50 protein-coding genes and 1 pseudogene (2 of these 51 running past the window's edge) are annotated in these 57,462 nt (G+C 68.5%); 30 read left to right on the top strand and 21 right to left on the bottom strand.

Features of this window, described 5'->3' with window-relative positions:
• On the top strand, window positions 1-715 hold the final stretch of the coding sequence (locus tag ACT3UF_RS15230; protein ID WP_441445659.1) for a RelA/SpoT family protein. It extends 1,700 nt beyond the left edge of the window; only the last 715 of its 2,415 coding nucleotides appear in the window; the start codon falls outside the window, past its left edge; it ends in the stop codon at window positions 713-715.
• Here ACT3UF_RS15230 and ACT3UF_RS15225 read toward each other — a convergent pair.
• Window positions 646-1,407 carry a hypothetical protein gene (locus tag ACT3UF_RS15225; RefSeq protein ID WP_441445660.1) on the bottom strand — a complete coding sequence of 254 codons (762 nt, stop codon included), beginning with the start codon at window positions 1,405-1,407 and terminating at the stop codon, window positions 646-648. The two genes, ACT3UF_RS15230 and ACT3UF_RS15225, sit on opposite strands and share 70 nt — an antisense overlap.
• A 135-nt stretch (window positions 1,408-1,542) precedes the next feature.
• Window positions 1,543-3,348: a DUF349 domain-containing protein gene (locus ACT3UF_RS15220; RefSeq protein ID WP_441445661.1), complete on the bottom strand. Its 1,806-nt coding sequence runs from the start codon at window positions 3,346-3,348 to the stop codon at window positions 1,543-1,545.
• Between the two features lie 237 nt (window positions 3,349-3,585).
• Between ACT3UF_RS15220 and hisS the strand changes: the two genes are divergently transcribed.
• Complete coding sequence (gene hisS, locus ACT3UF_RS15215; protein WP_441445662.1) at window positions 3,586-4,953, top strand: histidine--tRNA ligase; 1,368 nt, start codon at window positions 3,586-3,588, stop codon at window positions 4,951-4,953.
• Window positions 4,954-5,024: 71 nt separating this feature from the next.
• Window positions 5,025-5,393: a thioredoxin gene (gene trxA / locus ACT3UF_RS15210; protein ID WP_441445663.1), complete on the top strand. Its 369-nt coding sequence runs from the start codon at window positions 5,025-5,027 to the stop codon at window positions 5,391-5,393.
• A 159-nt stretch (window positions 5,394-5,552) separates the two neighbouring features.
• Here the strand turns inward: trxA and ACT3UF_RS15205 are convergent, their stop codons facing one another.
• A complete protein-coding gene (locus ACT3UF_RS15205) occupies window positions 5,553-7,565 on the bottom strand; it encodes a DEAD/DEAH box helicase (protein WP_441445664.1) in 2,013 nt (670 codons plus the stop codon).
• A gap of 336 nt (window positions 7,566-7,901) precedes the next feature.
• Between ACT3UF_RS15205 and aspS the strand changes: the two genes are divergently transcribed.
• Complete coding sequence (gene aspS / locus ACT3UF_RS15200; protein ID WP_444592402.1) at window positions 7,902-9,707, top strand: aspartate--tRNA ligase; 1,806 nt, start codon at window positions 7,902-7,904, stop codon at window positions 9,705-9,707.
• Window positions 9,708-9,875: 168 nt separating this feature from the next.
• Here aspS and ACT3UF_RS15195 read toward each other — a convergent pair whose 3' ends face one another.
• Window positions 9,876-10,469, bottom strand: coding sequence for a DUF3043 domain-containing protein (locus ACT3UF_RS15195; RefSeq protein WP_442332255.1), 594 nt, complete (start codon window positions 10,467-10,469; stop codon window positions 9,876-9,878).
• Window positions 10,470-10,571: 102 nt separating this feature from the next.
• Here ACT3UF_RS15195 and ACT3UF_RS15190 point away from each other — a divergent pair, with 102 nt between their 5' ends.
• The 9 genes from ACT3UF_RS15190 to ACT3UF_RS15150 all read left to right on the top strand — a co-directional run bounded on the left by ACT3UF_RS15190 (window position 10,572) and on the right by ACT3UF_RS15150 (window position 19,688).
• The gene (locus ACT3UF_RS15190; RefSeq protein WP_444608423.1) at window positions 10,572-11,987 is read left to right on the top strand and encodes a dipeptidase; all 1,416 of its coding nucleotides are present in this window, start codon (window positions 10,572-10,574) and stop codon (window positions 11,985-11,987) included.
• Complete coding sequence (locus tag ACT3UF_RS15185; protein WP_444592404.1) at window positions 11,984-12,253, top strand: hypothetical protein; 270 nt, start codon at window positions 11,984-11,986, stop codon at window positions 12,251-12,253. Before ACT3UF_RS15190 ends, ACT3UF_RS15185 begins: the two co-directional genes overlap by 4 nt.
• 133 nt (window positions 12,254-12,386) lie before the next feature.
• Window positions 12,387-12,746, top strand: coding sequence for an iron-sulfur cluster insertion protein ErpA (gene erpA, locus ACT3UF_RS15180; RefSeq protein ID WP_441445669.1), 360 nt, complete (start codon window positions 12,387-12,389; stop codon window positions 12,744-12,746).
• 385 nt (window positions 12,747-13,131) lie between these two features.
• Window positions 13,132-14,088 carry an aa3-type cytochrome oxidase subunit II gene (gene ctaC / locus ACT3UF_RS15175; protein ID WP_442332252.1) on the top strand — a complete coding sequence of 319 codons (957 nt, stop codon included), beginning with the start codon at window positions 13,132-13,134 and terminating at the stop codon, window positions 14,086-14,088.
• Window positions 14,085-15,797, top strand: a complete 1,713-nt coding sequence (gene ctaD, locus ACT3UF_RS15170; RefSeq protein ID WP_444608422.1) for an aa3-type cytochrome oxidase subunit I — start codon at window positions 14,085-14,087, stop codon at window positions 15,795-15,797. Before ctaC ends, ctaD begins: the two co-directional genes overlap by 4 nt.
• A 1-nt stretch (window position 15,798) precedes the next feature.
• On the top strand, window positions 15,799-16,215 hold the full coding sequence (gene ctaF, locus ACT3UF_RS15165; RefSeq protein ID WP_444502503.1) for an aa3-type cytochrome oxidase subunit IV: 417 nt from the start codon (window positions 15,799-15,801) through the stop codon (window positions 16,213-16,215).
• Between the two features lie 838 nt (window positions 16,216-17,053).
• A complete protein-coding gene (gene istA / locus ACT3UF_RS15160; RefSeq protein WP_444607965.1) occupies window positions 17,054-18,361 on the top strand; it encodes an IS21 family transposase in 1,308 nt (435 codons plus the stop codon).
• The gene (istB, locus tag ACT3UF_RS15155) at window positions 18,358-19,170 is read left to right on the top strand and encodes an IS21-like element helper ATPase IstB (RefSeq protein WP_444607032.1); all 813 of its coding nucleotides are present in this window, start codon (window positions 18,358-18,360) and stop codon (window positions 19,168-19,170) included. The genes istA and istB overlap by 4 nt, the downstream gene beginning before the upstream one ends.
• A 242-nt stretch (window positions 19,171-19,412) precedes the next feature.
• Entirely contained in the window at window positions 19,413-19,688 is a 276-nt protein-coding gene (locus ACT3UF_RS15150) for a hypothetical protein (protein WP_444608421.1), read from the top strand.
• A 258-nt stretch (window positions 19,689-19,946) separates the two neighbouring features.
• Here the strand turns inward: ACT3UF_RS15150 and qcrB are convergent, their stop codons facing one another.
• The 4 genes from qcrB to ctaE form a co-directional block, all read right to left on the bottom strand.
• A complete protein-coding gene (gene qcrB, locus ACT3UF_RS15145; RefSeq protein ID WP_444502673.1) occupies window positions 19,947-21,626 on the bottom strand; it encodes a cytochrome bc1 complex cytochrome b subunit in 1,680 nt (559 codons plus the stop codon).
• A gap of 4 nt (window positions 21,627-21,630) precedes the next feature.
• Window positions 21,631-22,695 (bottom strand): cytochrome bc1 complex Rieske iron-sulfur subunit, encoded by a 1,065-nt coding sequence (gene qcrA / locus ACT3UF_RS15140; RefSeq protein ID WP_441445412.1) that lies wholly within the window; start codon window positions 22,693-22,695, stop codon window positions 21,631-21,633.
• Between the two features lie 8 nt (window positions 22,696-22,703).
• Window positions 22,704-23,504 carry a cytochrome bc1 complex diheme cytochrome c subunit gene (qcrC, locus tag ACT3UF_RS15135; protein WP_442332231.1) on the bottom strand — a complete coding sequence of 267 codons (801 nt, stop codon included), beginning with the start codon at window positions 23,502-23,504 and terminating at the stop codon, window positions 22,704-22,706.
• Window positions 23,505-23,598: 94 nt separating this feature from the next.
• Window positions 23,599-24,333 carry an aa3-type cytochrome oxidase subunit III gene (gene ctaE / locus ACT3UF_RS15130; RefSeq protein ID WP_441445414.1) on the bottom strand — a complete coding sequence of 245 codons (735 nt, stop codon included), beginning with the start codon at window positions 24,331-24,333 and terminating at the stop codon, window positions 23,599-23,601.
• A gap of 236 nt (window positions 24,334-24,569) precedes the next feature.
• Between ctaE and trpD the strand changes: the two genes are divergently transcribed.
• The gene (trpD, locus tag ACT3UF_RS15125; RefSeq protein WP_441445415.1) at window positions 24,570-25,652 is read left to right on the top strand and encodes an anthranilate phosphoribosyltransferase; all 1,083 of its coding nucleotides are present in this window, start codon (window positions 24,570-24,572) and stop codon (window positions 25,650-25,652) included.
• A 70-nt stretch (window positions 25,653-25,722) separates the two neighbouring features.
• Here trpD and ACT3UF_RS15120 read toward each other — a convergent pair whose 3' ends face one another.
• The 3 genes from ACT3UF_RS15120 to ACT3UF_RS15110 all read right to left on the bottom strand — a co-directional run bounded on the left by ACT3UF_RS15120 (window position 25,723) and on the right by ACT3UF_RS15110 (window position 29,634).
• On the bottom strand, window positions 25,723-26,004 hold the full coding sequence (locus tag ACT3UF_RS15120) for an Lrp/AsnC family transcriptional regulator (RefSeq protein ID WP_441445416.1): 282 nt from the start codon (window positions 26,002-26,004) through the stop codon (window positions 25,723-25,725).
• 51 nt (window positions 26,005-26,055) lie between these two features.
• Complete coding sequence (locus ACT3UF_RS15115) at window positions 26,056-27,714, bottom strand: DEDD exonuclease domain-containing protein (RefSeq protein WP_441445417.1); 1,659 nt, start codon at window positions 27,712-27,714, stop codon at window positions 26,056-26,058.
• A 111-nt stretch (window positions 27,715-27,825) separates the two neighbouring features.
• Window positions 27,826-29,634: an AMP-dependent synthetase/ligase gene (locus ACT3UF_RS15110; protein WP_441445418.1), complete on the bottom strand. Its 1,809-nt coding sequence runs from the start codon at window positions 29,632-29,634 to the stop codon at window positions 27,826-27,828.
• A gap of 191 nt (window positions 29,635-29,825) precedes the next feature.
• Between ACT3UF_RS15110 and ACT3UF_RS15105 the strand changes: the two genes are divergently transcribed.
• Entirely contained in the window at window positions 29,826-30,764 is a 939-nt protein-coding gene (locus tag ACT3UF_RS15105) for an ROK family glucokinase (RefSeq protein ID WP_441445419.1), read from the top strand.
• 138 nt (window positions 30,765-30,902) lie between these two features.
• Here ACT3UF_RS15105 and ACT3UF_RS15100 read toward each other — a convergent pair whose 3' ends face one another.
• The gene (locus tag ACT3UF_RS15100; RefSeq protein WP_441445420.1) at window positions 30,903-31,472 is read right to left on the bottom strand and encodes a hypothetical protein; all 570 of its coding nucleotides are present in this window, start codon (window positions 31,470-31,472) and stop codon (window positions 30,903-30,905) included.
• Window positions 31,469-32,242 (bottom strand): alpha/beta hydrolase, encoded by a 774-nt coding sequence (locus ACT3UF_RS15095; protein WP_441445421.1) that lies wholly within the window; start codon window positions 32,240-32,242, stop codon window positions 31,469-31,471. Before ACT3UF_RS15095 ends, ACT3UF_RS15100 begins: the two co-directional genes overlap by 4 nt.
• Before the next feature lie 76 nt (window positions 32,243-32,318).
• On the opposite strand from ACT3UF_RS15095, the gene ACT3UF_RS15090 reads away from it, so the two are divergent.
• Entirely contained in the window at window positions 32,319-33,053 is a 735-nt protein-coding gene (locus ACT3UF_RS15090; RefSeq protein WP_441445422.1) for a lysophospholipid acyltransferase family protein, read from the top strand.
• Between the two features lie 69 nt (window positions 33,054-33,122).
• Window positions 33,123-34,517 carry a class II 3-deoxy-7-phosphoheptulonate synthase gene (locus ACT3UF_RS15085; protein ID WP_441445423.1) on the top strand — a complete coding sequence of 465 codons (1,395 nt, stop codon included), beginning with the start codon at window positions 33,123-33,125 and terminating at the stop codon, window positions 34,515-34,517.
• A gap of 135 nt (window positions 34,518-34,652) precedes the next feature.
• On the opposite strand, the gene pknB is transcribed toward ACT3UF_RS15085, so the two are convergent.
• Entirely contained in the window at window positions 34,653-36,791 is a 2,139-nt protein-coding gene (gene pknB, locus ACT3UF_RS15080; RefSeq protein WP_444502672.1) for a Stk1 family PASTA domain-containing Ser/Thr kinase, read from the bottom strand.
• A 136-nt stretch (window positions 36,792-36,927) separates the two neighbouring features.
• Here pknB and ACT3UF_RS15075 point away from each other — a divergent pair, with 136 nt between their 5' ends.
• Window positions 36,928-37,281, top strand: a complete 354-nt coding sequence (locus ACT3UF_RS15075) for an Rv2175c family DNA-binding protein (RefSeq protein WP_441445425.1) — start codon at window positions 36,928-36,930, stop codon at window positions 37,279-37,281.
• Between the two features lie 134 nt (window positions 37,282-37,415).
• Here ACT3UF_RS15075 and ACT3UF_RS15070 read toward each other — a convergent pair whose 3' ends face one another.
• Window positions 37,416-38,558 (bottom strand): polyprenyl synthetase family protein, encoded by a 1,143-nt coding sequence (locus ACT3UF_RS15070; RefSeq protein WP_441445426.1) that lies wholly within the window; start codon window positions 38,556-38,558, stop codon window positions 37,416-37,418.
• Window positions 38,559-38,705: 147 nt separating this feature from the next.
• Here ACT3UF_RS15070 and ACT3UF_RS15065 point away from each other — a divergent pair, with 147 nt between their 5' ends.
• From ACT3UF_RS15065 to ACT3UF_RS15045, 5 genes and pseudogenes are all read left to right on the top strand, one after another.
• Window positions 38,706-39,881 carry a hypothetical protein gene (locus ACT3UF_RS15065; RefSeq protein WP_441445427.1) on the top strand — a complete coding sequence of 392 codons (1,176 nt, stop codon included), beginning with the start codon at window positions 38,706-38,708 and terminating at the stop codon, window positions 39,879-39,881.
• 53 nt (window positions 39,882-39,934) lie between these two features.
• Window positions 39,935-41,200 (top strand): homoserine O-acetyltransferase MetX, encoded by a 1,266-nt coding sequence (gene metX, locus ACT3UF_RS15060; RefSeq protein ID WP_441445428.1) that lies wholly within the window; start codon window positions 39,935-39,937, stop codon window positions 41,198-41,200.
• A 55-nt stretch (window positions 41,201-41,255) separates the two neighbouring features.
• On the top strand, window positions 41,256-41,681 hold the full coding sequence (locus ACT3UF_RS15055) for a universal stress protein (RefSeq protein ID WP_444502671.1): 426 nt from the start codon (window positions 41,256-41,258) through the stop codon (window positions 41,679-41,681).
• Between the two features lie 114 nt (window positions 41,682-41,795).
• Window positions 41,796-43,151 (top strand): annotated as a pseudogene (locus ACT3UF_RS15050) (RNA polymerase sigma factor); the annotation flags it as partial.
• Window positions 43,152-43,287: 136 nt separating this feature from the next.
• Window positions 43,288-43,836 (top strand): GNAT family N-acetyltransferase, encoded by a 549-nt coding sequence (locus ACT3UF_RS15045; RefSeq protein ID WP_441445430.1) that lies wholly within the window; start codon window positions 43,288-43,290, stop codon window positions 43,834-43,836.
• Window positions 43,837-44,011: 175 nt separating this feature from the next.
• On the opposite strand, the gene ACT3UF_RS15040 is transcribed toward ACT3UF_RS15045, so the two are convergent.
• Window positions 44,012-44,230: a DUF7455 domain-containing protein gene (locus tag ACT3UF_RS15040; RefSeq protein ID WP_441445431.1), complete on the bottom strand. Its 219-nt coding sequence runs from the start codon at window positions 44,228-44,230 to the stop codon at window positions 44,012-44,014.
• 178 nt (window positions 44,231-44,408) lie between these two features.
• Between ACT3UF_RS15040 and ACT3UF_RS15035 the strand changes: the two genes are divergently transcribed.
• Genes ACT3UF_RS15035 through ACT3UF_RS15010 form a run of 6 tightly spaced genes read left to right on the top strand, consistent with a single transcriptional unit; the run spans window position 44,409 to window position 51,459 of the window.
• Window positions 44,409-46,526: a DNA gyrase/topoisomerase IV subunit B gene (locus ACT3UF_RS15035; RefSeq protein WP_441445432.1), complete on the top strand. Its 2,118-nt coding sequence runs from the start codon at window positions 44,409-44,411 to the stop codon at window positions 46,524-46,526.
• On the top strand, window positions 46,523-47,308 hold the full coding sequence (gene hisF, locus ACT3UF_RS15030; RefSeq protein ID WP_441445433.1) for an imidazole glycerol phosphate synthase subunit HisF: 786 nt from the start codon (window positions 46,523-46,525) through the stop codon (window positions 47,306-47,308). The genes ACT3UF_RS15035 and hisF overlap by 4 nt, the downstream gene beginning before the upstream one ends.
• A complete protein-coding gene (locus ACT3UF_RS15025) occupies window positions 47,305-48,204 on the top strand; it encodes a metallophosphoesterase (protein WP_441445434.1) in 900 nt (299 codons plus the stop codon). Before hisF ends, ACT3UF_RS15025 begins: the two co-directional genes overlap by 4 nt.
• A gap of 54 nt (window positions 48,205-48,258) precedes the next feature.
• Entirely contained in the window at window positions 48,259-48,822 is a 564-nt protein-coding gene (locus tag ACT3UF_RS15020) for a PadR family transcriptional regulator (RefSeq protein WP_345080518.1), read from the top strand.
• The gene (locus tag ACT3UF_RS15015) at window positions 48,819-49,529 is read left to right on the top strand and encodes an ABC transporter ATP-binding protein (protein WP_345080515.1); all 711 of its coding nucleotides are present in this window, start codon (window positions 48,819-48,821) and stop codon (window positions 49,527-49,529) included. Before ACT3UF_RS15020 ends, ACT3UF_RS15015 begins: the two co-directional genes overlap by 4 nt.
• A gap of 1 nt (window position 49,530) precedes the next feature.
• Window positions 49,531-51,459, top strand: coding sequence for a hypothetical protein (locus ACT3UF_RS15010; RefSeq protein ID WP_444502144.1), 1,929 nt, complete (start codon window positions 49,531-49,533; stop codon window positions 51,457-51,459).
• Window positions 51,460-51,570: 111 nt separating this feature from the next.
• Here the strand turns inward: ACT3UF_RS15010 and ACT3UF_RS15005 are convergent, their stop codons facing one another.
• The 5 genes from ACT3UF_RS15005 to ACT3UF_RS14985 all read right to left on the bottom strand — a co-directional run bounded on the left by ACT3UF_RS15005 (window position 51,571) and on the right by ACT3UF_RS14985 (window position 56,955).
• A complete protein-coding gene (locus ACT3UF_RS15005) occupies window positions 51,571-51,879 on the bottom strand; it encodes a hypothetical protein (RefSeq protein WP_441445436.1) in 309 nt (102 codons plus the stop codon).
• Window positions 51,880-52,048: 169 nt separating this feature from the next.
• Window positions 52,049-52,210 carry a hypothetical protein gene (locus ACT3UF_RS15000; RefSeq protein WP_444502143.1) on the bottom strand — a complete coding sequence of 54 codons (162 nt, stop codon included), beginning with the start codon at window positions 52,208-52,210 and terminating at the stop codon, window positions 52,049-52,051.
• 127 nt (window positions 52,211-52,337) lie between these two features.
• Window positions 52,338-53,216 carry a D-hexose-6-phosphate mutarotase gene (locus tag ACT3UF_RS14995; RefSeq protein ID WP_441445437.1) on the bottom strand — a complete coding sequence of 293 codons (879 nt, stop codon included), beginning with the start codon at window positions 53,214-53,216 and terminating at the stop codon, window positions 52,338-52,340.
• A gap of 4 nt (window positions 53,217-53,220) precedes the next feature.
• Window positions 53,221-54,366, bottom strand: a complete 1,146-nt coding sequence (locus ACT3UF_RS14990) for a hypothetical protein (RefSeq protein ID WP_444502142.1) — start codon at window positions 54,364-54,366, stop codon at window positions 53,221-53,223.
• 132 nt (window positions 54,367-54,498) lie between these two features.
• Window positions 54,499-56,955: a DNA gyrase/topoisomerase IV subunit A gene (locus ACT3UF_RS14985; RefSeq protein WP_441445439.1), complete on the bottom strand. Its 2,457-nt coding sequence runs from the start codon at window positions 56,953-56,955 to the stop codon at window positions 54,499-54,501.
• A 102-nt stretch (window positions 56,956-57,057) separates the two neighbouring features.
• Between ACT3UF_RS14985 and ACT3UF_RS14980 the strand changes: the two genes are divergently transcribed.
• On the top strand, window positions 57,058-57,462 hold the start of the coding sequence (locus ACT3UF_RS14980; RefSeq protein ID WP_444502141.1) for a bifunctional acetate--CoA ligase family protein/GNAT family N-acetyltransferase. It continues 2,310 nt past the right edge of the window; 405 of the gene's 2,715 nt are visible here — the first part of the coding sequence; it begins with the start codon at window positions 57,058-57,060; the stop codon falls past the right edge of the window.

Raw genomic sequence — 57,462 nt, 5'->3', positions numbered from 1 at the left:
CCACGAGACCCTCGCGACCGTCGCGGATGACCTCAACCTCGCGTCGGTGGATGCGCTGTACACCTCGATCGGCGAGGGCCATACCGGTCCGCAGCACGTGGTCGAGAAGCTGCGGGCCTCATTCGGCGGTTCCGAGGGCGCCGCAGAGGATCTCGCGGAGATCACGCTGCCCTCGCGGGTTCGGCCTCGTGGTGGTCGCGCGGAGCGGCATACCTCCGAGACGGATCAGGGCGTCATCGTCGACGGGCACTCGGATCTGTGGGTCAAGCTCGCGAAGTGCTGCGCTCCGGTTCCGGGGGACCCGATCGTGGGGTTCATCACCCGGGGCTCCGGGATCTCGGTCCATCACGAGAGCTGCGCGAATGCGATCCAGCTGCAGGAGCAGCAACCGGATCGGATCGTGCAGGTGGCGTGGTCGGGGAGGCACAGCACGGCCTATCTCGTGCACATCAAGGTCGAGGCGCTGGATCGTCCCCGCCTGCTCACGGATCTCGCACTGGTGATCTCAGAGCAGCAGGTGAATCTGCAGTCAGCCTCCGCCCACTCGAACACCGATCGCCTTGCCACCACGTTCTTCTCCTTCGAGCTCGCCGACCCCTCCCATCTGCAGTCGGTCCTCGCGCAGGTGCGGCGCATCGAAGGCGTCTACGACGTGTATCGGGTCACGGCCGACGGCAGACCGGTGGGTTCGAGCGCCCCGCTGCTCACCCGCTGATCTCCCAGCATCTGCTCGAGCCGCTCCCTGGCCGCCTGCACGCCGGGGTGGCGATGCATGCGGTGCAGGCGCTGGCGAATCTGGGGAACCTGAGCATGGCCCTCTGCGACCAGTCGCTGCAATGTCGGCTCTGCGATCCATGGGGGAGCGAACCTCAGCAGATCCATTGCAGTGCGCACCGGGATCGTGACCGGGGCCCCTCCGATCGTCTCGACCTCGTCCGGCTGCAACCGGGCGTGTCGCAGCACCACCCCAGCCTGATCGCCGCGATGGGCGGGGGAGAGCAGCTCCGCATAGGCCGGTGAAGGCCCGCCCAGCACCACCCAGGCCGCTGAAAGACCCGCGATGACGTGATGCGCCTGCAGCTGGGCGCCCAGAGCGCAGCCGAGGGCGAGCGCTCGTTGCACCGCGCTGCGCAGCAGATCGGGTGGGAGGAAGATGCCCGGCAGTATCCGGGTGAGATAGCCGTCGGCCACAAGGGCGTGGGTGGACGGGGTCTCGTCCCATCGCTGGAGGGCCGCACCGAGGGGGACTGCGAGCTCGGCCGCATGCCTTGACCAGGCTGCGCACAGGCCGATCGAGGTCAGCCCTGGCACCTCACGGACGGGACCGAGTCCCGGGGGCGGGGGCGTCTCCGGTGGACCGGTGGCGTTCTGCGGGACGGTGCGGCGGGAGGAGAGGAGCAGTTCCATGGACCGACTCTGGCAAGGAGGGGGACCGAAGGCAATCGCCCCGCCTGTCCTGTGGACAGACGGGGCGGTGGAGGAACGGTCGTTCCTCGCGGAGCCGGCGAGCTGAGGCGCCGAGGTGGTCGACAGTCGGCGGCGTCAGCCGAGGTCGCGTGCGGAGCGCTCGATCACTGCGAGCCATTCCTTGCGAGCCTCGAGAGCTGACTCCGCCTCAGCGATCTTCGACGGGTCACCGCCGGCGACGGCCTTGTCGAGCGCATCCTGGTACGACGCGATCGCGGAGTGCAGCTGCGAGGAGGCGCCCTCCACACGTGCTTTGGTCCGAGGATCGGTGCGACGCCATTCGTCCTGCTCGGCGTTCTTCACCGCGCGCTCCACGGCGTGCAGGCGGTCATCGATGCGCCGCATGTCCCCGCGGGGCACCTTGCCTGCTTCCTCCCACCGATCCTGGACCGAGCGCAGCGCCTTCTTGGCACCCTCGAGGTCCTTGGTGGGGTCGATGACCTCAGCCTCGGTCAGCAGGGACTCCTTCACCTCGAGGTTCTTGCGCTGCTCTTCTTCGGTCTCATGGAGATCTGCGTTGCGCGCCGAGAAGAAGGTGTCCTGGGCGGCCTTGAAGCGCTTCCACTGGGCGTCGTCCTTCTTCCGCCCGCCGCGCGGCGCCGCGCGCCACTCGGCCATCAGATCCTTGTATGCACGGACGGTCGTGCCCCAGTCCGTGGACTCCTGCATCGCCTCGGCCCGCGCGATGAGGCCCTCCTTGACCTTGGCGGCCTCGGAGTGCTTCTCATCGAGCTGCGAGAAGAACTGCTTGCGCATCCGGTCGAAGGTGGCGCGCGCCGCGGAGAGCCGCTTCCACAGCGCCTCCTCCGTGGGGCGGTCCAGGGGGACTCCCTCGGACTGCATCTGCTTCCAGGTGGGCACCATCTGGCGCATCGTGTCGCCGGCGTTCTTCCAGGAGAGCTGCTCGGGATCAGTGGCGACCAGCGCTTCGATGGACTCGACGAATTCGCTGCGCTGACGGGCGGCGGCCTCGCGGCCCTCCGTACGCTGGGCTTCGAGCGCCCTGATCTTCTCCTTAGCCTGCTCCCGCAGCTCGCCGGCGCGGGCTCGCAGCGCCGGGATGTCCCCGACGACCTGCGGCTCCTTGAGGTTCTTCCGCAGATTCTCCAGGAGGCGATTCAGTTCGTTCTGGGTGTGCTCGGGAGCGTTCAGCGTGGACTGCGTGAGGTCGAGGAACGCCACCAGATCGAGGTAGCCCCGGGCGTAGGGCTCGAGAGCCGCCTCAGGATCGGTTCCCGTGGCGGTCCCGATGGTGCGCACCTGGGTCCCGTCCTGGACCGTGATGGTCCCGTCTTCGCCGACCGTGCCGAAGGCTGCGGCCGCGGCGATCTGCTCAGGGGCGTACTCGGTGACCGGCGGCGCGACCGGCAGCAGCGCGGCGCTGGGCTTCTTCGCCGCGATCGCCGCGGGGGAGGGGACCATGGGCTTCGGCCGTGGCCCGCGCGCCCCGGGCACCGGCGGCTTCGGCGCCGGAGTCGGAGCAGCGGACGCGGGGGCCGGATCCCCGACGGGCTCCGCCGCCTGTTCCGTGTCGGAGTCGGCGCCAGCGCCAGCGTCGGAATCGGAGTCGGCGCCAGCCTCGGCGTCGGTGGGACCGTCGGCCTCGGGAATCTGCCCCGTCTCGGGACCGGCGGCGTCGGCGGTGTCGTCCACCACGTCCTCCGCAGCGGGCGCCTCAGGGGCAGCTGCGGCCGGATCGCTCTCGGTGCTGGTCTCTGCTGCGGGAGCCGCAGGCTCTGCAGGGCTGACAGATGCGCCGGCGTCGGTGGTCTCCGCCGCGGGATCGGGGGCGGTCGGGGAGATCGAGGGCTGATCAGCGGCCGGTTCGGCGGGCTGAGCGGCGGGGTTCGACGCGGGGACGGGAGTCTCGGACTCGCTCACGATTGAGCTCCTTCGAAGGGATCCGCTGCGGGGCGGGACACTGCCGCCATGGTCGGCGGCCGGGCTGGCACATGGACTGCCCCGATGAGGGGAGAACCACGTCACGGAACTCTACCGTGGCCGGTGGATCTGGATGGACCGGTCCTGCCCTCCGATACATCGATCGCCGACAACGGGAGGGGACAAGGGGATAATGGGACCCGGCACTCGGCCCAACCCCAGAAGGATGTGCACCGCATGGCGAAGATCGCCGCCCTGTCAGGATTCCCGGAGTGGCTCCCCGCGGAGCGCCTCGTCGAGCAGCACGTGATCGACGTGTTCCGCGAAGTGGCCGAGCTGCACGGCTTCTCCGGCATCGAGACGCGGGCCGTCGAACCGCTGGACCAGCTGCTGCGCAAGGGGGAGATCGACAAGGAGGTGTACGTCCTGCGGCGCCTCCACGCTGAAGAGGAGGGCGCAGATCCGGGTCGCGAGGATCGCTCGCGCACCCTGGGGCTGCACTTCGATCTCACCGTGCCGCTGGCCCGGTACGTGCTCGAGCACCAGAACGACCTCGCCTTCCCGCTGCGCCGCTTCCAGATCCAGAAGGTGTGGCGCGGCGAACGCCCCCAGGACGGCCGTTTCCGCGAGTTCTACCAGGCGGATCTCGATGTCATCGGGCAGGACACCCTCCCCGGGCACATCGAGGCCGAGGTCGCCACGGTGATGGCCGAGATCCTCGACCGGCTCCCGCTGCCCACGTTCACGATCCATGCCAACACCCGTCGGCTCTCCGAGGGCTTCTTCCGCTCGATCGGGTTCGAGGACCAGTCCGCGGTGCTGCGGAGCCTCGACAAGCTTCCGAAGATCGGTGCGGAGGCGGTGCGGAATCTGCTGCTCGCCGAGACCGGTGCAACTCCGGAGCAGGCGCAGGCCTGCCTCGACTTCGCCGCGATCCGCACCCGCGACGGCTCCTTCGCTCAGCAGGTGCGCGATCTCGGTGGCAGTGGCGAGATGCTCGAGCAGGGCATCGCCGAGCTCACCGCGGTCCTCGAGCGGGTCGAGGCGGCGGTGCCCGGCGTGATCATGGCGGACCTCTCCATCGCCCGCGGGCTGGACTACTACACGGGCACCGTCTTCGAGACGTTCTTGGCCGGGCATGAGTCGCTCGGCTCGATCTGCTCCGGCGGTCGCTACGACTCGCTGGCCGCGGACAACCGCCACACCTATCCCGGAGTAGGGCTCTCGATCGGGCTGTCCCGGCTGGTCTCCCGGCTCCTCTCCGCGGACCTCGCCACGCCCTCCCGCGCGGTGCCCACATGCGTCTTGGTCTCCGTCGCCGACGAGGAGCACCGAGCGCTCAGCGACGCCGCCGCCCGTTCTCTGCGCAGCCGCGGGATCGCCTGCGAGGTGGCGCCCGCAGCGGCGAAGTTCGGCAAGCAGATCCGCTACGCCGATCGCCGCGGTATCCCGTTCATCTGGTTCCCGGGCACCGACGGGGCCGCAGATGAGGTCAAGGACATCCGCAGCGGGGAGCAGTCGGTCGCCGATGCGGCTGCCTGGGAGCCGCCGACGGAGGACCGGAACGTGCGCATCCTGGCGGGCACGGGGATGCCCAGCACCTGAGCCGCCCGGTGATCTGAGTCACGCCGCGGCGCAGAGGGAATGATCCTCGGTGCCGCGGCGTTCCAGGGGACATGGCTACGCTCACTCTGACCACCGAGAACCACGACAAGACCGTCGAGGACGGCATCGTCCTGATCGACTTCTGGGCAGGCTGGTGCGTGCCGTGCCAGCGCTTCGCCCCGATCTTCGAGGAGTCCTCCGACACCCACGAGGACGTCACCTTCGCCAAGGTCGACACCGAGGACCAGCAGGAGCTGGCGATGCGCTACGGCGTGACGTCGATCCCGACCCTGGTCGCCTACCGCGAGGGCATCCCGGTGTTCTCCCAGGCCGGCGCCCTGCCGCAGTCCGCCCTCGAGGATCTCATCGGCCAGGTGAAGAACCTGGACATGGATGAGGTGCGCAAGGCGTACACCGAGGCGCAGGAGAAGCAGGACTGAGAATCCCACTCCGCGCAGTGTGACCACACAGTTCCACGCTGTGTGACCACGCAATGTGACTGTGCTGCGTGACCGCGTTGTATGACCACGAAGAACGACCCCGCCACCGATCTCGGTGGCGGGGTCGTTCTCTTTCAGCGGGTCCGCTGAGAGGGGCGCTCAGCCCTCAGAGCGACGGAACGGGCGGCGCTTGGAGTCGAAGCGACCACCGCGGTCCTCACGGCCATCACGGCGCGGACGATCATCCCGGCGGAACGGGCGATCGCCGTCCCGGCGCGGTCCGCTGCTGCCGCGGGGGCCATGATCCGGCCCGATGCGCAGCTCACGCCCGCCGACCTTGGCGCGGGAGATCCGCTCCATCTGCTCCGAGGAGAGGGAGCCGCGGATCTGGACCAGGGCGAAGTTCGGGAAGATCTGGATCTTGCCGATGTCCTTCCCGGTCAGACCACCCTCACCGGTGATCGCACCCACGATGCCCGGCGGCCGTGCGCCGTGGGTGTGTCCCACCCCGACCTTGTACGAGGTGTAGCCGCGCTCAGTCTGCAGCGGCTCGCGGGACTCGCGGGAGCCGCGATCGCCGGAGCGGTCATCGCCCGAGAGCTTCGAGGGAGTGAACTCCTCTTCCTCGGATGCGGAGCCGGGGCCTTCATCGCCGACGGTCATCGCGCCGAGCACCGCGGCCAGCTCGAGCGGGTCCATGCCCTGTTCGGTGAGGAACTCGCCGATCAGCTCGCGGTACAGCTCCAGCCGACCGCGCTCGATGCGCTCGGGGACCTGCTTCAGCAGAGAGGCCAGGCGGTGCTTGGAGACGTCGCGCGGCGACGGGATCACAGCTTCCGCGAGGGTCTGCTTGGTGGCCCGCTCGATGTTCTTCAGCTGGCGCCGCTCGTGGGGGCCGATGAAGGTCAGCGCCTCGCCGGTGCGGCCGGCGCGGCCGGTGCGCCCGATGCGGTGCACATAGGACTCGGCTTCCTTGGGCACGTCGAAGTTGACGACCAGACCGATGCGCTCGACATCCAGGCCGCGGGCGGCGACATCGGTCGCGACCAGCACCTGCAGTGAACCGTCGCGCAGCCGCTCGACGATCTTCTCGCGCTCCTTCTGGGGCACATCACCGCTGATCGAGGCCGCGATCAGTCCGCGGGCCACCAGGGCCGAGCCCACCTCTTCCGCGGCGGCGCGGGTGCGCACGAAGACGATCGCCGCCTCCGCCTCGGAGGTCGCGAGCACCCGGGCCAGAGCGCCGGTGCGGTGCCGGAAGGGCACCACGGCGTAGGACTGGGTGACGCTCTTGACCGTCGAGGACTGCGGGGACACGCTCACGCGCACCGGGTCCTTCATATGGGTCTGGGCCACGCGCTGGATGGCGGAGGGCATGGTCGCCGAGAACAGCGCGACCTGGCGGCTGGCGGGGGAGTGGGAGAGGATCTCCTCGACGTCTTCCGCGAAGCCCATCCGCAGCATCTCGTCGGCCTCATCGAGCACCGCGAAGCGGATGGTGTCCAGGCGCAGGTTGGTGCGACGCATGTGGTCCATCACGCGGCCGGGGGTGCCGACGACGACCTGCGCACCGCGGGCGAGTGCACGCTCCTGCGGGCCGTAGGGGGAGCCGCCGTAGAGCGCGACCACGTCGAGGCCTCCGATCGAGGTGGCGAAGGACGCGATGGCGTCGGCCACCTGCATCGCCAGCTCGCGGGTCGGGGCGAGCACGAGGGCCTGCACCTGACGGAGGTTCGGGTCGATCGCGGCCAGCAGCGGCAGGCCGAAGGCGGCGGTCTTGCCGGTTCCGGTCTGGGCGACGCCGATCACATCGCGACCCTCCAGCAGTGGCGGGATCGCCTGGGACTGGATGGCCGACGGGGTGGTGAAGCCGAGCTCGTCGACGGCGCGGCGCAGCGGTGCCGGCAGGGCGATGTCATCGAAGGTGGGGCCGGCGGGGACCTCAGCCTCGGCGGCGGCGGGGGCCTCAGCAGCGGAGGTCTCGCCTTCAGCAACGGGGGCCTCAGAAACGGGGGCCTCAGAAACGGGGGCCTCAGCAACGGGGGCTTCGGTTTCGGGGGCGGCGGCCTCGGTGGCCGGCGCGGTGGCCTCGGCAGCAGGCGCGGCGGCTGCGGCCTCTTCGACGGTGGCGTCGACGTTCTCGGGCGCAGCAGCAGGGGAGGTTTCAGTCATGGTGTCCTTCGACAGTCAGGGGGTGAACAAGCCCTAACGTGTCGCAGGGCGTGATTGCCCATTCATTGGGCGTGGGCGCCCTACATCTCGCGCTACGAGGATCATGCGGTGGCATGATGCGGCTCAGGCGAACTTGGGCGAAAACAGACTTGCGATCTCGCAGGTCGGACCATCGTCGAGTCTACGGGCGTGATGGCCGGTGCGACAGTGCTGCGGTGGCGAGATCCCTCACGCTGCGCGGTAGGCTGAGCAGTCCACGCGATCTGCGTGATGGCCGCCGCGTGCTTCCGAGCATGACGGTGCCGTGACCTGTTGACCCCTTCAGAAGGACACCTCGTGCTGCGCACCCATACCGCCGGTGAGCTCCGCCAGGAGCACATCGGACAGACCGTCACCCTCACCGGCTGGATCGGCCGTCGCCGTGACCACGGCGGTGTGACGTTCCTCGATCTGCGCGACGCCGGCGGCGTCACCCAGGTGGTGGTGCGTGAGGACGAAGCGATGCACCTGCGCAATGAATACGTCCTGAAGGTCGTGGGCACGGTGGGCAAGCGGCCCGAGGGCAATGAGAACCCGCTGCTGCCCACCGGCGAGATCGAAGTCACTGCGGAGAGCGTCGAGGTGCTCAGCGCCTCTGCCCCGCTGCCCTTCCAGCTCGACGAGCACAGTGAGGTGGGCGAGGAGGCGCGGCTGCGCTACCGCTATCTCGACCTTCGGCGCCAGGGACCGGCCAAGGCGCTGCGCCTGCGCTCGGACGTCAATCGTGCCGCTCGCGACACCCTTCTGGACCAGGGCTTTCTCGAGGTCGAGACCCCGACTCTGACCCGTTCCACCCCGGAGGGCGCTCGCGACTTCCTGGTGCCTGCGCGGCTCGCCCCGGGCTCCTGGTACGCGTTGCCGCAGTCTCCGCAGCTGTTCAAGCAGCTGCTCATGGTCGGCGGTGTCGAGAAGTACTTCCAGCTCGCGCGCTGCTACCGCGATGAGGACTTCCGCGCCGACCGCCAGCCCGAGTTCACGCAGCTGGACGTCGAGATGAGCTTCGTGGATCAGGAGGACGTGATCGCCTTGGCCGAGGAGATCCTCACCGCAGTCTGGGCCAAGGGCGGCCATCAGATCACGACGCCGTTCCCGCGGATCACCTACGCCGAGTCGATGCGGCGCTACGGCTCGGACAAGCCGGATCTGCGCTTCGACCTCGAGCTGGTCGAGATGACCGAGTACTTCCAGGACACGCCGTTCCGGGTGTTCCAGTCCCCGTACGTCGGCGCGGTCGTCATGGCTGGCGGGGCGTCCCAGCCTCGCCGCCAGCTCGACGCCTGGCAGGAATGGGCCAAGCAGCGCGGCGCCAAGGGTCTCGCGTACGTCCTGGTCCAAGAGGACGGCTCCCTCACCGGGCCGGTCTCCAAGAACATCTCCGAGGCGGAGAAGGCCGGGCTGCTCGACGCCACCGGGGCCACCCCCGGTGACTGCATCTTCTTCGCGGCTGGCGAGGCCAAGTCCTCGCGCGCACTGCTCGGCGCCGCTCGCGCCGAGATCGCCGAGCGTCTGGGCCTGATCGATCACGACGCCTTCGCGTTCGTCTGGGTGGTCGACGCCCCGATGTTCGAGCCCGCGGCCGATGCGCGCGCCGCCGGCGATGTCGCGGTGGGAGAGGGCTCGTGGACCGCGGTCCACCACGCCTTCACCTCCCCGAAGCCGGAGTTCATGGACTCCTTCGACACCGACCCGGGGTCTGCACTGGCCTACGCCTACGACATCGTGTGCAACGGCAACGAGATCGGTGGCGGGTCGATCCGCATCCACGACCAGTCCGTGCAGCAGCGCGTGTTCAAGGTCATGGGCATCGGTGAGGAGGACGCGCAGGAGAAGTTCGGCTTCCTGCTGGACGCCTTCCAGTTCGGCGCCCCGCCGCACGGCGGCATCGCCTTCGGCTGGGACCGCATCGTCGCCCTGCTGGCGAAGGAGGACTCGATCCGCGAGGTCATCGCCTTCCCCAAGACCGGCAACGGCTACGACCCGCTGACCGCGGCTCCCGCGGCGATCACTCCGCAGCAGCGCAAGGAGGCCGGCGTCGACGCCAAGCCCGCCGTGCGCGAGGAGAAGGCGAAGACGCAGGCGGCCCCCGAGGCCACCGACGCCTGAGCAGGCAGACGCACGACAGAACGGCCGACGCGAGAGATCGCGTCGGCCGTTCTGCCGGGTGGCCGTTCCGTCGTGCAGTCGTTCTCCCGTGCGGTCGAGAGGCCGTCCCGCGGTGCGGTGCCTCTGCGGCGCGGTCCGGGGCGGCTCAGATGCCGCGTGGAGTCCGGCTCAGCGCGGCTGCTCACCATGCTTGATCTGCGGGCGGGGGAGACGGAACCGGCGGATCTGGATCGCGCGCATGATCCCGTAGCCCACCAGGCCCTGCTGCACCTCGCCGAAGCGCTCGGTGAGCTCGCGTCGCAGCCGCTTCCGCAGGAACAGCGAGTCGACCACGCACAGGGCGATACCACCCCAGAGCACCACGATCATGCCGGTGCTCAGCAGCGTCGTGAGATCGGGGCGGATCAGTGGCAGCACGAGAGCCACGAGCATGAAGATCAGGGCGATCGGGAAGAAGAGCTCGGCGATGTTGCGTCGCGTGTCGACCACATCGCGCACGAAACTGCGCTGCGGCCCCCGATGCTGGAGCGGCATCTTCTTCTCATCGCCGGTCATCAGCGCCTGCTGCGCCTCCATGCGCTCCTGGCTGGCCTTCTCCCGATCACGACGGCGGGCCTCCTTGCGGTCGTCGACCACCAGCGGCCTGCGACGAGCGGCCTCGGCCTCCTTGCGGCTGCGGGTGGGTCGCCCTTTGGAGCCGGGACGCGCGTTCAGCGGTGCGGGCTCAGGGTTCGGGGGAGTCTCAGACTTGCGGAAGATCACCAGGGCAGTCTAGGCGACGTCTCCTGGGACCCGTCCCGGCGTGAGCAGTCACATCGCGCCGTCACTTCGGCACGGGGGAGCCCCGGCGGTACGGTGACGTCCATGAGCACTCCTGACCATTCCCTCCGGCACTCTGCCGCCCCCGGAGACCCCGACGAGGTCGCAGCGCTGCGCGCACGTCTCGAACCGCTGCTCCCGGCCGCGATCGATGATCTGAAGGACCTCGTCCGCATCCCCTCGATCGCCTTCGACGGCTATGACCGCGACCCGGTGCAGCGAAGCGCCCAGGCAGTCGCCGAGCTGCTGCGCGGCGCCGGCCTGGCCGAAGTGAGCATCGAATCGGTCGACGGTGGAAGCCCCGCGGTGATCGGCCGCACGCCTGCCGCCGCTGGCCGGCCCACCGTTCTGCTCTATGCCCACCACGATGTCCAGCCCACTGGCGACCTCTCGGATTGGACCAGCCCGCCCTTCGAGCCGGTCGAGCGTGATGGTCGGCTGTACGGCCGCGGCGCCGCCGACGACAAGGCTGGTGTGATGGCTCACGTCACCGCGCTCCGCCTGGTCGGCGAGGAGCTCGCCGCCGAGGGCGTCGGGGTGACGGTCTTCATCGAAGGCGAGGAGGAGGCGGGCTCACCGACCTTCCGTCCCTTCATCGAGACCTACCGGGATCGTCTCGCCGCCGATCTCATCATCGTCGCGGATTCCGCCAACTGGGCTGTGGGCACTCCTGCCCTGACCACCAGCCTGCGGGGAGTGGTCGATCTCGTGGTCGAGGTGCGTGCGCTGGACCATGCCGTCCACTCGGGCCTCTTCGGTGGTCCGGTGCTGGACGCCCTCACCCAGCTCTCCCGCCTGGTGGCCACCCTGCATGACGCGAACGGCGAGGTCGCCGTCGAAGGGCTGATCCGTGCAGCGGACCCGACGGTCGAGATGGACGAGGCCGACTATCGCCGGGATGCGGGTGTGGTCGACGGGCTCGAGCTCTCGGGCACCGGCTCGCTCACCTCGCGCCTGTGGACCAGGCCCGCGCTGTCCGTGATCGGGATCGACGCGCCGAGCGTGCGAGATGCCTCGAACACTCTGGTGCCGGTCTCTCGGGCCAAGGTCTCGCTGCGCATCCCGCCGGGCGAGGACCCAGATGCGGCGATGGAGGCACTGGTCACGCATCTGGAGAGGCACACGCCCGCCACCGCACAGGTCACAGTGCACCGCGGCGAACGGGGCAAGCCGTACAGCGCGCGCCAGGAGTCCGCGGCCATGGACCTCGCCCGCGACGCCTTCGCCCGTGCCTGGGACACGCCGGCCGTGGATACCGGGCTGGGGGGATCCATCCCCTTCATCGCCGACCTTCTCGAGGTGTTCCCTGAAGCAGAGGTGCTGGTCACCGGAGTCGAGGACCCCGAGTCCAGAGCTCACGGAGTCGATGAATCCCTCCACCTCGGCGAGTTCGCACGAGTGTGCCTCGCCGAAGCGCTGCTGCTGCGCAGCGCCGGCTCCCTCGACGGGCGGACCACGTGAACACCTCTGGCCAGCCCTCCGGCGGTGGGAGCCCCACCGTCTCGCCCCTGATGATCCCGCTCCTCTTCCTCGGGATCATCATCGGCTTCATCGCCGGCTACTTCTTCGTGTGGTGGGGGCTCATCGCGGTCATCGCCGTGCTCGTCGCAGCGGCGTCGATGGTGCTGACCGGGCGCAGCCGGGACGGGGCCACCGGCGCGGTCGCGGGCGTGGTGCTGGGATACGCGGGAGTGATCCTGCTCGCGCTCTTCCGCGGGGTGCTGTGAATCAGCGGCGAGCTCGATGCACGCCCGTCCCGGGCACCGGGGTCGAGAGTGTGGCGGATCGCCGGGACCTCCACCCCCCGTTCGGCAGCGCCGAGGCGTATCCTGGCTGGACACGAGCTTCGAGGAGGAACGCATGACCACGCCCACCACTGAGCGCCCGACTGCGGCGCACGACGTCACCCTCACCTCCGGCGCTGCGCAGAAGGTGACCACGCTGCTGGAGCAGGAAGGTCGGGACGACCTCCGCCTGCGGATCGCAGTCCAGCCCGGCGGCTGCTCCGGACTGATCTACCAGCTCTACTTCGATGAGCGCCTGATGGACAACGACCAGGTCGTCGAGTTCGACGGCGTCGAGGTCATCATCGACAAGATGAGCAGCCCCTATCTCTCCGGTGCGGTGATCGACTTCGCCGACACCATCGAGAAGCAGGGCTTCACGATCGACAACCCCAACGCAGGCAGCTCCTGCGCATGCGGCGACTCCTTCAGCTGAGTCCCCTGCGGAGCGGTCCCGCCCAGAGGCGGGGTACGTCCCGGATGAGACGGGCCCGGCCCGGTGACGATCAGGTCACCGGACCGGGCCTGTTTTCATGTGACCGCAGCAACCTGCAGATCACGGACCGGTCACGGAGCCCTGGGCAGGGCGCTCTGCGGCGAGTCGAGGTGGCCTCACCACCTCCGAAAAGCCGTATGATGACAGCGTGCCGTCAAGTGGCGGGCCCCCGTGGCCGGTCACGGCCTTCTCCTCGTGGGGAGGGCGCGGCACTGTGGGTATGTACCGCCCATATAAGTACCAGCTCCGCACCACGGGGCCGGGGAGAGCCAGTGTGCTCGCTCCGGAGTCGCGGGTGGAGACGACGAGCGGAAGGTCATCCTCTGTGATCCCCCAGGTCCCTCAGCGCGCGCGGCGTGGACGCCGTGCAGCAGCAGCAGGCCTCGCCTTGGCCACTCTGGTCCTCGCGGGCTGCACCCAGGCGCAGCAGCGCGGGTTCTTGCCCGGTCGGGAAGATGGCCAGGAGGTCACCAGCCAGACCGAGCGCATCACGAACCTCTGGGTCGGTTCCTGGACCGTGCTGGTCCTCGTCGGCCTCATGATCTGGGGCCTCACGATCTGGTGCGCGATCGCCTACCGCCGTCGCAAGAATGACACCGGCTTCCCGGTGCAGCTGCGCTACCACGTGCCGCTCGAGCTGATGTTCACGCTCGTTCCGGTGGTGATGGTGCTGACCTTCTTCTACTTCACGCAGCGTGACGCCCGCGAGATCGAGATGCATGTCGCGGAGCCGGACTACACCGTCAACGTGGTGGCCAAGCAGTGGAGCTGGGACATCAACTACGTGGACCAGAACGTCCACGAGCCTGCGGGCATCCAGTCCTTCGCGACCGGCGAGGTGGATGCCGACGGGGATGACGCGGCCGCCGATGCGCTGCCCACGCTGTACCTGCCCGTCGGTCAGTCCGTCGAGTTCCGACTCGACTCGCGCGACGTCGTCCACTCGTTCTGGGTCGTGGACTTCCTGTACAAGAAGGACATGATGCCGGGGCACACCACGAGCTTCCAGGTCACCCCGACCACCGAGGGAACCTACGCCGGCAAGTGCGCAGAGCTCTGCGGCGAGTACCACTCGGACATGCTGTTCAACGTGGTCGTCGTCTCCCAGGAGGAGTTCGACGCGCACATGGAAGAGCTGCGCGAGCAGGGCAACGAGGGTCAGCTGGGTGTCGACCTGAACCGCAACCACGAGGAGTGGAGCATGCGAGAGAAGCATGATGACGCCGGTCCTCGCTACACCGAGGAGACCGTCTCCACCGGGACCGAGGGAGAGAACGAGTGAGCACCGAGACCACCGCCGCACCGAGCACCTCGGTGGCCGGACGGTTCCAGGAGGAGCGGCCGACCAATCTCGGCACGCAGATCTTCAAGCTCCTGACCACGACCGATCACAAGTTGATCGGCATGATGTACATGGGCATGGCCTTCGCCTTCTTCGGCTTCGCGGGTCTGCTCGCCCTCGGCATCCGCACCGAGCTCTGGGAGCCCGGCCTGCAGGTCGTGGTCTCCAAGGATCAGTACAACCAGCTGTTCACCATGCATGGCACGATCATGCTCCTGATGTTCGGCACCCCGCTGTTCAACGGCTTCGCCAACTACCTGGTGCCGTTGCAGATCGGTGCCGTCGACATGGCGTTCCCGCGCCTGAACATGTTCGCCTTCTGGATCACCGGCTTCGGCTCGCTGATCGTCGTCTCCGGCTTCCTCACCCCGCAAGGAGCTGCCTCCTTCGGCTGGTTCGCGTACGTGCCGCTGTCGGACACCACGTTCTCCCCGGGCCTGGGGGGTGATCTCTGGGTCTTCGGACTTGCCTTGCAGGGATTCGGTACCATCCTGGGCTCGGTCAACTTCATCACCACGATCCTGTGCATGCGCATGCCGGGCATGACCATGTTCCGCATGCCGATCTTCACCTGGAACACGCTCATCACTGCGGTGCTGGTGCTGATGGCGTTCCCGCCGCTGGCCTCCGCACTGCTGGCGCTGGGCGCTGATCGCCGTTTCGACGCGAACATCTTCGACCCGGCCAATGGCGGACCGGTGCTCTGGCAGCACCTGTTCTGGTTCTTCGGCCACCCCGAGGTGTACGTGCTCGCGCTGCCCTTCTTCGGCATCGCCTCGGAGATCATCCCCGTCTTCTCGCGCAAGCCGATCTTCGGCTACAAGACCCTGGTGGGTGCGACGATCTCCATCGCCGCCCTCTCTGTGACCGTGTGGGCGCACCACATGTACACCACCGGTGCCGTGATGCTCGACTTCTTCGCCTTCATGACAATGCTCATCGCAGTGCCGACGGGCGTGAAGTTCTTCAACTGGGTCGGCACGATGTGGCGAGGGTCGTTGACCTTCGAGACGCCGATGCTGTTCACCCTCGGCTTCCTGACCACCTTCATCTTCGGTGGTCTGACCGGCGTGATCCTGTCCTCGCCGGTGCTGGACTTCCACATCTCCGACACCTACTTCGTGGTCGCGCACTTCCACTACGTGATGGCCGGCACCGTGGTCTTCGAGATGTTCGCGGGCTTCTACTTCTGGTGGCCGAAGATGTTCGGCTACAAGCTCAGCGAGGGGATCGGCAAGCTGCACTTCTGGCTGCTGACCATCGGCTTCCACATGACGTTCCTCATCCAGCACTGGCTGGGTGTGGACGGCGCCCCCCGCCGCTACGTGAACTACCTCCATGAGGACGGCTTCGACTGGATGAACCAGATCTCGACGGTCGGCGCCTTCATCATGGGCGTCTCCACCCTGCCCTTCCTGCTCAACGTGGTGCTGACCCACGTCAAGGGCAAGAAGGTCGAGGTCGACGACCCGTGGGGCTACGGCGCCTCGCTCGAGTGGGCGACGTCCTGCCCGCCGCCGCGTCATAACTTCCATTCCCTGCCCCGGATCCGCTCCGAGCGTCCCGCCTTCGATCTCCATCACCCGGAGGTCGCGCTGCAGGACCACATGCTCGCTGAGGAGCCCGCCGCGAACCCGAGGACGAACTGACATGAGAGCAACGGCAAAGATCTTCTGGATCCTGGCGGTCTTCTTCCTGATCGTCGCGATCGCGTACGGCATCCTCACCGGGCTGTACGAACCACTCGGCATCGAGCCCGTCGGATTCCCCGCGCTGCTCGGTCTGACGGGGCTCTCGGTCATGATCGCCATGGCGACCTCACTGGCGGCCAAGAACAGCGACCTCGGCGCGTCCGATGAGCTGGACGGTGAGGTCTCCGACGATTCTGGCGTGCAGGGAAGCTTCTCCCCGTACAGCTGGGCACCCCTATGGGCTTCCCTCGGCGCTGCGCTCTGCTTCCTGGGCGTTGCCGCCGGCTGGTGGATCTTCGCCTTCGGCGTCATCTTCTCCATCTACGGGATCCTGCTGTGGGTCATGGAGTTCTCGGTGGGACAGCACGCGCACTGATCAAGAGCTCCACCTCCCTGCGAAGGGACAGAGCTGCAGAGGGCCTCGCATCGTTTCGACGATGCGAGGCCCTCTACTCGTCGTCTCTGCGCTATGCTCCTCGCCCCTGTGCCGCTGGCGCCGCGCAGTCCACCGCCGGGGCCGTTTCCCTCTGCATATGCTGGGCGAGCTGTGGATTCCTCAGGGGCCAGCCTCGTAGGAATGGGGCCACGTCTGACTCCCGCAGCGCGGTGAGAGAGGCTCTTGGCAGCGGACTCCTCCCGCAACCCACTAGAGCCAAGCCAGAGTTGTGGAGCTGGACGCCGGTTCAGCCGGGTGCGAGCGCGAAACGCACGATCGCCAAGGGGGAGCGGTGGATTTAGTTCAGCGCCCTGCGCGCTGCGGTGAGCGGCCTGCTCCCCGCGATGCGTGGTGCTGCGCTCTAGTGGTCTCGGCCCGCGCAGGGCGGTTGTGACTGGCTCTGAGGCATGTCTGCCGGCGGTGTCACCCGGTGAGCGCAACTGGGGAGCTTCCATGAGCGCCTTAGCCCCGATGTCGCCCTATGAGGTACTGCAGCGTTACGAGTGCGTTCGCTCCTGTACAGACTATTAACTCGATTATCCGACGGGCGTGGGATGGATCGCTGCCGGCGGTGCACGGTGGCTCTGGTGGCTCTGGTGGCTCTGGTGGCGTTACGGGGCTGATGACGCTCGCCGAAATTCCCCAGTTGTGCTCACCGAAATTCCCCAGTCTGGGTCGCTCCGTCGCATGAGGCGGGTCTCCCTGGATGCTGGTGGTCTCTGACCACTCACCAGCCTTCCAGGGAGGCCCAACGCTCATGCTCTCAGAGAGGAGCAGCGTGGACATCCACGCTCTGCACCGGCAGGGAATCACGATCAGCGAGATCGCCCGACGCACCGGCCATGACCGCAAGACCATCCGTTCCTACCTCCGCGGCGACCGCGAGCCCGGAGTCCGTAAACCCGCCGTCCCGGACGCATTCGGGCCCTTCACCGACTACGTCACCGCCAGACTGATCGAGGACCCCCACCTCTGGGCCGTGACGCTGCTGGACGAGCTGCGGCCGCTGGGGTTCGAGGGCTCTTACCAGTCCCTGACCCGGCAGATCCGTGACCGGTCGTTGCGGCCGGCCTGCCAGGCCTGCGCCCACGTCACGAAGCGTCCGAATGCGGTGATCGAGCATCCGCCCGGGGAGGAGACTCAGTTCGACTGGCTCGAGCTGCCCGACGCACCCGAGCAGTGGGCCTACCCCACGAAGCGAGCGTTCCTGCTGGTCGGCTCGCTCGCCCACTCCGGCGTCTGGCGGGCCGCGATCGCGCCCTCGATGGACCTGCCCCACCTGCTGGCCGCGATGACGACCGTGCTTTCCCTCCTCGGAGGGCTGACCAGGGTGTGGCGGTTCGATCGGATGCGGACCGTGCTGGACCCCGCCACCGGGGACCTGACCGCGATGTTCTCCGCGTTCGCGAAGCACCACGGAGTCCAGGCCGTCACCTGCCGACCCCGCTCAGGCAACCGCAAGGGCGTGGTCGAGAAGAACAACCACACCGCCGCCCAACGCTGGTGGCGAACCCTGCCCGACGAGATCACGGCCGAGCAGGCCCAGACCTCCCTCGAAACGTTCGCGGCCCGGCAGGACGGCCGCCGCCGCGAGAGCCCGACCGGGACCACCACCGCAGCGGCGATGCGTGCTCAAGAGCGGCTCCGGCCCCTGCCGCCGATGGCGTTCCCGGTGGTGGTGACCGAACACCGGACCGTCTCGCGGCAGGCCCTGATCCACTGGCGCGGCAACCGATACTCCGTCCCACCCGAACTCGCGATGGCCACGGTCAATGTTCATCAGCACCTCGGCAAGGACCACATCGAGATCACCACCACCTCCGGCGCGGCGGTTGCTCGTCACCGCCTGGCCGAGCCCGGTCTGGGCATCACCCAGCGCACCGATCAGCACGTCACCGCGCTGGAGACCATCGCGCTGGCCTCGGCCCCGCCGGGACGGCCCCACCGCCGAAAGGAACGCATCCCACCCGGTGCTGCGGCGCTGGCCGCTGCCCAGGTCTTGACCGGGCCGCCGGCCCCGAACGCCACCGTGATCGACCTGGCCGCCTATGAGCAGGCCGCGAAGAACAGGAACACCCTGACATGACCACCACCTCACCCGCTCCGACTCCTGCGAGTGTCTATCAGCAGCTCAAGGGCCACCTGGACGAGCTGAAGCTCGCGGACGCCGCCGAAGCCCTCCCCGGCATCCTGGATCAAGCCCAGGCCGAAGACTGGACCCTCACCCACGCCCTGGAGCAACTGCTGGCGATCGAGGTGAGCGCCACCGAGAAACGTCGCCTCGCGGGCCGGTTCCGGTTCGCGAACCTGCCCACCGGAGCGACGCTGAGCAACTTCGACCACGACGCCGCCTCCGGCATCGACCCGAACCTCCTCGCAGAGCTCGGGACCTGCCGGTTCCTGGAGAACGCGACGAACGTGCTGCTCATCGGTCCGCCCGGAGTGGGTAAGACCCACATCGCCACCGGCCTCGGCCACGCCGCAGTCAATGCTGGCTATCGGGTCTACTTCACCTCCGCCGCTGACCTCGCCGCTCGCTGCCACCGCGCCGCGATCGAGGGGAAGTGGTCCACGATGATGCGGTTCTTCGCCGGCCCGACTCTGCTGATCATCGACGAGCTCGGCTATCTGCCGCTGCCGGCCGAAGCTGCCTCGGCCCTGTTCCAAGTCATCAACCAGCGCTACCTGAAGACTTCGATCGTGATCACCACGAACAGGCCAGTCGGTGCCTGGGGAGAGATCCTCGGCGACACTACCGTCGCCGCCGCGATGCTCGATCGGCTTCTCCACCGCTCCGTCGTCGTGACCCTCGACGGCGCCTCCTACAGGCTCCGTCACCACGCCACCGCCGCCGAAGAAATTCGCCGCGCCACCACCGGCACGAACCTCGGCTAACCTAACCCCGCGACCCTGGGGAGCTTCACCGAGCAACTCTGGGGAAAATCGATGAGCGCCATCAGGGCCGCGTACGGCGGCTTCGCCGCCCAGGCGGCGCACCGCCTTATGCAGGGCGGTATGAGCGCTTTCAAGTCCAGACGATCAGGCTATCTGGCCGTGTAGCGTGTGAGCCCACCGGGGTGCCCCGGTGTCTGGGCGCCTGGAGTACCGGCGCCCGAGAGCGAGCCAGGGGAGTGAACATGATCGGCGGAGTGGCAGATCCGGTGGGCCGGGCACAGGAGGAGCTGTGCCGCCTCTTTCCCGGGAAGGACGGTCTCGAGGACGCTGTTGTCTGGGCGAGGGATGTGCTCGCCTATGCAGGACTGGATCCAGCCGTCGCCCCCTTGCGCTGTGTGCGCCGGCTACGTCGTACGAACCGCAGTCTGGGCCTGCTGGCAGCCCGCTATCTCACCGATGCGGTGGCGGGGAGGCGGCAGGATCGCGCCTCCCGACCCCTGAATCCGCACCTGGAGTGAGTTCCTCGTAAACGACGGCTGTCTCGTCGCTCCGCGCCCCGGAGCCATTCTCGGCTCCCGGGGTAGCGTCGTCCGGTCCTCAGAAGGTGGGGAGCGCTGGGGAGCCAAGGCAGATGAGGAGGGAGAGCCGCTGGGGAGCGAGAGCAGATGATGAGGCCGCACGCTAGCTCAACCCATCACGTCCACCCATGAGGAAGGGCCCCGAGGAAATGATCCTCGGGGCCCTTCGTCATCGAACTCGCTGATGCCGCGAGCGGCTCAGTGCTGAGTCTTCTCGGCGGGGGTGCGGTAGTCCCCACCTGTGAGCTCATCGATGATGTGCTTCTCGTGGCCCGCGTGCTCGAGAGCCTCGCGGAGCTCAGAGGGCGTGACCGGCGAGATCCGGTCACTGAAGAAGAAGCTCGTGGCCTTCGCCCGCAGTGAGGAGACGCCCTTGCCGGCCTTGAGCGGTCGGTAGTCGTCGTGCTGCACCAGCACCCAGCGGTCGTAATCGGTGAGCGGCTTGTGGATCTCGATCATGTTGCCGGTCTCCGTGCGCACGATCCGGGAAGTCTCCTCGCCATGCAGCGCCAGGTCGCGCTTCTGACGCTGGATCGACAGGCACAGTCTCTTCGTGATGTAGAAGGACAGCACCGGCACCACGAAGAACGAGATGCGCAGAGCCCAGGTCAGGTCGTTGATCGACAGCTGGAGCGCGATCGCGATGAGGTCGTTGGTCGCGGCCAGGGCGAGGATCAGGTAGGTCATAATCCAGGCGACACCGATTCCGGTGCGGACCGGGGTGTTGTACGGCAGATCGTTGAGGTGGTGTTCGCGATCGTCGCCGGTCACCCACGCTTCGATGAACGGGTACAGGGCAAGCACGCCCAGCAGGGCCCCGTAGATGACCATCGGGATCAGGATGTTCCAGGAGAGCACGTAGCCGAAGATCGTCGACTCCCAGCCCGGAATGAGGCGCAATCCGCCGTCGGTCCAGAGCATGTACCAGTCAGGCTGCGAACCTGCCGAGACCGGCGAGGGATCGTACGGCCCGTAGTTCCACACACCGTTGATGGAGGTGGTCGCCGAGATGAACGTGATGACGCCGAAGACCAGGAAGAAGAATCCGCCTGCCTTCGCCGCGTAGACCGGGAACACGGGGAAGCCGACGACATTGCGCTCGGTGCGACCAGGCCCGGGGTACTGGGTGTGCTTGTGCAGCACCAGCAGCACCAGGTGGATCGCGATCAATCCAAGAATCATCGCGGGCACCAGCAGGATATGAATGGTGAACAGCCGCGGGATGACGGAAGTGCCCGGGAATTCGCCACCGAAGAGCAGCATCGACAGATACGTACCCACGACCGGGATGGCCTTCATCAGGCCGTCGATCACTCGCAGGCCGTTGCCGGAGAGCACGTCGTCGGGGAGGGAGTAGCCGGAGAAGCCCGCGACCATCCCGAGCACCATCAGCGAGAAGCCGACGAGCCAGTTCAGCTCACGCGGCTTGCGGAATGCGCCGGTGAAGAACACCCGGAACATGTGCACGAAGATCGCGACCATGAACACGAGCGCGGACCAGTGGTGCATCTGCCGGAACAGCAGACCGCCGGTGACCTCGAAGGAGATCTCGAGGGTGGATTCGAAGGCCCGGGACATCATGGCGCCCTGCAGCGCCTCGTACGGTCCGTTGTAGATGACCTCCTCCATGGAGGGGTCGAAGAACATCGTCAGGAACGTTCCCGAGATCAGCAGGATGACGAAGCTGTAGAGCGCCACCTCGCCGAACATGAACGACCAGTGGTCGGGGAAGATCTTGCGGGCCATGAACTTGACGAGGCCACCGCCGGCGACGCGCTGGTCGAGCCAGTCGCCGCCTACCGCGCCGAGCTTGTACACGCGCGAGGAGTTCTCTGCGTCGGAAGTCTGCTTCCGGGTACTGGGAGTCGTGGTCGTCACTAGATCACTTTTCCTTGTGGATGTTCCAGAAGCTGGGCCCGATCGGTTCGGTGAAGTCACCGGGGGCCACCAGGTAGCCCTCGTCGTCCACCTCGATCGGCAGCTGGGGAAGCGGACGGTGTGCCGGGCCGAAGATCACCTTTGCGCCGTCGGTGACGTCGAAGGTGGACTGGTGGCAGGGGCACAGCATGTGGTGGGTCTGCTGCTCGTAGAGAGCGACGGGGCAGCCCACATGGGTGCAGATCTTCGAGAACGCAAGGATGCCCTCGACGCCCATCGCCATGCTCTCCGGGTTCTTGCTGAGCGCTGGGTCGATGCGGACGAGCACAGCAGCAGCCTTCGCGCGCTCCTCCAGGAAGTGATCGGTCTCGTGGGTCAGGCCCTCGGGCATGACGTGGAAGATCGAGTTCATCGCGACGTCCGAGAGCTTGATCGGCGTGCCGTCGTGGTCTCGGGCCAGACGCTGTCCGCTGTTCTGACCCCAGAAGGTGTGGTGGAGCCTGCCGCCCGGCAGGGGGCCCAGGGTGGACAGCGGTGCGAGCACGGCGATCGGCAGCGCGGCCAGTGCGGCCACCATGGCGGTGACGATCACCGGGCGGCGTGCGACGCCGGACTCGGCGAGGCCGTCGGTGATGATGCCGGCGGCGATCTCGCGAGTCTCGTCGGAGCTGCGGATGTCGTGCCGCTCCTCGACCATCTCCTCGTCGGGCATGAGGGTCTTGGCCCAGTGCACGGCGGCTGCACCGATGAAGAACACCGCGATCGCGAAGCCCAGGCCGGTGGTGAGGTTCGACCACCAGAGTGCCTTCGGGGTGCCGTCCTCAGCGAAGAGGTTGATCCCCGTCGGGGTCACCAGGAAGTACGCCGCGATGAAGAGGACGGTGCCCACGACGCTGAGCACGAACATGCCAGCAACGAGTCGCTCGGCGCGCTTCTCCGCAGCTTTCGAGAGATCCGCCTGGCGGTGGACGTGAGGGGGCAGGCCCGGGTTCGGGAAGCCGCCACCCTCCTTGGGTGCGATGGCGCTGACGCCACGGGCAGGGGAGCTGCCGTCGAGATTGTTGTTCATGCTCGCATTCACTTGGCCTTCGCCCCCAGCCACACAGCGCAGCCCAGGAGCAGGGACAGGACAATGGTCCACACGTACAGACCCTCGGTCACCGGACCGAGCGAGCCCAGGGAGATACCGCCGGGGGAGCCGTTCTCTTCGAGGGTCTCGAGGTACGTGATGACGTCACGCTTGTCCGAGGGGGAGAGGTTGTTGTCGTTGAAGACCGGCATGTTCTGCGGGCCGGTCTCCATGGCTCCGTAGATGTGCCTGGGCTCCACGCCGGTCACCGGCGGGGCGTACTTGCCGCGGGTCAACGCACCACCGGCACCGGCGGCGTTGTGGCACATGGCGCAGTTGATGCGGAAGATCTCGCCACCCTTGGTGGCGTCGCCCTTGCTGGTGTCGAGCCATTCGTCGGCCGGGATCGCAGGACCGGGGCCCAGCGAAGCGACGTAGGCGGCCAGCTGGCTGGTCTGCTCGTCGTTCATCTGCGGGGGCTTGCGGGCGGCCTGCGCACCCGAGTGCTGCATCGGCATACGGCCGGTGCCCACCTGGAAGTCGACCGCGGCGGCGCCCACACCGATCAGCGACGGGCCGAGGGTGCTGCCCTCGGAGTCGATGAGGCCCTCTGCGTTGCGGCCGTGGCAGGTGGCGCAGTTGGCGAGGAAGAGCGCCTCGCCGGCGTCGATGTCGTCCTGCGTGTAGGCCTCGGCCTGGGCCGTCTGCGGCTGCAGGGCCGCGTACAGCCCGCCGGTCGCGACGAGCGCGAGCAGCAGGATCACGAGTAGCGCCATCGGGTGATGACGACGTGCGGCGAGAGCCTTCACGGTTCGGACCTCGATTCGTGGAGGGGACGGACTGAGCGGGGAGTACCAGGCGAGGAGGACGCCACGAGCGAAGGAGCTCGGGCGTCGCCGGGGATCAGAAGACCCTCCAGTTGAAGTCGACCGGGATGACGTGACCGGAGTTCCCGAGCGAGAGGATCGGATCGAGCATGTAGACGATGAAGAACAGCACGATCCACACCACGTCGACGAAGTGCCAGTAGTACGAGATGCAGATGGCCGAGACCTGCTCGTGCGCGGTGAAGTTCTCCGAGGCGTAGGCCCGCATGAGAACCATCAGGAAGGCGATGAGCCCGCCGATCACGTGGATGCCGTGGAATCCGGTGGAGAGGTAGAACACGGAGCTGAACGGCGAGGACGACATCGTCACGCCGTGGTGGACGAGCTCGGTGTACTCGTAGGCCTGGCCGGAGACGAAGATCGCACCGAGGATGAAGGTGAGCGTGTACCACTCGATCATTCCCCAGCCGGCGATGTTGAAGAGTGAGCCCTCACGGCGCTTGCGCGGGGTGAAGGTGGTTCCGTTCGGCCACCGGCCCTCAGCGATGTAGACACCGATCTGGCATGTCACCGAGCTGAAGACCAGGATCGAGGTGTTCAGCAGCGCGAAGCCGTGCGTGAAGTTCGACTGGCCGTCGGTGAAGGTATCCGGCGCCATGGATCGCAGCGTGAAGAACATGGCGAACAGGCCGCCGAAGAACATCAGCTCGCTGGCGAGCCAGACGAGGGTGCCGATCTGCGTCGGGTTCGGGCGGCCGACCGCTGGGGCGGCAGCGGGGGCGGAGCGCACAGGCAGGGTCGCAGTAGTCACGTCACCATTATGTCGTGTGGTCAGAATCGGTGTGCCAGTACACGACGAGCGGGCACAACGCGGGGCCTGCGCCCCGGGCGGACCGTGCCAGCATATCCCTCCTGACGCCGTGTCACGAACCGGGACACGCGACCGATCCGCGCAGGTGGACCGGCATGTGCGGGGACGTGACCGTTCTGTGATCCGCACCGTGATCAGGTCGACGATCAGGCTCGTGATGATGACATCATCAGCACATGAGCGAGAACACCCCCACCTGGTCCCAGATCACCGCACATCTGGTGCGTGGCGAGGAGCTCGACCGTGCCGCGGCGGTCTGGGCGATGGACGAGGTGATGTCGGGCAACTCGAGTCCCGTGCAGCTGGCCGGTTTCCTGGTCGCGCTGCAATCCAAGGGTGTCACCAGCGCAGAGCTCGAGGCGCTGGCCGATTCGATGATCGCGCATGCCCGCCCGGTCGATGCTCCGGCGCGGTCGATCGACATCGTCGGCACCGGTGGGGATCTGGCCCAGACCGTGAACATCTCGACCATGGCGTCGGTGGTGATCGCTGCGACAGGCCGCACCGTCGTCAAACATGGGAACCGGGCCTCCACCTCGAAGTCGGGTTCCGCGGATGTGCTCGAAGCGCTGGGCGTGCGCCTGGAACTGCCCGTGTCGATGGTTGAGGAGTTGGTGGGGCGGATCGGTATGACCTTCCTGTTCGCCCAGGTCTTCCACCCCTCGATGAAGTACGCGGCAGAGGCGCGCCGGGGACTCGGCATCCCCACCGTGATGAACATCCTGGGTCCGATCACGAACCCTGCGCGCCCGCGGGCGAGTGCAGTGGGAGTAGCGGACGCTCGGATCGCCCCCACCGTCGCCGGGGTCTTCGCCGCTCGGAATACGAGTGCGCTGGTCTTCCGCGGGCAAGACGGGCTGGACGAGCTGTCGGTCACAGCACCGTCGGATGTCTGGGAGGTGCGCGGCGGCGAGGTGCGCGAGCATGTGCTGGACCCCGCGGAGCTGCTGTCGGTCCCTCGCAGCGGCCACGACGCCCTGCGGGGAGGGACGGCCGAGGAGAACGCTCAGGTGGCACGGGACCTCTACGCCGGCGAGCGCAGTGGGCGGATGGGCCCCATCCGCGACGCCGTCCTGCTGAACGCCGCAGCCGGCGTGCTCGCCTTCGACGGCATCGATCAGCCGGCATCGGAAGGATTCGAAGCGCGCTTCACCGCCGCCTTCGACGAGGTCGGGCGCACCCTCGACTCGGGTCGTCCGGCAGAGCTCATCCTCCGCTGGGCGGCAGCCTCCCAGGAAGCGGCCGAGGGCCAGAGCTGAGCTCCGGCATCGCAGCCACGTGTGGATGCCGGGCGTGGGTGCCGGGCCCGCTCGGCCCGAGCCGGAGCGATCAGCCGCTGATGCCCAGGTCGAAGGCGGCGTCCAGATCGCGCTTCGAGTAGGTCTTGAATGCGATGTTGGTGGTGGTGTCGAGCACGCCGTCCACCTTGCTCAGGGAATCGGCGATCACGGTCGCGAGCTCCTCGTGCGCACGGACCCTCGCCACGGCGATCAGATCCACGTCACCGGTGACCGAATAGACCTGCTCGATCCCCGGGATGTCGACGACCGCCTCGGCGACCTCGGGGATCCGGCTGGGCTCGACGACGATCGAGACGATGGCTGTGATCATTGCTACTCCTTCGATGGGGCGCCGAGTGCGCCAGGGTGCTTTCCCCCGAGCCTATGCCGCTGGACCCTCGCCGGTCCGCGAGAAGCGCCGGGCGAGATGCTCCTGGTCGAAACGCGCACGAGCAGGGACCTGCCATGCCCCGTCGGTCAGCACCGTGCGCACCCCTTCCCCCTCCAGCCAGCCCAGCATGATCTCGGCCTCCTGGTGGTAGCCCTGGCACAGCGGTGCGGCCAGCTCCGCCTCACCGATCCCGGTGAGTGCGAGTGACCGCGCGAAGGGCAGGGGATCCTTGTGCGCCGGTACGAGAGTGGTCCCCGAGAAGCGTCCGTGCCGCACGGCGAGCAGCTCCCAGCCTCGCCCGCCGATCACAGCTTCTGCACTCGGCCGTGCGCAGATCAGCAGCGGAACGGTTGCGAGGGCGCGCAGGCGGGAGGCGCGGTGAGCTGCTGCGAGATAGGTGAGAGCAAGCCTGCGCAGCTTCTCCGCGTCCTCGTACCGTGAGGATTCGACGTGAGCACGCAGCCGCGCCGCGACGTGATCGAGCACCTCTCGGGGATCATCCAGCATGGCGCGCCGGAGCCGCTCATGGTGGCCAGGGTCTGGGGCGGGAACGCCCCGTGCACCTGTTTCGAGGGCGGCGCCGCGCCCTTGAATCGCGTCGGTGAGCAGCCCACGCAGCGGCTCGATGTCATGCCGAGAGGTCAGCGGTCCGATCTGGGCAGAGCCGTCCTCCTCGGTCCTGGCCAGTCGCGCCCCGCGCAGACCTTCCGTATCAGCTCCGAGACGCAGCCAGTGCGCCTTCTCCGGGGTGAGGCCGTGGCGATTGGACGGCGGCTTCTCCTGCGCGATGATCCGCAGCTCGCGCACTCTTGCCTCGGTGGGCGTGGCGCACTCGATCACTCCGATCGATTCTGCGCGAGGGAGCATGTCGAGCACCTTGCGACGGGTTTCCGCGGCGGTGAAGTAGGTGCGCACCCGCGATCGCAGGTTCCGCGAGGTCCCGACGTAGAGCACTGCCCCCTGGGCGTCGAGGAAGCGGTAGACCCCGGGGACTCTGGGGATCGCCGAGGCGAGGTGCTTCTTGCGCAGCTGGGCCGGGCTCACCCGGCGGTGGGCGGAGCTGAGGTCCTCGAGAGTGGTCGCGGCTGGGCCGAGCCGTTCGATGATCGCGTGGAGGACGTCGACGGTGGCGCGGGCATCGGACAGTGCTCGATGGTCCGGGGTGATGCTCGCCCCGACGTGGGCGGCGAGCGTCGAGAGCTTGTGGTTGCGCACCTCGTCCCGTCGGAACACGGTGCGGGCGAGGGTGAGGGTGTCGAGGACCTGCGGCCGCGGCCAGCTGATCTCGCAGGCCGCTGCTTGAGCGCTGAGGAATCCGATGTCGAAGCGGGCGTTGTGCGCCACCAGCGCGGCACCGCCGACGAAGTCCAGGAACATCGGCAGAGCGATGCGGATCGACGGCGCGCCCGAGACGGAGGCATCTGTGATCCCGGTGAGGGAGGCGATGAAGGCAGGGATCGGCCGTTCGGGATCCACGAAGGTGCGGAATTCTCCGAGCACCTCCCCGCCTCGGACCTTCACGGCTCCGATCTCTGTGATCGCGTCGCTCGTGGCATCGGTGCCCGTGGTCTCGAGGTCGACGACCACGAGGGTGGCCTCTGCCAGTGGGGTACCGAGATCATCGAAGCTCAACTGGCCGCGTGAAGACATGGTCGAAGGGTATGACGCGGCCCCGACAGCCGGGCAGCTGCTGCAGATGCGCAGCGTCACCCGCCCATCGGGGCCGTGAGAGATTCGGAAGCGCTCGCGCCCCCTCGAGGATCAGCCCGTCGGCTTCGATCCCGAGTAGATCCTGTCGATGATCTCCTCGAGATCCTTGACGACGACGTTGCGCTTGAGCTTCAGCGACGGGGTGAGGTAGCCGTTCTCCTCGGTGAAGTCCGAATCGATCACCTCGAAGGCGCGGATCGACTCAGCTCGTGAGACGGAGCTGTTCGCACGGTCCACGACGGTCTGGAGCTCGGCCCGGACGCGCTCGTCCTGTGCGGCCTGAGCAACGCTCATGTCGGGGAGTCCGTTGTTCTTCAGCCAGGTGCTGAGCATCTCGGCGTCCAGCGTGAGGATCGCGGCGACGAACGGCTTCTGATCGCCGATCACCACGCACTGGCTGACGAGGGGATGGGAGCGCAGCTGGTCCTCGAGCTGGGCAGGGGAGATGTTCTTCCCACCTGCCGTGACGATGACCTCCTTGGAGCGACCCGTGATGGTGAGGTTGCCGTGCTCGTCGAGCGTGCCGAGGTCCCCGGTATGGAACCAGCCATCCTGCAGCGACTCGGCGGTGGCCTCGGGGTTGTTGTGGTACCCCTTGAAGATCATCACGCCCTTGACCAGGATCTCGCCGCTCTCATCGATCGCGACGGTCGCGCCGGGCAGCGGCGGGCCGACGGTGCCGGGGCGTACATCCCAGGGCAGGTTCACGCTGATCGGCGCAGTGGACTCGGTGAGACCGTAGCCCTCGAGGATCGTCACGCCGATGCCGCGGAAGAAGTGGGACAGCCGCGCTCCCAGCGGAGCGCCGCCCGAGACGGCCCACGAGACATGACCGCCCATCGCCAGGCGCAGCTTGCCGTACACCAGCTTGTCGAACAGGGCGTGCTTGGCCTTCAGGGTGAAGGGCACCTTGCCCGCCGAGAGCGCCTTGGAATAGGCGATGGCGGTTTCTGAGGCGGCGGTGAAGATCTTGCCCTTGCCACCGGTGATCGCCTTCGCCTCCGCGCCATTGTAGACCTTCTCGAACACGCGCGGCACGGCCAGCAGGAACGTCGGCTTGAAGGCGGCCAGATCCGGCAGCAGGTTCTTCGTGTCCGCGGTGAAGGCGGTGGTGACCGGCTGGGCGACCGCGAGCACCGAGATCAGGCGCGCGAAGACGTGCGCCATCGGCAGGAACATCAGCAGCTTGGATCCGGGAGGCAGCACCTCTTTGCCGAGCAGGTTTATGGCGCTGCGCGTGGTGTCCACGAAGTTCGCGTGGGTGAGCTCCGCACCCTTGGGGCGACCAGTGGTCCCCGAGGTGTAGATGATGGTCGCGATGTCGTCCATCCTGCGCGACGTGCGACGGGCTTCGAGGTCCTCGTCGCTCACGTTGGTGCCTCGGGCCTTCAGCTCCTCCAGGATGCCGTCATCGAGCACCCCGATGTTCGCGAGCTGGGGGAGATCTCCCCGCACTGACTCCACGTCCTCCTTGTGGCGGGTGGATTCGACGACGACGAAAGTTGCCGCGGAGTCCGAGGCGATCCACTGGATCTGGCTGGGGGAGGAGGTCTCGTAGATCGGGATGCTGACGCCGCCGGTCCACCAGATCGCCCAGTCCAGGAGTGCCCATTCGTACCGGGTGCGGGAGAGGATCGCGACGGCGTCGCCCGTGGCGATGCCGGAGGCGATCAGCCCCTTGGCGATGAGCTTCACCTCGGCGATGAAATCTGCGGTGCTCACCGGAGAGTAGGTGCCGTCGTCCTGGACGAGTTCGTAGATCGGCACAGAAGGGTTCGAGCGGAACCTGCCGAGCAGCAGATCCGTCGAGTTCTCTTCGGGGCGGCTCTCATGCTGCGGTGGGGAGGTGAACTGCTTCATCGAATCTCCTTTGATCCGGCCAGTGGCGTGCAGCCGGCGTACCGGACGCTTGTACGGAAGCGCTGGTGGGGTCGATACGATTCTACGGCAGGAGACGCTTACGATGGGCCACGACAGGCAGGTGGGACATGGACACGGGTGGTCCCGTGACGGCCACCGCCAACGGCACAGCGCAAGCGGACAGGAGCGGCATGCTCTCCATCGGAGTGGATATCGGCGGGACCAAGATCGCGGCGGGGGTGGTCGACGAGGACGGCGAGATCATCGCCGCCACCACACGCAGCACTCCGGCCACAGACGCTGCGCTGATCGAGGCGGCAGTGGCGGACGCGGTGGCCGAGCTGCGCGCCCAGCACGACGTCGTCGGGGTGGGCGTCGGCGCCGCCGGATTCGTGGGGGCGGACCGACGCACCGTGAACTTCGCCGCGAATCTTGCCTGGCGTCAGCATCCGCTGGCGGACGAGCTCGAGCGGCTCACCGGACTGCCGGTGGTCATCGAGAACGACGCGAACGCCGCGGGCTGGGCCGAGTATCGCTTCGGGGCCGCGACCGAGGCGAAGCACATGCTGATGGTCACCGTGGGCACCGGACTGGGCGGCGCGCTCGTGATGGATGGCCATCTCGTGCGCGGGACCGCAGGGTTCGCGGGGGAGGTCGCTCACATGACCGCCGTGCCCGACGGCCAGTGGTGCGGGTGCGGCCGGCGCGGATGCCTGGAGCAGTACACCGCGGGCACCGCCATGGTGCGCACCGCGAAGCGTCGCGCCTCCGCCGGGGACCCGCTGCTGGGACCCCTGGTACAGGCCGCCGGCGGGGTGCGGAAGGACATCGACGGACCCATGATCACTCGGCTCGCCCAGCAGGGTGATCCCGGCGCTCAGGAGCTGATCGCCGAGATCGGGACCTGGCTCGGGACCGGGGTGGCCTCGATCGCGGCCCTGCTCGATCCTGAGATCGTGGTCGTCGGCGGCGGCGTCGCGGCCGCCGGGGATCTGCTCCTCGACCCCGCACGCGGGGCCTATTCCAAGAACCTCACCGCACGGGCGCATCGGCCGCTGGCCCCGTTCGTGGTCGCGAGCATGGGCAACCGGGCCGGGATCGTGGGCGCCGCGGATCTCGCTCGCGCCTGAGGCGTCGGTCGCTCACAGCACGTCGATCAGGCTCTATTGGTCTGTCTGGTCTCCTGCCGTTCGCGAGCTCACAGCACGTCGATCAGGCTCTATGGGTCTGTCTGGTCTCCTGCCGTTCGCGAGCTCACAGCACGTCGATCAGACCTCAGCCCCGTCGTGGGGGTCGTCGCGGTGCTCTCGGGGCGCGCGCAGCAGCAGGGAGACCAGCCCGCCCAGTGCGGCGAGCCCGCCGATCCAGCCCAGGAAGCTGGGCAGGGAGGGTGTCACCGTGGTGACCAGCATCAGCACGAACCCGCCCAGCATCGCGGTCCAGGACCACAGCGCTGCCTCTGACGGCGTCGGAAGATCAGGATCCGGGGGCTCGAAGTCCCCATAGATGACCTCGTCGTCATCCAGCTCCCGCGGGCCGGCGGCGCCTCGGAGTCCGGCGGTGGGGTCGCCGAGCCCGGCTGCGGGATGCTGCGCCCGGGACCTGGCGATCGATTCCGGGCTGGGCGGCTCCGCAGGCGAGTCAGCGCTGAAGGACCACAGGGAGTCGCCCTCCTGCGGGTCCGGCGGCGTCTCGTCCTCGGTGTCGCGGTGGGCGGCGGCAGCAGGTTCGCGCGGAGCGTCACCCGGTCGCAGCACCAGGCCTTCGCCCTCGAGCATCCTGGCGAACTCGGCGTCCACGTCCCGGGGGTCGCGGGCCTTGCCGGAATCGGGGGTCATCCTCCACCTCCCGAGCCTGCGACCTGCTGGTCCAGGAAGCGTGCGGAGGTCTCGAACAGCAGCTCCGCGTCGTGATCCAGTGGTGCCAGGTGATAGCTGCGCGGCAGCGCGAGACGCTCCACGGGCCCGCGCACCCCGGCCGCGACGATGTCGCTGTCCGTGGGCGGGACGGTGTGGTCCACGCTCGAGGTGGCCAGCAGCAGCGGCACCTCCACCGCACCCAGCTGCTGGCGGGTGCGGCGGAAGAACCGTCGCAGCTGCGCGACCGCGCGCAGGGGCATCTTCCCGTACGCCTCCTCGACTGCGCCGGGAAGGGCGATATCGGAGCCGATGCCCGGCAACGTCCGTACCACCGGCGCGATCAGCTCTGCGAAGTTCGCCGCCGGCGGCAGCGTCATCCCGGGGTTGACCGCCACGACGGCCGCGATGCGTCCTCGCAGCTGTGGGTCGGCCGCGAGTGCGAGAGCGAGGGCGCCTCCCATCGACAGGCCGCCGACAGCGATCGGGCCCTGCTCCTGGGAGAGGTCCAGCGCCGCATCACGCACGCATCCGTACCAGTCCTGCCAGCGCGTCTCGGCGAGCTCCCGCTCGGTGCGGGCATGCCCGGGCAGCAGCGGCAGCTCGACCGCCCAGCCCCGTTCGGCATGGTCCTCGGCCCAGGGCCGCATGGACTGGGGGGAACCGGTGAATCCGTGGCACAGGAGCAGACCGCCACGCGAGTTAGAGTGAGCCCGCACGCTCCAGGGGCGGGACAGTTCGCTGAACGCCATGGGTACATCGTCGCATCCAGATCCACCAGTTCAGTCCGTTCGCCGTTCGTCGGAGCACCGATCCAGGAGTACACCAGTGCTGTACGAGATTGCCAAGCCCTTCGTGATGGGGGTGGTGCGGGTGCTGTGGAACCCGACCATCAGCGGCATCGAGAACATCCCGGACCAGGGGCCGGTGATCCTGGCATCCAATCACCAGGCCTATTCGGACACCGTCTTCCTGCCCGGCCAGGTGCGGCGCAGTGTTCACTTCCTGGGCAAATCAGATATCTTCTCCGGCGGCTCCCCGGTGAACCGTCTGGTGGCAGCAGTCATGCGAGGGCTGCACGTGATGCCCGTGGACCGCAGCGGTGGCAGCGCCTCGAAGGCAGCGATCGAAGCCGGTCTGGCGGTGCTCGAACGCGGCGAGGTGCTCGGGATCTATCCCGAGGGGACCCGCAGCCCGGACGGTCGGCTCTACCGGGGCAAGACCGGAGTGGCTCGTCTCGCGCTGGTCACCGGAGCGCCCATCATCCCGGTCGCGATGAGGGGCGCCTTCGAAGCGCAACGCGGACGGAAGATCTTCCCGCACCGCCGCCCCCGGATCCATGCCATCGTCGGCGAGCCCGTGGACGTGCAGACGATCACGGCCGCGCTCCAGGGAGTGGAGGAGGCGAAAGTTCTGCGAGCCGTGACCGACGCGGTGATGGATCGCATCCACGCCCTCTCCGACCAGCAACGATCCGGGGAGTACGCGAACGTCGTGAAGCAGCGGATGCGCGCCGCTGCGGGCGGTTCCCCGGCAGCAGCGGAGTCCGACGCCGCAGTGTGACGCCGCAGTGTGAGGACCGGCTGGTGGGATCCGCGCACCGCTGGAGCGGGGACTGGATACCCTGTGCAGGTGACTCAATTCAGCCCCGATGCCCCTGCCCGCGCGCATGCGTTCTCCCTGTCCTCGGCTGACGACGGCCTGGCAGCACTCGGCGCCTGGCGCGAGTATCCGCGGGTGCAGCAGCCGGTGTGGCCCGACGACGCCGCACGCGCAACTGTGTTCGACGATCTGCGGTCCGCTCCGCCCCTGGTCTTCGCCGGAGAGGTCGATGTGTTGCGCGACCGGATCGCTGCTGCCGCACGGGGAGAGGCGTTCCTGCTCGCCGGTGGCGACTGCGCGGAGACCTTCGCCGATTCCACCGCGGATCGCATCCGCAACAAGATCCGCACCATCCTGCAGATGGCCGCGGTGCTCACCTACGGCGCCTCGGTGCCGGTGGTGAAGATGGGTCGGATGGCGGGGCAGTTCGCCAAGCCGCGATCCGCTGACGAGGAGACGCGTGACGGCGTGACCCTGCCGACCTATCGCGGGGACGCTGTCAACGAGTTCGCCTTCACCCCCGAGTCACGGATCCCGGATCCGAAGCGGCTGTGGAAGACCTACACCACGAGCGCTGCGACCCTGAACCTGCTGCGTGCCTTCACCGGCGGCGGCTTCGCCGACCTGCGTGAGGTGCACTCCTGGAACCGCGGCTTCACCTCCGGTGCCGGCTACGACCGCTACGAGGAGCTGGCTGGGCAGATCGACAAGGCCGTGCGCTTCATGGATGCCATCGGAGCGGATTTCGATGCGCTCAAGGTGGTGGAGTTCTATGCCTCGCACGAGGCGCTGCTGCTCGACTACGAGGAGGCGCTGTCGAGGATTGACTCCCGCACCGGGGAGATCTACGGCTGCTCCGGTCACTTCCTCTGGATCGGTGAGCGGACCCGCCAGCTCGACGGGGCACACGTGGACTTCATGGCCCGACTGCGCAACCCGATCGGCGTGAAGCTGGGTCCCGACGCATCCGTCGACGATGCGCTGCGGCTGATCGACAAGCTCGATCCGGAGCGCGAGCCGGGGCGACTGACCTTCATCACCCGGATGGGCGCGGGGAAGATCCGTGATCGTCTGCCGGCACTGGTCGAAGGGGTGCGTGACTCCGGCGCCCAGGTGGCCTGGGTGACAGATCCGATGCACGGGAACACCATCACCTCGTCCAACGGCTACAAGACTCGGCGCTTCGAGGACATCCTCGACGAGGTCGTCGGCTTCTTCGAAGTCCATCAGGGGCTCGGCACCATCCCCGCCGGCCTGCACATGGAGCTCACGGGCGACGATGTCACCGAGGTGCTCGGCGGCGCGGGCTCGATCGACGAGGAGGGGCTGACGCGCCGCTACGAGACCCTCGTGGACCCGCGTCTGAACCATCAGCAGTCCCTCGAGCTCGCCTTCCTGGTCTCGGAGATGCTCTCCCGCCGCTGAACCGGCTTCTGATCACGCAACGCCGGTGCCCTCCCAGGCTGGGAGGGCACCGGCGTCGTCGTTCTCTGCACCAAAGGCAGTGAGAGGGGTCAGCGAGCAAAATCAGGCAGCAGGTTCAGAAGACCTGCAGCAGGATCAGAAGACCTTCAGAGTGATGGTCGAGCCCTTCTCCAGCTCGCCGCCTGCAGCGGCTGACTGCTCGTAGACGAGTCCGAACACCGGATCGCCCTTGTCATGGACCACGTTCACCGCGAATCCGGCCGCCTCGAGCGTCGCCTTCGCATCGGCCTCCGGCTGGCGGAAGACGTCCGGGACCATCACCATCTCCGGACCCAGCGAGGTGACGAGATGGATGGTGTCTCCGAGGAACCGGGTCCCGGAGGCCGGGGACTGGGAGATGACGGCACCCTTCGGCACGCTCCCGGAATGCGCCTGTGCGGCGGTCACCCTGAAGCCGGCCGCTTCGAGCGCGGCGCGGGCGGCGCCGGCGCTGTTGCCGGTCTGATCTGGGACCGCGATCGGCTGGCGTCCCTGGGAGAGGACCACGTGCACCTCGCCGCCGACGGGCAGCGCATCTGCGGTGGCCGACTGCGAGATGATCTCGCCCTCCGCGACCGTCTCGGAGAACTCCGGATCGTCCTCCACGAGCACCAGGCCGAGGTCCTCGACCTGGGCGCGGGCGCTCTCGAGGTCGCTGCCCACGACCTGAGGGACGGGGAAGGTCTCCTCACCCTTGGAGACCACCACCTCCACATTCGTCCCCTTCTTCACGGTGGTCCCGGTCGAAGGCGAGGCGGAGATGACGTGACCGGCCGGGATGGTGTCGTCGAAGCGCTCCTCGGTGTGAACCGCAAGATCTGCAGCAGTCAGCGCGGACTCGGCATCTCCGAGCGTGGCGCCGGTGATCAGGGGGATGGTGCGGTCCGCGCCGGGCCCGGTGTTCAGGTACCAGTCGCCTCCGCCCCACGCCCCCATGCCCATGACGGCGATCAGGCTCAGGACAGCCACCAGTCGCATCAATCGGGAGCGCCGACGGGCTCCTCTGGGGAGATGTCGTCCCCGAGGGGTGCGCGGTGCTCGCATCGTCACCACGCGCGGAGTCTCGTCACCCTCTTCGGGCTCCCCGACGGGTCCCGCCTCCGCGCCAGCGCCCGAGACTGCGTCAGTGCTCGAGCCTGCAGCGATGGGGGAGGCGGACACAGTGGTGGAAGCCGAGATGGTCGCGGAAGCCGACACTGCGGGCGATTCTGCAGCATCGTCGGCAGGGCCTGCGTCGTCCTCCCCCGGGGCGAGCAGCGCTGCGGGGAATGCCCGTGGACCATGTCCCAGCTCGGAGGCGACCTCGTCGAGGGAGGTGGTCAACCGCGGCACATCGGAGGTGTCTGTGTCGCCGAGCGGTTCCGGCCTGGTCTCCAGCACCGCGGAGGGGAGCGTGGTCGACAGCTCCCGCACTGCCCGGAGCAGGTCCGACGCGGACGCCGGTCGCTGCTCCACCGGGCGCGCCGCTGCCCAGGTCACCAGCGAATCCAGCTCGCGGGGGATCCCCGAGACCAGCGTGGACGGTGCCGGGATGTCCTCGTGGACGTGCTGGAAGGCAACGTGGACCGGCTGCTCGCCGAGGAACGGCTGGCGCCCGGTCAACATCTCGAACAGCACCACCCCGAGGGAGTAGAGATCGCTGCGCTCATCCGCGTGCCCCCGGGTCACCACTTCAGGACTGATGTAGGCCACGGTGCCCAGCAGGGTGGCGCTCGCGGAGGAGTTGTTCGAGCCGATGGCCCGGGCGAGCCCGAAATCTGCGACCTTCACCAGCTCGCTGCGGTCGATGAGGATGTTCTCGGGCTTGATATCCCGATGGACGATGCCCGCCTCGTGCGCGGCGACCAGCGCCTCGAGCACCTGGGCGGTGATGGCGAGGCTCTCGTGGATCGTGAGCCGCTCCTGGTCGACGATGCGCGCTCGCAGCGTCTCGCCCTCCACCAGCTCCATCGCCAGGTAGATGCGGTCCTCGTCCTCGCCCTGGTCGAAGACGCCCACGACATTGCGGTGGGCGAGACGGGCCGCTGAGCGTGCCTCCCGGCCGAAGCGGCGCCGGAAATCCTCGTCCATCGCGAGGTGGGGGTGCATGATCTTCAGAGCCACGACACGGTCCAGACGCTGATCATGCCCGCGATGCACCGTCGCCATTCCGCCGCGCGCGATCGGCTCCTCGACCCGATAGCGGTCGTCGAGGAGCAGGCTGATGCCGGGGGAAGTCGACGTTGCCGAGCTCACGGAGCCAATCTAGGTCCGCAACGCTGCTGGAACCGGGACCGACACACGCACGAGACCGGTGGTGGTGTGATGCACGACCGGGAGCGTCGGCGGCCGCAGGGATGCGCGTGCGGTCCGCGCGTGGCACCCTGGGGGAGTGGACGAACTCGATTCCCTCATCACCAACTGGCTCCCCCTCCCCGACGTCGCCGAGCGACTGGACGTGGAGGTCTCGCGCGTGCGGCGCCTGATCGAGGAAGGTCAGCTGATCGCGGTGCGCCGCGGAGACCCTGTGGTGCGCATGGTGCCGGAGCTGCTGATCGGTGACGGCGAGCTCATCCCGCATCTCGCGGGGACGATCACCGTGCTGCGAGACGGCGGTTTCGAGGACGCAGAAGTGCTGAGCTGGCTGTTCACCGAAGACGAGACGCTGCCCGGCAGGCCGATCGATCAGCTGCGCAAGGGCCAGCGCGGCGAGGTCCGCCGGCGAGCGCTCGCACTCGCGCTCTGACCCTTCTCTGACGACCCTTTTCTGACCTCTTTCTGTCCGTCCGACCCAGAGGACCGGAAGCGCCGAGATCTGGCGGCGCAGAGGCCTGCCGGTGCAGAGACACCTCGGCGCAGGACCCTGCTTCTCAGACTCCGTCAGGCGGGCAGCGAGTCCACATCCGTGGCGAGGTCCGCGAGCGCCTCGAGGCCTGCGCGGCCCTGGGCGCCCAGCTCACCCAGTTCTGGCGTGTCCAGAAGCAGCGCACGGGCCCGTGCCGCCCGTCGGCGCACCTCGTCGGCCACGGAGCTGACGGCGCCGGTGGACACCATCAGCGCGTGGACTGCGCTGATCTGCGTTTCGTCCGCCTCGGGGTTGCCGACGACCTCGTCCAGCAGCGCTCGGCCACTGGCGTCAGCGGCCTGCCGCGTGCGCGCCAGCAGTACGGTGCGCTTGCCCTCGACGATGTCTCCGCCGATCGGTTTGCCGGTCTCGTCCTGATCCCCGACCACGCTGAGCAGGTCATCCCGCAGCTGGAAAGCCGTCCCCACCTCGATCGCCCAGGCTGAGAGGGCATCCAGCGCCTGGTCCGGCGCCCCTGCAAAAGCGGCACCGATCCGCACCGGCCGCAGCACCGTGTACGGCACCGTCTTCCACCGGATGACGGAGAGCGCGGCCAGCTCCGCATCGGGGGCTGAGGAGAACCCTCCGGCCTGGTGGAGGATGTCGAGGTACTGCCCGGACATCACTTCCGTGCGCAGCGCATCGAACTCACGGCGGGCGCGGGTCACCGGGACGGGAGCTCCTTGAACCCCGGCGGCCATCTGCTCGGACCAGCTCAACGCGAGATCGCCCAGCACGATCGCGGTCGCGATCCCGTACTCCTCTGGGGCACCGGCCAGGCCTGCACTGCGATGTTCCTGCTCGGCCTGCATATGCAGAGCCGGTCGTCCGCGCCGCATCGGGGAGTGATCGATGACGTCGTCATGCATCAGCGCTGCTGCCTGGATCAGCTCGATCGCAGCGCCGAGTCGGGCCAATGCGTCCACCTCCGTGGGCGTCGGCTCCCGGCCCAGCGTCGCCACGCCGCCCCAGAAGCAGAAGCGGGGGCGCAGCAGTTTCCCTCCCTCGAGGTAGCCGGTGAGGGCGTCGATCAGTCCGGCGGCCTCCGGCGAGATCTCCTCGAGGTGCCGCCGATGCGCGGCCAGCTCGGCGCGGGTGACCTCGGCGACCCGCTCCACCAGCAGCTCGTCGAGCGCGTGCAGGCGGTCGCCGAGGGGCGGCGTGTGGGAAGGGGGCATCGGGAACTTCCTTTCTGGCGGGCGTCACGATCTTCCCACGCGCAGCTGTGCGGCCCTCCCGTCGGACGGTTCCTCCACAGCGGCTGTCCATCCCCAAGGAGCCAGGTTCGCACCTGTGGCGGCGACAGATCGGTGAAGGTCTGAGACATGACCACTCACATCACCCCTGCCGATCACGGCCGCCACGTCCTCGACGTCCATGACCCCGCCGAGCTGCTCGCAGAAGCCAGGCTGTGCCTGCGTGAGCCTCCCGTGGATTCGCTGATCCTCGCCAGTTCCGGTGGCGCCAGCTCCCCACCGATGATCACCCGCTCGGCACTGGCCGACCTGCTGGGACCCGGGGGCGGTGAGAACCTCGAGCGCCACCTGGCGCTGATGCGCGATCGCGGCGGCCCCGTCGTGCATGCACTGATCGTGCTCGGTGACGGATACCAGGATCTGCTGGAGCCCGTGATCCACGAGGTCATGCGTCGTGCAGGGCAGCTCCTTCACGCCGCTGCCCGGACGCTGGAGTCCGAGTCCTCGCCCGCGCCCATGTTCCAGCTCCTGTCCCTCCACGGCGCGGCGGGGTCGACCTCCTGGGAGCTGGAGAGGAATCTGCACGAGGGAGGAGCAGGGGACGTCGGCGTGACGGCGACCGGACCGCTGCGCGCGTTCTCCGACACCCGCGCGGCGGCGTCGGCCGTCCTCACCGGGCGCGCCATCCCGCACCACGACGCTCCGAACCCGATGCTGGAGGAGATCGGTCGCGGCCTTCGGCTCCCTGCACTCGACCTCTCCTCGGAAGCGGACCCCGGCAAGCTCTTCACAGCGGCGCTCTCCGCACTGGACAGGCTCGGCGGCGGTGCCCTCAGCCTCACTCCGGCAGAACGGATGACGAAGTGTGAACAGATCGCGTCGCTGCTGTCCGCCATCGCCGTCGAGCGGCTCCACTGGGAGCTGCTGGCCCAGTTCGTCGAGCATGGCGACACTCGCGTCATCGACCGCGAGACCCTCCTGCAGACCTTGGTCAGTGATCGGGAGTGGCGGCCGCACGACGACGTCTGCGCAGGTGGAAGGTGGTACATGGGGCTCGAGAAGCTCCGGCGCATCGCCGCGGCGGCCATGGTGGCGGCACTGCCGGCAGAGCGCCGCATCGCCCGGTCAGCATGGCGAGCCCTGACCGCGCTGCTGGTGCTGCTGGCATGGTGGAACCACCGCTTCGCCACTGCGGGCAGTCTCGTCGATGAGCTCCGGGAACAGGAACCGGAGTCGACTCTGGCACCCTTGCTCTCACGGATGACCGATACGCCGATCTTCCCTGCCTGGTGGCCCAGCGCCTGACCCGGGCCGCCACGATGCCTTGCGCGGGGGAGGCCACCGAAGGAGCAGCACCGATGACCGTCCTCGGAGAGCACCGATTTGTCGATGCGAGAATCCCCGCCCGCGACGGGGCCCTGCACGCGCCGTCCGCTCCCACGGACTCCGCTCCGACGGACTCGGCTTCCACGGATTCCGTTCCGACGGACTCGGCTCCCGCGGATCCAGCCTCGGCGTCGGGCGCCTGGCGCCCGGAGAGGGGAGCTGGTGACCGTCAGTTCGCCGAGATCGGCCCGCTCCTGCTCGAGAACGGGGAGATCCTCGACGATGTCACCATCGCCTACGAGACCTGGGGGGAGCTGGACCAGGACCGTGGCAACGCCGTGCTGGTGCTCCATGCACTGACGGGTGATTCCCACGTACGAGGCCCGGCCGGAGGTAGCCACCCCAGCCCTGGCTGGTGGGAGGAGATGGTCGGCCCCGGCCGGCCGATCGACACCGACCGCTTCCATGTGATCGCACCGAACGTGCTCGGTGGATGCCAGGGCACCACCGGGCCCAGCTCGCCAGGTGCGGACGGCCTCCCCTACGGCTCGCGATTCCCCATCATCACCACCCGCGATCAGGTTGATGCCGAGCGACGATTGCGGGACCAGCTCGGCATCGAGCACTGGGCGCTCGTGATCGGCGGCTCGATGGGAGGGATGCGCGCCATCGAATGGGGCGTCTCCCACCCCGACGAGGTGCAGCGGCTCTGCGTCATCGCCTCCTCCGCTCGGGCGACCGCGGACCAGATCGCCTGGAACAACGCTCAGATCGCCTCGATCCAGCTGGACCCGGAGTACCAGGGAGGGGACTACTACGACGGCGGCAGCGGGCAGGGGCCGAAGTCCGGATTGGGCATCGCCCGGCGGATCGCGCACACCACCTATCGCACGGCGGAAGAGCTCGAGAGCCGCTTCGGCAATCAGGCCCAGGGGCGAGAGGACCCCTATGACGGCCGGGGCAGGCACCAGGTGACCAGCTATCTCGATCACCATGCGGTCAAGCTCGCCCGCAGGTTCGACGCGAACTCCTACATCACGCTCGCGCAGACGATGAGCACCCATGACGTCGGCCGAGGTCGCGGAGGCGTGGCACAGGCCCTGGGCCGTGTCCGTGCCCGCACACTGGTGGTCGCGATCGATTCTGATCGGCTCTTCCCGCCGGCTCTGGTGGAGGAGATCGCCCAGCACGTCCCCCAGGCGCAGTGGCAGGTGGCCACCTCGCCTGTCGGGCATGATGCATTCCTGCTCGCCCATCCGGGACTCGAGGAGTGGATCGGCACCCTCATCGGCGACTAAGCTGGGTCAGCCGGTGTGACTGCACCGTTGCACGGTCGCAGGGAGGAGACGTCGCATGAGCATCGTCGTGGGGTACTCCCCGTCGGGTCAGGGACGGGCCGCGCTGAAGGCCGCCCTCCGCTATGGAGCGCGCACGGGGGAGGGGCTGGTCATCGCCTCACATCTCTATCACGACGCTGAGCGTGGGATGACTGCCGCCACCGAGGACGAGGTGCGTGACGAACTGCGCGCGCTCGGCACCGAGCAGGCCGACGTCGCCGTGCGGAGCAGCCTCGAGAGCGATATCGGGGAGTTCATCCTCTCGGTCGTGGACGAGGTCGCGGCGAGCTTGGTCGTGATCGGGCTCCGCCGGAAGCCGCCGATCGGGAAGCTGAACCTGGGCGCCTCGGCGCGTCGGGTCGTGCTCGGCGCGGCCTGTCCGGTGCTCGCCGTCAAGGACGACCACCACGCGAGTGGGGTCGGTGGCGTCACAGGCGCCTGAGCGGGTGGGAATAAACCACTGCGAGCGGCGTTATACTCAACAGGCTTGACGGCACCGTGCGTTCGTGCGCCGTGAAACCGGTAGATACCGGTGACGTGACACGGAGCGGAGACCGCGAGCCGCGCCGAGAAGACCGATCGCCCGAGTGTGGCGGACCGCCCATGCCGGGCCGCCGCCGGAAGAAGGAACTCTGTGACCTCCTCCAGTACTGCTGAGACCGCCTCCAAGGCGAAGCGCTCGACAAGCGCCGCGGCCACGAAGGCAGCGGAGAGCTCCGAGGCCGTCGAGACCGACGCTGTCGAGACCGCTGACACCGCCGCACCGAAGACCCCCGCCAAGAAGGCCCCTGCACGCAAGACCGCCGCCCGGAAGCCGGCCGCCAAGAAGGCCGCCGCACCCAAGGCCGCCGAGGCCGACTCCGACACCGAGGAGGAGTCGGAGGAGACCGAGGCGAAGAAGGCCAGGTCCGCGACCGACACGAAGGTCGAGGAGTCCGGCGGCTTCGTCTTCAACGCCGCTGAGGATGACGCCCCCGCCCAGCAGGTCGTCACCGCCGGCGCCACCGCCGACCCGGTCAAGGACTACCTCAAGCAGATCGGCAAAGTCGCACTCCTGAACGCTGCGCAGGAGGTCGAGCTGGCCGAGCGCATCGAGGCCGGTCTCTACGCCGAGCAGAAGCTCAAGGGCGACGAGTCGATCACCAAGACCAAGGCCGGTCGCGAGCTGGCGATCATCTCCCAGGACGGCCGCGCCGCCAAGGATCACCTGCTCGAGGCCAACCTGCGCCTCGTGGTCTCCCTGGCCAAGCGCTACACCGGTCGCGGGATGCTGTTCCTGGACCTCATCCAGGAGGGCAACCTCGGCCTGATCCGCGCGGTCGAGAAGTTCGACTATGCCAAGGGCTACAAGTTCTCCACCTATGCCACCTGGTGGATCCGCCAGGCCATCACTCGCGCCATGGCGGACCAGGCCCGCACCATCCGCATCCCGGTGCACATGGTCGAGGTCATCAACAAGCTCGCCCGCGTCCAGCGGCAGATGCTGCAGGACCTCGGCCGGGAGCCCACCCCGGAGGAGCTCGCCAAGGAACTGGACATGACGCCCGAGAAGGTCGTGGAGGTCCAGAAGTACGGTCGCGAGCCGATCTCCCTGCACACCCCGCTCGGTGAGGACGGCGACAGCGAGTTCGGCGACCTGATCGAGGACTCCGAGGCCGTGGTCCCGGCCGATGCAGTGAGCTTCACCCTGCTGCAGGAGCAGCTCCACTCGGTGCTGGACACCCTCTCCGAGCGTGAGGCCGGAGTGGTCTCGATGCGCTTCGGGCTCGAGGACGGTCAGCCCAAGACGCTCGATGAGATCGGCAAGGTCTATGGCGTGACCCGTGAGCGGATCCGTCAGATCGAGTCCAAGACCATGTCGAAGCTGCGTCACCCCTCGCGCTCGCAGGTGCTGCGCGACTACCTCGACTGACGTTCAGCAGTGAGGACGGGCCCGGTTCCACTAGAACCGGGCCCGTCCTCTGTCCGCCGCTCGGCGGACGCTCGCACACAGCAGTGATCAGCACGTAGCAGCGATCGGCACGAACCCGGGAGACGGAGCACCGGCAATGAGGACGACCACGGGCACGGACGCCGCCACCACGGTGCGGATCCATCGCGTAACCGGCGAGGACTGGGCCAGCCATCGGGATCTGCGGCTGGACATGCTCGCCGCCGACCCCGAGGCGTTCTGGGCGGATCCGGCAGAGGCCCGCCGCCGAGACGAGCGGCAATGGCGCCGGGAGATCGCCGGACCGCGAGTCCATCTCCAGGCCCGACGCGGGGGATCGGTGCTCGGCGGGATCGCCCTGCTCCCTGCCGGCTACACCCCCGAGCATGTGATCCCCGCGGACCGCGCCTACATCGTCTCGCTCTGGGTCCGTCCTGCTGCTCGCGGCACTGGACTCTCCCGTGTCCTCCTCGCGAGTGCCGCTCGTCTCTCCCTCGAGCTCGGGCGACCGGACCTGCGGCTGGATGTCGACGACACCAACACTCCGGCTCAGGGTCTCTATGAGCGTCTCGGCTTCGCCGCCACTGGGGCCCGGGAGGCCCGAGAGGGCCGCAGCACCTACTGGGTCGAGTACGCGATCCACGCCGAACAGCTGCTGCGCGTTTGACCTGCTGAGCGATTGGGCTGCTGCACGACCCACCTGAGCGCGCCTACCCGCAGTGCGCGCCTGCAGGGCGTCCCCGCAGTGGGGCGGACAGGCAGACGAGAAGGGCGCCCACCAAGGAGGTGGGCGCCCTTCTCGAGGAACGGGAGCGATCAGACTCTGCGACCGGCTGCTGCGGTCAGTCCTCGATCGGCTCGGGCTTGAGATGGAGACGCTCGGTCTCGTCGATGATCTCGGAGGCGACGCTGGTGAAGGCGTCCTGATGGGCGCGAGCGTGGTGCGCGCAGAACATCAGTTCGCCGCCGGCCTCGAGGAGCACCTTGACGTACGCCTGAGCACCGCAGCGGTCGCAGCGGTCGTGTGCCGTGAGCCGGGGAGCTTCGAGAGTGAGGTTCATGAGGTCATTTCTAGCATCGAGACCGGGGGCGGGGGGAGTATCCACAGCCCTGGTTCGCTGGCGGCGCAACACCCTGTGAGCCCAGCCGCTCCCCACGCCCGGTCGGGGCCCGTGCTGTGAGCCGCGCGGCAGGCGGCAATACCCGGATCCTGTTGCCCCGACCCGTAGGATCTGGGGGGTGTCCACCACCAGCACTGCGAAGAAGTCCGCCTACGATGCCCGCAATCTCCAGGTCCTCGAGGGCCTCGAGGCTGTGCGCAAGCGTCCCGGCATGTATATCGGCTCCACCGACTCGCGGGGCCTCATGCACTGCCTCTGGGAGATCCTCGACAACTCGGTCGACGAGGCGCTCGGCGGGCACGGCGACGCGATCGAGGTGATCCTCCACCCTGATCACTCGGTCGAGGTCAGGGACACCGGTCGCGGAGTCCCGGTGGATGTCGAGCCCCGCACCGGACTGACCGGCGTCGAGGTGGTCTACACCAAGCTCCACGCCGGTGGGAAGTTCGGCGGCGGCTCCTATGCCGCCTCGGGCGGCCTGCACGGCGTCGGCGCGAGCGTCGTCAACGCCCTGTCCGGACGCCTCGATGTCGAGGTCGACCGCGGTGGGAAGACCTACGCGATGAGCTTCCAGCGCGGGCAGCCGGGCGAGTTCGCCGATTCCGGTGAACCGGACCTGGACTCCCCGTTCACCCCTGCGGAAGGACCCGGGGAGCTGCGGGTGGTGGGCAAGGCCAAGCGCGGCGTGACCGGCACCCGTGTGCGCTACTGGGCCGACCCTCAGATCTTCGTGAAGGGATCGCACTTCTCGCTGGACGATCTCACGCGCCGCTCCCGCCAGACCGCCTTCCTGGTCCCGGGCCTGAAGATCTCGGTCAGTGACCTCCGGCCCGAGGCCTCACCCGATCAGCCGGCCACCCGCGTGTACAAGTACGACGGCGGGATCAGCGAGTTCGTCGAGTACCTCGCCCAGGACCAGCGGATCACCGATGTGATCCGCCTGCAGGGCACGGGCGCGTACACAGAGACGGTCCCTGTGCTCGATGCGAACGGCCATATGGTCTCCACCGATGTCGAGCGCAGCTGCGAGGTGGACATCGCTCTGCGGTGGGGCTCGGACTTCGACTCCACGCTGCGCTCCTTCGTAAACATCGTCGCCACCCCCAAGGGAGGCACCCACGTCACCGGCTTCGAGCAGGCGATGGTCAAGACCGTGCGCAAGCAGGTCGAGAACCAGGCCCGGCGGGTCAAGTTCAATGCGAAGAACGAGAAGATCGAGAAGGACGACACCCTCGCCGGGCTCACCGCGGTGGTCAGCGTCAGGATCGACGAACCGCAGTTCGAGGGCCAGACCAAGGAGGTGCTCGGCACCCCGGCGATCCGCGCGATCGTCGCGAAGGTCGTCGAGGACCGGCTGACCGAGTTCCTCAGCTCCACCAAGAAGGGCGAGAAGGAACAGGCAGCCCTGGTCATCGACAAGGTGGTCTCGGAGATGCGCGCCCGCATCGCCGCACGCATGCACAAGGAGGTCTCGCGCCGTAAGAACGCGCTGGAATCCTCCACCATGCCCACCAAGCTCGCCGACTGCCGCACCCACGATGTGGAGCGCTCCGAGCTGTTCGTCGTCGAGGGCGACAGCGCGCTCGGCACCGCGAAGAACGCACGCTCCTCGGAGTTCCAGGCCCTGCTGCCGATCCGCGGCAAGATCCTGAACGTCCAGAAGGCGTCGATCACGGACATGCTGAAGAACTCCGAGTGCGCCGCGATCATCCAGGTGATCGGCGCCGGCTCGGGTCGCACCTTCGACCTGGACGCCGCCCGCTACGGCAAGATCATCATGATGACGGACGCCGATGTCGACGGTGCGCACATCCGCACCCTGCTGTTGACGCTGTTCCACCGTTATATGCGTCCCCTGGTCGAGGCCGGTCGGGTCTACGCCGCAGTGCCGCCCCTGCATCGGGTGGAGATCATCCACGGCGGCAAGAAGAAGAACGAGCTGGTCTACACCTACTCCGAGGCGGAGCTGCACAAGCTGCTCAAGAACCTCGAACGCCGCGGGAAGAAGTACAAGGAGCCGATCCAGCGCTACAAGGGCCTGGGGGAGATGGACGCCGACCAGCTGGCCGACACCACCATGGATCCCGGTCACCGCACCTTGCGCCGGGTGCGGATCGAGGACGCCGAGGCCGCCAGCGCCGTCTTCGAGCTGCTGATGGGCTCCGACGTCGCTCCGCGCAAGCAGTTCATCATCGAGGGAGCCGAAGAGCTCGATATGGAGAGGATCGACGCATGAGTGTCGCCGTCCGAGTCATCCCCTGCCTGGACGTCGACGCGGGTCGCGTCGTCAAGGGCGTCAACTTCAAAGATCTCCGCGATGCTGGGGACCCGGTCGAGCTGGCCGCCCGGTACGGCGCCGAGGGAGCTGATGAGCTCACCTTCCTCGACGTCACCGCCTCCTCCGGCGGCCGCGACACCATGATCGACGTGGTCCGCCGCACCGCAGAGCAGATCTTCATCCCGCTGACCGTCGGCGGCGGGGTGCGCTCCGCCGGCGACGTGGACCAGCTGCTGCGGGCGGGCGCGGACAAGTGCGGGGTGAACACCGCCGCGATCGCTCGCCCCGAGGTGATCAGCGAGATCTCGCGTCGTTTCGGCAACCAGGTGCTGGTGCTCTCGATCGACGCCCGCCGCGTCACCGACGAGACCCCCGAGGGCACGGCACGCTCCGGTTCTGGCTTCGAGGTGACCACCCACGGTGGTCGGCGCGGCACCGGCATCGATGCGATCGCCTGGATCCGCGAGGTGACCGAGCGTGGAGCCGGAGAGATCCTGCTGAACTCGATGGATGCCGATGGCACTGAGCAGGGCTTCGACCTCGAGCTGATCAGGCTCGCCCGGGAGGCGACCACCCTGCCGCTGATCGCCTCCGGCGGGGCCGGGAAGCCCGAGGACTTCGCTCCGGCGGTCCACGCGGGCGCCGATGCGGTGCTCGCCGCGAGCGTCTTCCACTTCCAGCAGATGACGATCTCGGAGGCTAAGGCCGCGATGGCGGCCGACGGGATCACCGTGCGGTGAGCGCACCGCTCTCGGTCGCCGACCGAGCAGCCGGCACCACCCGCCCTCCGCGGCAGCGCCTCGCTGCCATCGGGCTCGTGCTGATCCTGCTGCTTCTCGCCACCGGCGGCTGGCTGCTGTGGGACAACCGCCGGCTCGATGTCACCACCTATGACGTGGTCCTCGACGAACTGCCAGCAGCGGCGGACGGGCTTCGCATCGCTCAGATCTCCGATCTGCATGCCGCACAGTTCGGCACCTTCCAGGATCGGGTGGTCACCGCGACCACGGCCGCAGAGCCGGATCTGATCGCGCTCACCGGCGACCTCATCGACTACCGCACCACGCAGCTGGACGGCGTGCTCGCGATGACCGAGCGACTGCAGGCGATCGCACCCACGTACTTCGTGCTCGGCAACCATGAGGCGGACTCACCCCTCATGGACGAGCTGATCAGGGGACTCGAGGCTCGCGGCATCACGGTGCTGCGGAATGAGGCTGTCGAGGCGCAGATCGCCGGGGTCGAGCTGAGCGTGGTCGGTCTTGATGACCCGCGGGTGCGGGCCGCGGCAGGGGAGAGCCCGCAGGAGGCGACGGCGGTGCTCGCCGGACTCGGCCTGCCGGAGGATGGCACCACTGTGCTGCTCGCGCATCGTCCGGAGCAGCTGGACAGCTATACCGGTACCGGGGCTGACCTGGTGCTCTCCGGGCACGCCCACGGCGGGCAGGTGCGCATTCCCGGAGTGGGTGGGCTCTACGCCCCGCATCAGGGCCTGTTCCCCGCGCTCACCGAGGGCGTGCATGAGCGGCAGGGCACCACCATGGTGATCAGCCGGGGGCTCGGGAACAGCATCGCCGGGGTGCGGGTCAACAACCCGCGTGAGCTCGTGATCGTGGAGATGCGCAGCGGGATGTGAGCCGCCTTCTACTAGCTATTCGCAGTGTGTATACGCAGTGTGTATAGTCCTCGCATGAGCACCGCACACGCCCTGCTGGGACTGCTTGATCGGTCGCCAGCCTATGGGTACTCCCTCAAGCATGACTACGACCAGCTCCTCGCACCGGAGCGGCCGCTGGCCTTCGGGCAGGTCTATTCCTCGCTCGCCCGCTTCGAGCGCCAGGGATGGGCAGAGATCCTCACCGTCGAGACCGGCTCCGGGCCCGAGCGCAAGCTCTACGGCATCACGGCCGACGGGGTCGCCGAGCTGGATGCCTGGGTCTCCACGCCGCAGGTCACCGGCTCCTTCTCAGCCTCCACCCTGTTCGTGCGGATCTCGATCGCCCTGCTTTCCGGGCGGGACGCCCAGGAGGTCCTCACCGTCCAGCGAGCGAGCCACATGGTGCGCATGCGCGAGCTGACCGCACGCCGTCGCGGTGCCGAGCCCTCGCTGCTGCTCCAGCTGGACTACGAGCTCACCCACCTCGACGCCGATCTGCGCTGGATCCAGGAAGCCGGTCAGCGGCTCGATGCGCTGCGCGTGCAATGGCAGGAGACGACCGGAACGCGGCCCGACGAGACCGGGGCGCAGCGATGACCGCCCATTCCGAGAGTCGTGAACGCGCTGCGACCGCTGCCGGAGCTGCGACGGTCGTCGAGCTGAGCGGGGTACGGGTCTCCTACGGTCAGGATCCCGCGCTGCGTGGCATCGACCTGCAGATCGCCGCAGGGGAGCAGGTCGCCGTGATGGGGCCGTCCGGATGCGGGAAGTCCACTCTTCTGCATGTGCTCGCCGGCGTGCTGGATGCCCGGGAGGGCACCCTCCGGGTGCTCGGCGAGGACCTCGGAGCGATGCGGGAGAAAGATCGAGCCCAGCTCCGGCTGGCCCGGATGGGCATGGTGTTCCAGTTCGGTGACCTGATCGGCGAACTCACTCTGCGCGAGAATCTCGCCCTCCCGCTCCAGCTCCTCGGCGGCAGGCCGGCACGGATCCGGGCAGAAGTCGACGCGATGCTCGACCGTCTCGGGCTCGGCGAGGTCGCAGGCCGTCGCGCCGCCCAGGTCTCCGGTGGACAGGCGCAGCGCGCCGCCGTCGGCCGCGCACTGATCCACCAGCCCGCCCTGCTGCTGGCCGACGAACCCACCGGCGCGCTGGACACAGTCGCCGCCGACACCGTGATGGACGCCCTGATGGACACCGTGACGGAGCAGGGCACGACCCTCGTGGTCGTCACCCACGACAACCGCGTCGCCGCACACCTGAACCGCCTGGTGAGCATGCGCGACGGGGAGCTCGTGGGCTGAGATGCGCTCCTCCCTCCGCCTCGGGCTCACCCTCGCCCTGCGCGCCACCGACCAAGGCCGCTTCCGCACACTCAGCGCACTGCTCGTGTCCCTGTTCGGCTGCGCGCTCCTGGTCGTGGTGCTGTCCCTGCTGGATGCTGCCAGGCCCCGCAGCCTCGCACCCGGGATCGCGATGTCGGAGGTGGTCGGGATGATCCTGCCCGGGATCGTGGCCCTCGCGATCGGTCTGCCCGTGCTGGCCGCCGCCGCCGCGACCGGCCGCATGTCCGAGCAGGACCGCTCCCGGCGCACGGCCCGATTGCACCTGCTCGGGATGCGCGGCCGCGATCGGGTACTGGTGGGCATCGGCGAAAGCCTCCCTCCCGCTCTCGTCGGTGCAGCTGTCGGTCTCACGGTGGGTTCTCTGCTGGTTCCGTGGGCCGGAGGGGCACTGCTGGGCATGACCCCGGCGCCGAGCGTTGTGCCGGGATCTCTCGTGGTGGCCCTCGCCGTGCCGCTGGGTCTGGCCGCCGGGGCCGCGATGCCCTCACGTCGCTCCCAGAGCGAGACTCTGGAGCAGGCTCGCGGAGAGGTGGACCGACGTCCCGGTCTCTGGCGGGCAGCGATCCTGGTGCTGGGTCTGGTGATGCTGGTGCTCAGCTGGAGTGTGCGAGGGCTCTCGAACCCCGTGCTGGTCGTTCTGTTCCTCGGCGGTGCCGGCCTGGCCGCACTGGGCAGCATCCTGCTGCCGGCCCTGCTGGTGCGGCGCAGCGCCGACCTGCTCGTCCGGGTCGGATCCCCGGTGACCGTCGTGGCGGGACGGCGCCTGCAGTCTCAGCCCGCAGTGCTCGGCAGGGTGCTCGGCGCCCTGGTGATCGGCGTGGTGGTGACGACGGCAGGGCAGGGACTGATCAGCGTCTTGGCCGCTACCCCGGTGTATCAGGCCGGGCGCCACTACCGAGACGTCGAAGCTGTCGCCGAGGCATGGCTCCCGGATCGGGCGGCCGTCGCAGATCTGGAGCGTGCCCTCGAGCAGGTCGGTGGAGCTCGCGAGGTGGCATTCTCCACGCGCGGGTACGTCGTCGCCCCGGGGAGCACCCCGCAGGAGCACGCCCTGGGTGCGATGGTGACCACCTGCGAGGAGCTCCGCGTCCTCCGACCGGAGGTGGAGGGCTGCCGGAATGATCGTGCGGCCTGGATCCCAGCTACGGCTGGGTTCGAGGAGAGGGTACCGCTCCAGGGAATCGTGGATCTGTTCAGCACCGACTTCGACGAGAGCAGCGGCGGGTTCGGAGATCCCGTGCTGCAGCTCGAGGTCTCCGAGGATGATCTCTCTCGAGTGCCAGTCCCTGCCTGGCAGGACACGGATCCGGCACCCACCCTGTTCATTCCGCGGGCACTGGTCACCGAAGAGCAGTTCTGGCAGTTCGGCGACGTGAGCGCGAGGGTGAATGCTGGCCCGCGCCCTGACTTTCCGGCGGAGCTGCAGGCGGCGGGAATCGACGCCCATATCGGCTGGACGGCGGAGGACTTCGCGCCCTATCAGGCGACCATCGACACCATCCGCCTGCTGAACCTCGTGGTGCTGGCCGTCGGGCTGGGCGCCTTCCTGCTCGGCATGGCTGATCTGGCGATGGGGCGCAGGCAGGAGCATGCCCGGCTGCGCCTGCTCGGCACCCCTGTGGGGGTGCTGCGCCGTGCGCACTGGCTCGAGGTGGCGCTGCCGCTGGTGGTCGGTGGGGGAGCGGCGCTCGGGATCGGGCATCTGGTCGCCGTCGCCTTCGTCGATACCGGTAACCGCGGTATGGAACCGGGCATGGTGACGCACCTCGGCGCGGAGAGCCTCACCGGACCGGTTCTCGCCGTGGCGGGCGGCGCGGTGGTGATCGCGCTGCTGACCTCGATCGGCATCGGTGCTCCCCTGCGACCGGACCACATCCGCCGGGCCTGACGTGCGCACCGCCGCGCGTCTGCTGTACTCCGGACGCGACACGGCCCGTCCGAACGGATTCGGACGGGCCGAGGGTGGGGGCGAGCGCTCGCATCAGAGACGCCGCCGTGCTCACCGCAGGTGCGAGAGGCCGGTGCCGAGCAGTGCGCGCTGCACGAGCAGCTCGTGCTCATGACGCGCCTGCTGGGCGGCCTGCTGCCGACGGGCCTCGCGCACCGCTCGTCGGCGGGCGAGGAAACCCTTCAGCAGGGTGTCGACGGCGTCCTCGTCGGCGACCTGCTCGAGCCGACGCAGGCTGGTGTCGGCGCGGGACGATTCGCGGCGGGTGAGGGTGTCGATGGGGCTGGTGGTGTTCTCCGATGTGTCGGTCGTGTGGATGGTGGTCGGGCTGCGGGTGTCGAGGGTGGTGTGAAGGGACATGGGGGCTCCTGACGGAGTGGCGTGTGATCGAGTCTCCTGCGCGCTGCGGACAGCTGCTGTCCTCGAAGCGCGCAGGAGAGTGCCCGCTGCTCGAGTGCGTCGGGCAGCGGGGATTCTCAGTAGTGCCGGCGGCAGGGCCGCACGGCATGGCGCGGAGCGGTGCGCTCCGTCAGCCGGCCACAGGCGCGGCGTGCCCGGCGGTGCTGCGGCCCCCACCGGCCGCTCGCTGAGCCACGGTGAGTCCGTGGGGCCGGGTGAGGGATGCGGCGAGGCCGAGCGACGACGCGGCCGGGCTGGCCGGGGTCGTGAACGGGGGCTGGTGCATCTCCATACGGAGAGTTGACCACCCTTCTCCGGTGGAGCACAACTGATTAAAAGTTCGCACGACGACGAAGACCCGGCCGCCCTCTGAGGGGCGACCGGGTCCTGGTCAGATGCTCCGCGGTGCGGAGCTGTGCTCAGCGCTCGATGCGGTAGGTGACGCCGATGGAGTGCGACTGGCCGGGCTCGAGGGCCACGTAGCCGTCCTTGGCGATGGCAGGCTCGATGCAGACGAACTCGGGCCAGGCCGTATCGGGGATATCGGCCATGCCGGTCACCAGCGTGTCCCAGGGATTCCAGACCACAGTCTTGGCGGTGCCGCGCGGTGCGGAGACGATGCGGCGGCCGGACTTCTCATCGTGGACAGTCACCACGGCGGTGGAGTCGACGACCCGGTCGGTGGCGGCGGTCAGCCGCAGCGGCCCGGCCGGGAGCACGTCGGGGGCCAGCCCGCGGGTGTTGTCGAGGAAGTCAGCGCCTTCGAGCCCGAGGATCTCGATCTCCCGCACATCGCCGACGGCGAGGTAGGTGTGCAGCGCTGCCTCGAGATCGAGCGGCCGGGGTCCGGCGGTGAGGGTGAGGTCCACCGACAGCTCGGCGCCGATGCGGAACTGGACGGACGCGGTCAGCGCCTTGACGTCCTCGGGGGTGCGGAGGGTGAGCACCACCTCGTCGCCCTCTCGCTCGGCCGAGGCGAGATCCCAGCGGAGGTTGCGCAGCCAGCCGTGCTTGACCTCCATCGCCAGGTCCCGGCCCGGTCCGAACCAGGGGCCGATCAGGGGGATGCCTCCGCGCACGGCCTCCCGCTCGCCGAAGGCGGAGTCCGGGCTCATCCAGAGCAGATCCGCCTCACCGGCGGGGACGTAGCTGGTCAGGTGCGCGCCGTCGAAGAGGAGCTCGGCCGTCGCAGCAGGGGTGTCGATCAGCAGGACGTCGACCCCGTGGGTCTGCCCGAGGCGCACACCTTCGGGAAGCGGGACGGAGGTGGTGGGGGCATCGGTGCCTGAAGAGTTCATGACGTCATGGTCGCACGTCACCGGGCCGCGGATCCGAGGACTCAGCCGGTTGCCGTCCCGGCGCAGCGGCCGCGCGGCTGGACTCTCTGGCCTGGGTCGAGTCCCGTTCCTCCGTGCCCTCCGCAGCCGCCGAGACTGTGCGGATGAACAGCAGCAGCCAGCCGTACACGATCGCCGCCGCCCCCATCTCGAAGGCAGTCATGTTCAGGTAGTCCACGCCCAGGTAGAGCACTGTGACGGTCACCAGCAGGGCGAAGGCCCCGGCGGTGACGGCGATCAGGGCGCCCGGCAGCCGGCGCAGCAGCACCGGCACCACGAGCAGGGTGAGCGCGAAGACGACCACGAGCGACTGGGCGACCACGTCGTGCCAGAAGACGCTCACGGTCCGGGAGATCACCGCGACCAGGGCGACCAGCACTCCGACTGCGCTCAGCAGCGAGCGCACGGTGGTGATCAGCCAGGCCGGCTCGCCGGCGCTGCGGGCCCAGCGGTCCAGATCATGGGCGAGGAACTCGGCCACGGTCACCAGCGCCACCCCGGTCAGCAGCAGGGTGAGGTTGAAGGTGAAGCTCGAGAGGCCGTCACCTTCGCCGAGCTCGGAGAAGTACCGCTCCCACCAGTAGGGATCCGAGGCGTTCATGGCACTGGCGAGCACACCGACCACGAGGAATGCCGCCAGCAGGGTGGCCAGGGACCGGCCGGTGAGCGAGGCCGCCGCCGCGGAGGTGATGTAGGCGGCGGCGCCGGCCGCAAGGGCGACCCAGAAGGTGCCGGCGAGGCGATCGAGCGCGACGCCCTGGAAGGCTTGTTGGAACACACCGAACAGGGCGCCGGTGAGGAACAGGCCGAGGATCCCGAAGACGAGGGAGAGCCCGAGGACATCGATCCCGCGGCGCCACCAGTGCCGGCCCCCGAACCAGGGCAGGGAGCGCCGGGTGAGGGTCGAGAGGGTGAGGGCGGCCGTCGCTGCGCCGCAGCCCAACACCGTCAGCGCGGCGACCTGGCCGATCGATCCCGATCCTGCCAACGGAACGGTCCCGCGCAGGGCGAGCAGTCCGACGACCAGACCCACCAGGGCGCCGGCCACGCCGACGGCGATATGCCGGGACTCCACACGCGAGGCCCGGGAGGAGCGGAATTTCCCGCGCAAGGCACGAGACTCCTGTGACTCCAGACGCGAGCCCCAAGGAGACCGAGACTCGCCGTCCGCGGCAGGGGAGGGATGGGGGTCGCCGCGAGGTATGGGCGCCACCCCGTCCCGGTTTCGGTCGCCCTGCACCGCTCAGCCGATCGCGGCGATCGGGACGGCCACCGGGGTCCCGGAGCCATCCCGGCGCCCGGTGGGCTCGGGCAGATCGATCGGCTGCCCCGCCTCGGACGAGGCGCGAGCGGGGTGAGGGACCACCCAGGCGCCGATCAGCGTGTCCTCGCCGCGCAGGAAGCGATGGCAGCGCATCCCAGCCGTCGCCCGACCCTTCGGCGGGTACTCGGTGAGGGCGGAGACCTTCAGCGAGCCGTTCTGGAGCAGCGGGAGGGTGCCGGAGCTGCCGGCGACGGTCACCACGTCGGCCGGGGCGGTCACATCGATCACCCCGAAGGACACCACCCGGTCGCCGGCGCCGAGCTTGATCCCGGCCACACCTCCGGCGCTGCGGCCCTGCGGCCGGACCCCGGAGGAGGGGAAGTGGAGCAGCTGCGCCTCGGCGGTGATGAAGACCAGGTCCAGGTCCTCGTCCTCCTCGAGGTCCACGACCCCGACCACGGTGTCACCGTCCTTCAGCGAGATGATCTCGAAGCCGTCGGCCTTCGGGAACTCGAGCTGCACCCGCTTGACCACGCCCTGCCGGGTCCCGAGCGCGATCGCCCCGCCCCGCGCGAGATCGTCCTCGCCGAGCCGGATCAGCCCCAGCGCGCGTTCCTCGCGCTCGAGGTCGATGAGGTCCGCAAGCCGCGTCCCGCCGGCGAGCGAGGGCGCCCCGGCAGTCGGTGCGAGCGAGGGCAGATCCACGACCGACAGCCGCAGCACGCGGCCGCTGTCGGTGACCACGCCGACGCTCGAGCGGGTGGTGGTGCGTACCTGGGAGACGACCACATCATGGGAGCTGCGGGCGCCCTCGCGCAGCACCGGGCCCTCACCGGTGACCCGCGCGACCAGTCCGGTCCCGGTGAGCAGCACGTGGCACGGCTCATCCGCCACCTCGAGGGAGCCGGCGGCCGAGATCACCGGCTTCTCCGCCGATTCGAGCAGGACCGTGCGGCGGGAATCCCCGTGCTCGGCGGCCACCGCGGCGAGCTCGTCGGACACCAGCGCACGCAGCACCGCATCCGAGCCCAGAATCTCCTCAAGCTTCTCGATCTCCCGGCGCAGGTCATCGCGCTCGGCCTCGAGATCGATCTGGGAGAACTTCGTCAGCCGTCGCAGCCGCAGCTCGAGGATGTACTCCGCCTGAACCTCGGAGAGGTCGAACACCGTCATCAGGCGGGTCCGTGCGGTCTCGGCATCATCGCTCTGCCGGACGATCTGGATCACTTCGTCGATGTCGAGGATCGCCAGCAGCAGACCCTCGACCAGATGCAGGCGGGCCTGGTGCCTGCTCAGGCGGTGCTCGGTGCGGCGGCGCACCACCCGCAGCCGATGATCGACGAACACCTCGAGCAGCTGCTTGAGGCCGAGCGTGCGGGGCTGCCCCTCGACGAGGGTCACATTGTTGATGCCGAAGGACTCCTCCAGCGGCGTGTACCGGTACAGCTGCTGCAGCACGGCCTCGGGGTCGAAGCCCGACTTCACCGTGAGCACCAGTCGCAGGCCATGGTGGCGGTCGGTGAGGTCCTGGTAGTCGGTGATGCCCTGGACCCGCTTGGCCTGCACTGCATCGCGCAGCTTCTCGGCCAGCCGCTCCGGACCCACCTGGTAGGGCAGCTCGGTGACGACGATGCCCTTGCGGCGGGAGGTGACGTTCTCGATCCGGGTCGTCGCCCTCATCTTGAAGGACCCGCGTCCTGTGCGATAGGCATCCCGGATGCCCTCGAGCCCCACGATCCGGCCGCCGGTGGGCAGATCCGGACCCGGCACGAAGCGCATCAGCTCGTCCAGCTCCGCCTCCGGATGATCGATCAGATGCCGGGCGGCGGCGATCGTCTCCACCAGGTTGTGGGGCGCCATGTTCGTGGCCATCCCCACGGCGATCCCCGAGGCCCCGTTCACCAGAAGGTTCGGGTACTGGGCGGGCAGCACCTCGGGCTGGAGGAGCTGGTTGTCATAGTTCGGGATCATGTCCACGACGTCCTCGCCGAGCGAGTCCGTCATCAGCAGCGCCGCCTTGGCGAGCCGTGCCTCCGTGTATCGCGGGGCGGCAGGTCCGTTGTCCAGGGAGCCGAAGTTGCCGTGTCCATCCACCAGCGGCAGGCGCATGTTGAAGCTCTGCGCCATCCGCACCAGGGCGTCGTAGATCGCGGTGTCGCCATGGGGATGGAGCTTGCCCATCACCTCGCCCACCACGCGCTGGCTCTTCACATGGCCCTTCTCGGGCCGCAGGCCCATGTCGGCCATCATGTAGAGGATGCGGCGCTGGACCGGCTTGAGCCCATCGCGCGCATCGGGCAGCGCCCGGGAGTAGATCACCGAGTACGCGTACTCGAGGAACGACGACTCCATCTCGCTGGTGACATCGATGTCGACGATGTTCTCGTCGACCGCGTCCTCACCGGCGGGCGTATTGGTGCTGCGTGATCGGGCCATGGAGAACATCATGGCGCATGACCGGCCATGATCCCGGGAGCCGGTTACCTGAAGGGACGTGAATCCCGTCAACTCCCCGCAACTCGACGATAGGATCCAGCCATGGCGGAAAGACGCGACGGCCTGCGGTCACTGCGCCGCCGTGCCCGGCCCGAGGATGAGCACGAGCCCAGCTATCCCTCTCACTGGGAGGCGGACATCGCCCTGCGCGACGGTTCCGCCGCACACCTGCGCCCGATCCTGCCGACCGACGCCGACGCCCTCCAGGACTTCCATCAACGGCAATCGGAGCACTCCCGATACCTCCGCTTCTTCGCCGCGATGCCGAAGCTGTCCCGCCGCGACCTCGAACGGTTCACGAACGTCGACCATGCCGACAGGGTGGCCCTGGTGGCGCTGGTCGGTGCGGAGATCGTCGCCGTCGGGCGTTACGACCGCACCGAGCCGCACTCCGCCGAGGTGGCGTTCAACGTCTCCGATTCCCGCCAGGGAACGGGCCTGGCCTCG

The organism is Brachybacterium sp. AOP24-D1-21, assembly GCF_052378665.1.
Classification (GTDB): domain Bacteria; phylum Actinomycetota; class Actinomycetes; order Actinomycetales; family Dermabacteraceae; genus Brachybacterium.
This window is presented reverse-complemented; position numbering and strand designations above follow the sequence as displayed.

Bases quoted from the DNA above. Each gene is read 5' to 3' on its own strand.
- ACT3UF_RS15225 (WP_441445660.1), bottom strand. From the start codon at position 1,407: ATGGAACTGCTCCTCTCCTCCCGCCGCACCGTCCCGCAGAACGCCACC.
- hisS (WP_441445662.1), top strand. From the start codon at position 3,586: ATGGCGAAGATCGCCGCCCTGTCAGGATTCCCGGAGTGGCTCCCCGCG.
- trxA (WP_441445663.1), top strand. From the start codon at position 5,025: ATGGCTACGCTCACTCTGACCACCGAGAACCACGACAAGACCGTCGAG.
- ACT3UF_RS15205 (WP_441445664.1), bottom strand. From the start codon at position 7,565: ATGACTGAAACCTCCCCTGCTGCTGCGCCCGAGAACGTCGACGCCACC.
- ACT3UF_RS15190 (WP_444608423.1), top strand. From the start codon at position 10,572: ATGAGCACTCCTGACCATTCCCTCCGGCACTCTGCCGCCCCCGGAGAC.
- erpA (WP_441445669.1), top strand. From the start codon at position 12,387: ATGACCACGCCCACCACTGAGCGCCCGACTGCGGCGCACGACGTCACC.
- ctaF (WP_444502503.1), top strand. From the start codon at position 15,799: ATGAGAGCAACGGCAAAGATCTTCTGGATCCTGGCGGTCTTCTTCCTG.
- istB (WP_444607032.1), top strand. From the start codon at position 18,358: ATGACCACCACCTCACCCGCTCCGACTCCTGCGAGTGTCTATCAGCAG.
- ACT3UF_RS15150 (WP_444608421.1), top strand. From the start codon at position 19,413: ATGATCGGCGGAGTGGCAGATCCGGTGGGCCGGGCACAGGAGGAGCTG.
- qcrA (WP_441445412.1), bottom strand. From the start codon at position 22,695: ATGAACAACAATCTCGACGGCAGCTCCCCTGCCCGTGGCGTCAGCGCC.
- trpD (WP_441445415.1), top strand. From the start codon at position 24,570: ATGAGCGAGAACACCCCCACCTGGTCCCAGATCACCGCACATCTGGTG.
- ACT3UF_RS15120 (WP_441445416.1), bottom strand. From the start codon at position 26,004: ATGATCACAGCCATCGTCTCGATCGTCGTCGAGCCCAGCCGGATCCCC.
- ACT3UF_RS15115 (WP_441445417.1), bottom strand. From the start codon at position 27,714: ATGTCTTCACGCGGCCAGTTGAGCTTCGATGATCTCGGTACCCCACTG.
- ACT3UF_RS15110 (WP_441445418.1), bottom strand. From the start codon at position 29,634: ATGAAGCAGTTCACCTCCCCACCGCAGCATGAGAGCCGCCCCGAAGAG.
- ACT3UF_RS15105 (WP_441445419.1), top strand. From the start codon at position 29,826: ATGCTCTCCATCGGAGTGGATATCGGCGGGACCAAGATCGCGGCGGGG.
- ACT3UF_RS15100 (WP_441445420.1), bottom strand. From the start codon at position 31,472: ATGACCCCCGATTCCGGCAAGGCCCGCGACCCCCGGGACGTGGACGCC.
- ACT3UF_RS15095 (WP_441445421.1), bottom strand. From the start codon at position 32,242: ATGGCGTTCAGCGAACTGTCCCGCCCCTGGAGCGTGCGGGCTCACTCT.
- ACT3UF_RS15070 (WP_441445426.1), bottom strand. From the start codon at position 38,558: ATGCCCCCTTCCCACACGCCGCCCCTCGGCGACCGCCTGCACGCGCTC.
- ACT3UF_RS15065 (WP_441445427.1), top strand. From the start codon at position 38,706: ATGACCACTCACATCACCCCTGCCGATCACGGCCGCCACGTCCTCGAC.
- metX (WP_441445428.1), top strand. From the start codon at position 39,935: ATGACCGTCCTCGGAGAGCACCGATTTGTCGATGCGAGAATCCCCGCC.
- ACT3UF_RS15055 (WP_444502671.1), top strand. From the start codon at position 41,256: ATGAGCATCGTCGTGGGGTACTCCCCGTCGGGTCAGGGACGGGCCGCG.
- ACT3UF_RS15045 (WP_441445430.1), top strand. From the start codon at position 43,288: ATGAGGACGACCACGGGCACGGACGCCGCCACCACGGTGCGGATCCAT.
- ACT3UF_RS15040 (WP_441445431.1), bottom strand. From the start codon at position 44,230: ATGAACCTCACTCTCGAAGCTCCCCGGCTCACGGCACACGACCGCTGC.
- hisF (WP_441445433.1), top strand. From the start codon at position 46,523: ATGAGTGTCGCCGTCCGAGTCATCCCCTGCCTGGACGTCGACGCGGGT.
- ACT3UF_RS15020 (WP_345080518.1), top strand. From the start codon at position 48,259: ATGAGCACCGCACACGCCCTGCTGGGACTGCTTGATCGGTCGCCAGCC.
- ACT3UF_RS15015 (WP_345080515.1), top strand. From the start codon at position 48,819: ATGACCGCCCATTCCGAGAGTCGTGAACGCGCTGCGACCGCTGCCGGA.
- ACT3UF_RS15010 (WP_444502144.1), top strand. From the start codon at position 49,531: ATGCGCTCCTCCCTCCGCCTCGGGCTCACCCTCGCCCTGCGCGCCACC.
- ACT3UF_RS15005 (WP_441445436.1), bottom strand. From the start codon at position 51,879: ATGTCCCTTCACACCACCCTCGACACCCGCAGCCCGACCACCATCCAC.
- ACT3UF_RS15000 (WP_444502143.1), bottom strand. From the start codon at position 52,210: ATGGAGATGCACCAGCCCCCGTTCACGACCCCGGCCAGCCCGGCCGCG.
- ACT3UF_RS14995 (WP_441445437.1), bottom strand. From the start codon at position 53,216: ATGAACTCTTCAGGCACCGATGCCCCCACCACCTCCGTCCCGCTTCCC.
- ACT3UF_RS14985 (WP_441445439.1), bottom strand. From the start codon at position 56,955: ATGGCCCGATCACGCAGCACCAATACGCCCGCCGGTGAGGACGCGGTC.